Genomic DNA, 57671 nt, shown 5'->3' with positions numbered 1-57671 from the left:
GGAACGCGGTGGCCGCGCCGAGGGTGACGCCGCTGTCGAGAAGGATCTGCGCCGAGGTGGGGAACTTGTCGAACATGTCCTTGGTGAACACCGGCAGCAGGCCGATGCCGATGGCGGTGGCCGCGACGGTCGCGTTGACCCGGTCCGTCAGATCGGCTTCGAGCAGTGTGGTGACGCCGACGATGGCGACCGTCGCGAACAGCACCAGCCCGACCCCGCCGACCACCGGCTTCGGAATCACCGCGACCACCTCGCCGATGCGGGGCACCAGCCCGAGCACCACCAGGATCGCGCCGCTCACCGCGGTGACATACCGGCTGAAGACCCTGGTCGTGGCGACCGCGCCGACGTTCTGATTGAAGATCGTGTCGACGAACGCGGTGAAGATGCCGCCGAGCACACCCGACAGGCCGTCGCCCACCAGGCCGCGCGCGAGATCGCCCCTGCTCAGTGGTTTTCCGGTGATCTCGCTGATCGCCAGCATGCTCGCGGTCGACTCGGCGAACACCACGGCCATCACGATGCTCATCGCCACCACGGCGGTCACCGGGAACTGTGGCGACCCGAAGTGGAACGGCTGCGGGATCCCTATCCAGTCGGCGGTACCGATCCCGGCGGTGGTGATCAGTCCCATCGGCAGCGCGATCACGATGCCCGCGACCAGCGCGATCAGCACACCGAGTTGCGACCACACGCCGCGTCCGAGGCAGACGAAGCCCACCGCGATCAGCACCACCACCGCTGCCAGCCCGATATTGGAGGGCGAGGCGAAGCCGGCCGACTTCGGATCGGTCCCGATGATCAGGCCCCCGGCGACCCCGATCAGCGATACCCCGACCACGGTCAGGACGGTTCCGGTGACCAATGGGGGGAAGAACCGCACCACCCGCGCGAACGGCCACGCCAGCGCCACCCCGACCACACCGCCGACCAGCATCGACCCGTACACGGCGTCGAGGCCGTACTCCTTGGCGATCAGGATCATCGGGTTGAGCCCGACGAACGTTGCGCCGCAGACGATCGGCAACCGCGCACCGGCCAGCTTGCCGACACCGAGGCTCTGCACCAGCGTGATGATGCCCGCGACCAGCAGGTCCGCACTGATCAACAGCGCGATCGTCGCCCGGTCCAGCCCCGCGGCCGCGCCGAAGACCAGCGGCACGGTGATACAGCCGGTGTACATGATCAGGACGTGCTGGATGCCGAACGCCAGTTGCCGAGCGAACGGCAACCGGGTGTCGACGGGATGCGCCTCACTCATGTAACAGGTTGTAGTCCCCGTTTTTTACCGTGAGTGAGCGCCGTGTTTCGTCGGCGTTGCGGGTCGGATATATCACCCGGTGGGTTCAATACTGCTGGTAGCCGCCCTGTGGGTAGTTCGGTCGCTGCTGTGCTGCCCGGATCCAGCGCCCGGTCGACCCGGCCGCGGCCAGGCACAGGATCAGCGTCGCGAACCCGGCTTGGATCAGGCCGATGGCCACACCCGCGACCGAGCTCACCCCGGATCCGAGAGTGAACACGAGGGAGACGAGGCCGCCGAGCGCGGTGAGCGACGCCAGGATGATGATGATCACTCGGCCGGCCGATTTGCGGAGGAACAGCAGCGTCGCGCCGATGAACCACAGCCCGGCGACGACGGCTCCGACCACGAAGTAGGTCATCACCATGGACGAGACGGGCACGGACGTGTACCCGAAGCTGCCGTCCGGCAACTGGACCAGCGGGCCGGCGCTGCTGTCCCCCACCATCGCGTAGCCGATCGCCAACCCTGCCGCGCCTACCAAGGAAAGCAGCAGGGCGAGCACAGCTGCGGTGATCGCCGTGCCCCCGGTAGCGGGTGGTTGGGGATAGCTGTATCCGGGTGCGCCAGGGCCGGGCGTTCCGTATCCGGGAGCGCCGTACCCGGGCCCGGGAACGCCGTATCCGGGAGCGCCGGGGCCCGGTGCGCCGTACCCGGGAAGGGCTTGACCATACGGGTTGTAGCCCTGCTGCCCGACCGGCGGATAGCCCTGACCTTGCTGCTGCTCGTACGGATACCCCATGACGCCCCCCTTTTTCCTCGGATACACCTGCCGAAATTCGTTCGCACGGTGCGCGGTCCGGTCGGACGCGCACCGGCCCGAACTATACGGCCGGGTCCCGACGCGTGCTCAGATGCGGCTGAGCAGCGTCAACGGGTCCTCCAGGAAACCCGCTGTGGTGGCGAGGAAGCGGGCGCCGAGCTCGCCGTCGACCATGCGGTGATCGAAGCTGAGGCCGAGGGTGGTGACCCAGCGCACGGCCAGTTCGTCACGGAAGACCCAGGGGCGCTTGCGGATCGAGCCGAGGCACAGGATCGCGGCCTCGCCCGGATTCACCAGCGCGACGCCGCTGTCGACACCGAAGACGCCCACGTTGGTGAGGGTGAAGGTGCCGCCGCGCAGGTCGTTCGGGGTGGCGTTGCCGGAGCGGGCGGTGTCGGCCGCCCAGCTGATCTCGCGGCACAGCTCGCGCAGGCTCAGTGACTGAGCCTCCTTGAGATTGGGCACCATCAGGCCGCGATCCGAGGCGACCGCGATCCCGAGATTCACATAGTGCTTGGTGACGATCTCCTGGTTCTGCTCGTCCCACGCGGTATTGATCCCCGGATACTCCGCGATCGCCGCCAGCGTGGCCTTGGCGACCAGCGCCAGTGGCGTGAGCGTGAGACCTTCGAAGGACTTGGTGGTGCGCAGGTGATCGAGCAGTTCCACCGAGGCGGTGCAGTCGACGGTGACGAAGGTGCTGGCCTGGGGAATCGTGCGCGAACTGGCCTGCATCGCGGCGGCGGTGCGCTTCCGGATGCCCGTGACGGGAGTGCGTTCTTCCCGGGCGGTCGGCTCGATCAGGCCGTCCCCGTCGGTGATGTGGCCGTTGGACGGAGCGCGCACGACATCGCCGAGGCGGGCGGGGGTGCGCGGCTGGGTCACCGGCACGGCCGAGCGCACATCGTCGACGGTGACCGCGCCCTCCGGCCCCGACCCCGCGACGAACCACAGGTCGATGCCGAGTTCCTTGGCCAGTTTGCGGGCCGCGGGAGTCGCGGCGGCGCGATGGGTGCTCGGCGTGCTCGAGGCCATGGACGGCGTGGCTTTCCTTCTCCGCGAGGTCGATTCGGCCTCGGGCCCATATCCCACCAGCACGTTCGTGCGGGGCTCCGCGGTCGGTGGGGCCGACACCTCGAGATCGTTGCGCACCCGGATCAGCGGCGCGCCGACCGGGACGGTGTCACCGGGCTGAGCGAGCAGTTCGACCACGACCCCGGAGAACGGCGACGGCAGCGCCACCACCGCCTTCGCGGTCTCCACCTCGGCGATGGTCTGGTTCAGTTCCACCGTGTCGCCGACCGCGACGGCCCAGGACACCAGGTCGCCGTCGGCCAGGCCTTCACCCAGGTCGGGAAGGCGGAACTCGAGAACATGACCGTCGTCATCGGCGGCTGGTTCCGGCACGAGGGCACCTTTCATCACGCGGCTAGACAGCGGTCGACCGCCGCCAGAATGCGGTCGGGGTCGGGCAGGTGGTGCTTTTCGAGCTTAGCCGGGGGGTAGGGGATGTCGTAGCCACCGACGCGCAGCACCGGCGCTTCGAGGTGATAGAAGCAGCGTTCGGTGACGCGGGCCGCGATCTCGGCGCCGAGCCCGGCGAACACGGGCGCCTCGTGCACGATGACCAGCCTGCCGGTCTTGTCCACCGATTCCGCGATCGTGTCGACGTCGATCGGCGAGAGACTGCGCAGGTCGATCACCTCGAGCGAATGTCCTTCCTCGGCGGCGATCTTCGCCGCGGTGAGCGCGGTGGCGACGGTACCGCCGTAGGCGACGACGGTGGCGTCGGCACCGCGGGTGCAGACCCTGGCCCTGTGCAGGGGCAGATCCGGTTCGCCTTCGAAATCTACGTCGGCCTTGTCCCAATAGCGACGTTTCGGTTCGAAGAAGATCACCGGGTCGTCCAGTGAGATCGCCTGGCGAATCATCGAATACGCGTCGGCGGGCGTACTCGGTGATACAACGCGAAGGCCCGCGGTATGCGCGAAATACACCTCGGGTGATTCCGAATGGTGCTCGACCGCGCCGATGCCCCCGCCGAACGGAATGCGGATCGTCAACGGTGCCTTCACTTTTCCGCCGGTACGGTTGTGGATCTTGGCCACCTGCGACACGATCTGGTCGAAGGCCGGATAGACGAAACCGTCGAACTGGATCTCCACCACGGGACGGTATCCGCGCAACGCCATCCCGAAAGCCGTTCCGACGATGCCGGATTCGGCCAGTGGTGTGTCGATGACGCGATTGTCGCCGAAATCCTTCTGCAAGGTGTCGGTTACGCGGAACACACCACCGAGCCGGCCGATGTCCTCGCCGAGCAGGACGACTTTGGCGTCGTCTTCCATCGCGCTGCGCAGGCCGACGTTGAGGGCGCCGGCGAAGGTGGTGATCATGACTGCGCTCCTTCGGCGAGGTAGGCCGAGAGCTGTTGGCGCTCTTCGGTCATCAGTGGATGCTCGGTCGCGTAGACGTTGTCGAACATCCGCACGGGATCGGGGTCGGGCATCTCGATTGTCGCGGTGCGCAGCCGGCGGGCGACCTCGTCGGCCTCGTCGGTGACCTGCCGGGTGCATTCGGGGGAGAGGTCGCCATCGCGGTCGAGGAGTAGACGCACGCGCTCGATGGGGTCGCGCTGGGCCCAGTACTCGGTGTCGGCGGCGGTGCGGTAGCGGGTCGGGTCGTCGGCGGTGGTGTGCGGGCCCATCCGGTAGGTCATCGCCTCGATGAAGGTGGGGCCGCCGCCGGTGCGCGCGCGTTCGACGGCCTGGCGGGTGACCGCGAGGACGGCGAGCACATCGTTGCCGTCGACCTGCACGCCCGGAATCCCGTAACCATCGGCTCGGCGGACCAGCGGGGTATGGCTCTGCACGGCCACCGGTTCGCTGATCGCCCACTGGTTGTTCTGGCAGAAGAACACGACCGGCGCGCTCCACGCCGCGGCGAATCCGAGTGCCTCGGCGAGGTCGCCCTGGCTCGTCGCACCGTCGCCGAAGTAGGCGATGGTGGCGATATCGGCGCCGTCGAGATGGGCGGCGAAGGCGTAACCGGTCGCGTGCAGCCCCTGGGATCCGACGACGATATTGGCATTGGTCATCTTGACCTCGCCGGGGTCCCAGCAGTGGTGTGAGACGCCGCGCCAGAGGGCGGTGAGCTGCTCGGGCGCGACGCCACGGCAGTAGGCGACGGCGGTTTCGCGGTAGGAGCAGAACACGTAGTCGTCGGGGTGCAGCGCGTGCGCCGAGCCGACCTGCGCGGCTTCCTGGCCGAGCAGCGGCGGCCACAAGCCGAGCTGGCCCTGGCGTTGCAACGCGGTCGCCTCGATGTCGATCCGGCGGGTGATCACCATGTCCCGATACAGCTGCCGCAACCGCTCGGCATCGATGTCGGCGACCAGCGCGCCGTGCTCCCTGTCGAACACCCGGCGGCCGTCGGGCTGAACCAGCTGGACCGGGTAGGTCTGCTTCTGCGACATCGTGATCGCCTCCTCGCCACCGCGCCTTGTGGGCCGATGCAGGTACGCCACTCCGCTGAGTGCGATGTGTATCACTCAGCATCCACCATAACGCGGTGTGCGCAAGCGGTACACGCGCACATGAGCAGAATGCATGGTCTGCGGGGGTGGTGCGCTGTCATACTGCGTTGTATGACCAGTCGCGAACCGGACGTGACACTCGACGCCACCGACGCGCGTTTGCTGCGTGAGCTGAACGCCAATCCCCGTGCCACCGGGGTGGAGCTCGCGGCGCGCCTCGGCCTGTCGCGCAACACGGTGCAGGCGCGTCTGGCGCGCTGGGACAGCGGTGGGGTGCTCGGCAGCTTCGAACGCCGGGTGGAACCGCGCGCCCTCGGCTACCCACTGGCAGCGTTCGTCGCTGTCGTGGTCGACCAGCACCGACTCGACAGCGTGGTGGACGAGCTGGCCGATGTCCCCGAGGTCACCGAGGTCTGCGGGATGACCGGCGCCACCGATCTCACCGTCCGCATCGTCGCCCGCGACGCCGACGACCTCTACCGCATCGCGGGCCGAATCCTGAAGATCCCCGGCGTGGAGCGCACCAATATGGCCCTGGTCATGCGTGAGCTGGTGGGACCGCGGACCGGCCCGTTGCTCGACCGGCTGGCCGGACCGAACTGAACTCGGCCCCGCCGCCGGACCCTCAGGTGCCGGTGGGCAGGAAGCGGCGCACGACGAGTCCGGCTACCAGCGCCCAGAAGGCGCCGCCGATGCCGAAGAGGGTGGTGCCGGAGGCGGCGACGAGGAAGGTGACCAGGGCTGCCATGCGATGGGCCGGGTCGCTGAGGGCGCCGGTCAGGGCGGCGGCGAGGGTGGCGAGGAGGGCAAGGCCCGCGACGGTTTCGATGGTGCCCGCCGGCGCGGCGGCGATCAGAGTAACCAGGGCGGCGGAGGCGAGGCCGAGGACGAGGTAGCTTGCGCCCGCTGTCGCCGCGGCGATCCACCGGCGTTTGGGGTCGGGGCTCGCCGACGGTGCGGCGGCGAGGGCGGCGCTGATCGCGGCGAGGTTGATCGCGTGGCCGCCCGCTGCCGCGCCGAGGATGGTGCCGATACCGGTGACGAGCATGGCCGGACGCCACGGGACCTGGAAGTCGAACGAGCGCATCACCGCGACGCCCGGAATGTTCTGCGAGGCCATGGTGACGATGTAGAGCGGGATGGCGATGCCGACGACGGCCTGCCAATGCCACTGGGGGACAGTCCATTCCACAGTCGGAACCATGGCGGACAATTCCAGGTGCCGGTTGTTCACCACGATGTCGATGCCCGTACCGACGGCCGCCGTGGCGAAGGCGACGAGCACGGCCCACTTGGGTGCGAACCGTTGCAGGACCAGCCACACCGCGATGACCGGGACCACTACGGCGGGCGAGGTGCGCAGCGCCTGCACCGGGGCCAGGCACAGCGGAACGAGGACACCGGCCAGCATCGCCTGTGCGATCGGCACGGGGATCGCGGCCACCAGCGAGCCGAGCCGCTGCCACAACCCGGTGATCACGATCAGTACGCCGGTCACCGCGAAGGCCGCGACCGCGCCCGGCCAGCCGCCCGCGACCAGTCCGGTGCTCGCGAGCAGGGCGGCACCCGGCGTGGACCAAGCCAGCGTGATCGGGATCCGGTACCGCACACTCAGCAGCAGAATGCCGATGCCCTGAGTGAAGCACAGGATCAGCAGGCCCGACGCGGCCTGCGCCGGACTCGCCCCCACCGCGCGCAAACCACTCAGCACCACCGCGAACGAACTCGTGAAGCCGACCAGTGCCGTGATGGCGCCCGCACCGAGCGGCTGTGCGATGCCCGCCGGTTTGTCGGCGATATCGGGCGAAGTGGTGGAGACCTGCGACATTGTGCCGATACTGCCCGACGCGGTGGGGGTCGTCGCCTGCCAGTCTCGCGAAAGTGGCCTGATTCGTGCGTGCCGATGGTGGGTCCAGTTTCGCGACCGGCCTGTGAACGATGCGACCGGGTTCGCGGGCCCGGCGGCGTGCGTTGCCGCGCCGGAGTCGCCGGCTCGGCCTGCGTTGCCGGGTGAAGTCGTGCGTCGATAGGTGCCGCGGAGCCGGTTCGATGCGTAGGGTGTCGGGGACGGTTTCGCAGGCGGGGGCTTGGAGGAGGAGTGGGAGTGGGCGCGGTATTGATTTCCTCGGCTGAGCTTCGGGAAGAGCTGGCGGACAAGCCGATTCACCTGCTCGATGTCCGATGGGCGCTGGGCGATCCCGATGGCCCGCAGCACTATCTCGACGGGCATGTTCCGGGCGCGGTGTTCGTCGATCTGGAGACCGAATTGGCCGCCGCGCCGGCGCCCCCGCGCGGCAGGCATCCGCTGCCCGATCCCGGCACCTTCGAGAAATGCGCGCGCAGTTGGGGATTGAGCTCGGGCGACCCGGTGGTGGTCTACGACGCGACCGGCGGCATGGCGGCCGCGAGGGCGTGGTGGCTGCTGCGCTGGGCCGGTGTGGACAACGTGCGCATCCTCGACGGCGGGCTGCCCGCGTGGATCGCGGCCGGTGGGGAAGTCGCGACCGGCGCCGAACCGGATCCGGTGGGTGGTGACCTGGTGGTGCGCCCCGGCGGTTTGCCGATGGTCGATGCCGACGCCGTCGCGAAATGGCCGGGTGTGCTGCTCGACGCGCGCGCGGGCGAGCGGTATCGCGGCGAGGTCGAACCGGTCGATCCGCGTCCCGGACACATCCCCGGCGCGGTGAGCGCACCGACCGCTGAAAACCTGGATGGCACAGGGCATTTCCGGAATGCGGAAGAACTGCGCGCACGGTTCGCGGGATTCGGCGACGGCCCGGTCGCGGTGTACTGCGGCTCCGGCGTCACCGCTGCCCACCAGATCGCGGCGCTGGCGATCGCGGGCATCGACGCCGCCCTCTACCCGGGCTCGTACTCGCAGTGGTCGAACGATCCGAAACGGGCGGTGGCGACCGGAGAGTAGGCGCTGCTGTGAGCGCTTGGCGACCGCGGGGTTCGGCGGTGTGACAGCACTGGCTCGGACCGGCTGCGGACCCACCCGAGCTCACGGGCAGCCGCGGGCGATGTCGTGGAGGGTGGCGTTGTCCGCGGCGGTGACGGGTAGGTTGTAGTCGACCGCCACAGTGAGGTACTCGGCGGCGTAGAAGCAGTGGTTGGGGCGCGCGGGCGGCAGCCATTCGGCCGGGGTGTCCTAGTGTGTGGTGTTGGATCATGATGTGGCCGAGTCGGATTCGCTGGTTGCCAGGGTTGGTTGCCGGTTCGCCCGGCCCGAGCCTCGGTGACCCGGCTGCGGTTGTCCCGGGTCACCATGTGCGCAGCGTTTGTCTCGGAGGGATCGAATGGTCGACTTTACTGTTGATGTGTCGAAGCTGTCCGGCTTCACACTGGATCTCCAGGACATCGGCGCCAATTTCACCGAGAACGCGGGCCGTTTACTACCGGGTTTAGCGCTACCAGCCGGAACAGCCGGACAGCTGGCACAGCTGTCGGTGTCGATCCAGAAGCTGCAAACCACACTGTCCAGCGACCATCAGAAGGACACGAGCGCCCTCGGCGCACTGGGTTCCGGACTGGGGACCGCGGCCACCGCGTACAAGAATTCCGATGAGCAGCACGCTGTCTCGATTAACCAGGCCGCGGCGAGCTTGACCGACGGGCAGGGTGTCGCGGCGACAAGCCAGGCAGGGGACGTCCGCCGATTCACCGGCCTGCAGCAGCCCAGCCTGCAGAACGTGGAGGAAGCCCAGTACACGGTCCGCCAGGTCGTCACCGGCTGCGTCGAGCTGCTCACCTCCTACGACGAGCCGCTCGGCCGGACCATCGGCATCAAGCCCGTCGCCGATTACCTGGCGCCGGTGGAAGCGGACTGGGAGGCGCTGCAGGGAGTGGGCAAGCGGATCGGCCTGCTCGGCATCAACGACTTCGCCCACTCGCAGAACCTGTCCTCGGGCACCGGGTGGATACAGGCCGACTGGACCGGTCAGCCGCGACCGCGTTCGGAGCTACCGCGACCACCCTCGGACAGTCGTTCGACACCCGCAGCATCGATCTCGACGCGGTCTCCAAGATCGTCGAGAACGGCGCGTTACTGCTCGAACGGCTCGTCTACAACCAGGCCGCGGACCTGACGAGCGCTCTCACGAAGCGCATGACCTTCGCCGATTTCACTCTCCCCCTGGCCAGTTGGGCGCAACTGATCGACCAGCCGATGGACGAGCCGACCAATGCGCCGCACCGGAACCGTATACCAGGAACGACTTGGCGAGGCCGAGTTCCTCGCTCTGCGCCATGGTGTTCACAGCGGACTGGGCCATGTTGCCGTAGTCGGCGTCGGTATGGAAATTGTAGACATCACAGATGTGGGACTGCTGCTTCAATTCGATCTGATGTGATCCGGCCGCACCTGGATGGGCGACCACAACGGTGGTCGAGGCGGATCGTCGATTCCTCCAGCACGTAGTCGTCGCCGGTCACGCGATAGTAATGATCGAACAATTTTTTGGCGACGGGGCGATCTCTCGAGCTGAAGTAGATCCCCACGGCTGCCGCCTGGGTGGCATTGGCTTGAATCAATTCACCGGTGAAATCGCGAATTGTCTTGAATTTGCTCGAGTCGACCACAGGAAAATTTGGATGAATAGAAGTGTCGTAACTCTTGATCGGCGGCGCCTGTCCGTTCTCGCCACCTTGAACTTCCTCGTACATCACATTCTCCAACTCGCAGGTCTACGATATTCCTGCGCGGTCCGATGCTGGTCGGGCCACAAGGACTCTACTTCGCCGCGGGTTCGATGGCCAATTTCGGTGGCACCGAATCTGTTGCGGTGCAATGCGTCCGGGTTATCGGCGGTCAGCCCCATCGCAATCCGCGCGGGGCGAGCCAGTGCTGCAACTGCACTCGGTGGTCGGTCGAGCGGGTGCCCGCCGCCGGTCGTGCGATAGCCGGGCGTGATCTGGCGGCGTCGTCGCCGGTGCGACCGGTACCAGCCGTGGTCGGCGGTATCGAGCCGGGTCAACACGAGCGCGACAAGCAGACGCCCGAATCACACGGATGCCGTTGCAGTACTAGTTCGTGACGCCGTTGCATGTCGCCGGGTTCCACAGCCCCAGGTGGTGGACCTGCGCATACCGCGCTGCGGCGCGGAACTCGCGCTGATACTGGTAGGGGTGTGAGTGTGAATATGTGTATTCGTGTCCAAACCCCTGAGCGATCTGGTTGAGGTTGAACAGCGCCCCATCCACCCAGACATACGCCAGGAGCCGACCGTATTTGTCGGTGCTGTCCTGCGACGGATCGGGCCTCACGACTACTTGTTTGCCGACCAGCACCCGCTTGGCACGGTCAGCCGCCTCGGTACCGAAACACTGCACCGACTTGCGCGGATCCTGGGTCTCAGGTGTGTCCAGACCCAACATCCGGACCTTCACCTGTTTGCTGTCCTTCAGGATCGACACCGTGTCACCGTCGATCACCTGCAACACCGGAAACGGCCCCGCTGCATCAGCCGGAACCGGAATTGGACTCGGCACCTCACTGGGCGGTGACGCCGACTCGACTCCAGGCACCTGACCACATGCCACAGCCAATGGAACCATCACCACGGCGCCGACAGCTGCGACGCCGTGACTCACGTCCCTCAGGCCATGCCGAACTGAGCGCTGCCGCACTACCAGGGAAATCACGCAACATCGCCCTCAACAGTCCAGATAATGCGGGTGTCGCAGCCGTCGTGACTGCCCGGCGCGCGTCGGACTGCCGGGTGCGGGTGTGACCGGCCCATCCGGTCCGATCACCGCGCACCCGGCAACCGCGAACACTGTGACGAGCAACCACGCCGGCTTCCCCATACCCGCATGTTGTAGCCGGTGGTACCGACAACAACCGCGCTTCGAGCGGCGCTGGGCGAGGGGAAGGCCGCGTCAGTCGACGATGCGGCCTACAACCAGGCTCGGGCCAGCAGGTCGTCCGCGGCCTGCGCGGCCGGGTTGGGCGGGAATCGGGTGGCTGCTATCGAGGAGACGTGGGCGCCGTCATGGCCGACCAGCCACGAACCGCCACGGTCTTCGCATTCGGCGATCTTGGCGAAGACGGTGAGCAGGAAGGTGATGGATTCACTGGGGTCGATGGTGTGCGCCAGGCGCTGGGATTCGCCTGGCCGCGACAGATCGAGCCAGACGCCTGCCTGACCGTCCAGCCGCATGCCGAGGATCTTCGTGGTGTCGATGAAGGTGAATTTGCGCCGTTCCCAAGGGGTGTTGGGTGTGTAGCTCTGCTCGAGAACCTGGAGCAGAATCGTCATCGCTGCCCTCCGCACGAATTACAAGGGGTCATCGGTCGAACCGGATCGGTCCGGTCCGCCTGGGTCCATATGGAGTTGTCGCCGGTGGGTGTTCCGGCCCGTGACCTGGGGTTATTTCAGTATGTTCTCGTTGCGGCGAGAAATCCAGGGGTATGGCGGCCGTGATCGGTGTCGGTGCCGCCTGCTTGGATGGAGTCCATGCTGCACGGTCTGTGGTCCCCCGAATCGGGCCTACTGCTGTGGCACGACGCGGAGCCGGTCGCCGTGGGGTCGGTGCTCGGCGACATCCTGGATCGTGCGAGGTTCCGGCACCGGGCCCAGGTGCTCGTCGTCGATGCCGGGGGACAGTCCGGGACCGCCGAGGTTCGCGCACACGCGCTCGCCCCACCGACGGCGGCCGTTGTGCTGCGCAGCCGACTGCCGCGCGAGCACATCTCCGGCGACCTGCGGTTCCTCGCGCACGTCGCGCGCGGCATCGAACGGTGGGTGCGAGCCGGTCGGGTGGTGCCCCAGATCGAGCGGGCAGACGGTCAGTGGTGGGTGCACTGGCGGCTCGTCGGCGGACAACGTCAACGGGCATGGCTGGCCGAGCTGGCCGCCGCGATGCCGCCGGCGCTGCGGGTGGCGGGCCCGCCCGCCGCCGTGCTCGACGACCTGTGCACACACCTCACCGACCCGATCGCCCGCGAATATCTCGCGCACCGCACGATGACGCACCCGCTGCTGGCCGCGCTGGTCGCCGACACCCCGTTGGACGCCGGCTCCTACCGCCTGTCGGAAACGCTGACGCAGTGGCGGGAAGGCTATGCCGCCGATGAGCCGGAACTGGTGTTGCGCCTGTGCGAACCCGACGGCGAATTCGGCACGGCCGACGAATCGGTGGCGCTGTGGCGACTACAGGTGTGCCTGCGCCCGGTCGACGACGCACCCAAACCCGTTGTCTTCGAAGATGATCCGGTGCTCGTACGGACGGCGGCGGAGAAACTCGGCCAGGCGCGCAAGGCCTACCCGCGCCTGCGCGACCTCCCCACCGATCCGCGCGGCCTCGACCTGCTGCTCCCCACCGAGGTAGTAGCCGACCTGGTGGCCCACGGCGCACATGCCCTGCAGGAAGCCGGTATTCGGCTGCTCCTGCCACGGGCCTGGAACATCGCCGAACCGAGCATGCGATTGCGCGTGAGCAGCCCCGCCGCCGCCGAATCCACGGTCGGCCTCAGTGGCCTGCTCTCCTACCGGTGGGAGTTGGCGCTCGGCGATCTGGTGCTCACCCAGGCCGAGATGGAACGGCTGATCAGCAGCAAATCCGACCTGGTCCAGTTGCGCGGCGAGTGGGTGCAGGCCGACCATCGAGCACTGGCCGCCGCTGCCCGCTACGTCGCGCAGCATGTCGACGACAGTCCGATCACCCTGGCCGACATGATCGGTGAACTCGCCGCCGAGCGGGTCGACAATGTCCCGGTCACCGAGGTCACCGCCGACGGCTGGGCGGCCGAATTGTTCGCCAGGGAAAGCGAACCCGAGCCGGTTCCGGTTCCGGTCGGCCTGAAAGCCCAGCTACGGCCCTACCAGGAACGTGGCCTGAGCTGGCTGGCCACGATGAGCCGGCTGAACTGCGGCGCGATCCTGGCCGACGACATGGGGCTGGGCAAGACTGTGCAGGTGCTGGCGCTGCTCGTGCACGAGCGCGAGGTCGGCACGGCTGCCGCGGCGGGTGAGAAGACACAGCCCGCGGTGGTCGACGAACACGCCGCCCTCGCGAGCTTCGACGCTGGGGCGCAGGTCGGACCGACGCTGCTGGTGTGTCCGATGTCGGTGGTCGGTAACTGGCAGCGGGAGACCCAACGGTTCGCACCTGACCTCCGGGTGCTCGTGCATCACGGCCCCGGTCGCCTCCAGGGCGCGGAATTCGCTGCGGCGGTGGCTGATTCGGATCTGGTGATCACCACCTACGCACTGCTCGCCCGCGATATCACGCTGCTGAACGAACAGCAGTGGGAGCGGATCGTGCTCGACGAAGCACAGCACATCAAGAACGCGGTGACCAGGCAGGCGCGCGCGGCCAGGGCGCTCACCGCGCGACATCGGCTGGCGCTCACCGGAACTCCGGTGGAGAACCGGCTGGAAGAACTGCGCGCGCTGTTCGACTTCGCCATGCCGAAACTGCTCGGCAGCCCGCAGTCGTTCCGCGCCAAGTTCGCGGTGCCGATCGAGCGCGAACGCGACAAGCAGGCCATCGACCGGCTGCGGCTGATCACCGATCCGTTCGTGCTGCGTAGGCTCAAAACCGATCCGGCGGTGATCAGCGACCTGCCGGAGAAGCTGGAGATGACGGTGCGGGCCAACCTCACCGTCGAACAGGCCGCCCTCTACCAGGCCGTCGTCGACGACATGCTGGAGAAGCTCAAAGACGCGAAAGGCATGGCGCGCAAGGGCGCTGTGCTCGGCGCGCTGACCCGGCTCAAACAGGTCTGCAACCATCCCGCGCACTATCTGGGTGACGGTTCGCCGATCCTGCGACGCGGCGGCCACCGCTCCGGCAAGCTGGCGCTGGTCGAGGACGTGCTCGACGCGGTGCTCGCCGACGGCGAGAAGGCCCTGCTCTTCACCCAGTTCCGTGAGTTCGGCGACCTGATCCTGCCCTACCTCACCGAACGGTTCGGCACCCCGATCCCGTTCCTGCACGGCGGCGTGGCCAAGCAGCGCCGCGACGATATGGTGACCGGCTTCCAGGGGGAGAACGGCCCGCCGCTGATGTTGCTCTCGCTCAAAGCGGGCGGCACCGGGCTGAACCTCACCGCCGCCAATCACGTGATCCACCTGGACCGCTGGTGGAATCCGGCCGTCGAGAACCAGGCCACCGATCGCGCGTTCCGGATCGGCCAGCAGCGCGCGGTGCAGGTCCGCAAGCTGGTGTGCGTCGACACCATCGAAGAGCGGATCGACGAAATGATCAACGGGAAGAAGCAATTGGCCGATCTGGCGGTCGGCGCGGGCGAGAACTGGATCACCGAGATGAGCACCGACGAACTGCGCGAGCTGTTCACCCTCGGCGCCGAGGCGGTGGGTGAGTAGATGGCCGACTTCAGCCAGTTCGGTCCGCGCAAACCGGTGCGCGGCGGCGCCCAGGCTCGCGGCGGTTTCGGCCGGACCTGGTGGGGCAAGTCGCTGCTCGACTCGGTGGAGAAGGTCGCCGATGCGGGCAGGCTCTCGCGCGGACGCACCTACGCCAGGGTCGGGCAGGTGGTGAACTACCGGATCGAACGGGGTGCGGTGACCGCGGAGGTGCAGGGCAGCCAACCGAGCCCGTTCACCTCGGTGCTGTCGATCCGGCCGCTGCGCGAGGACGAGGTGGACCTGCTGCTGGCCGAGATCAGGGAGGCGCCCGGCATGCTCGCCGAGATCGCCTCCGGCGCGCTCCCACCCGCGCTCGGCCCGCACCTGCTGCCGACCACGGCCTCCGAACTGGACTTCACCTGCAGCTGCCCGGACATGGGCTGGCCGTGCAAGCACGTGGCGGCGGTCTGCTATCTGCTCGCCGAACGCCTCGACGAGCAGCCCAGCGAGATCCTCACCCTGCGCGGCCTCGACCTCGACACCCTCATCGGCGGTGTCGAGAAGTCCGCGCGCACCGCCGATTCCGACGACCCTTACGGCGACGAGCTGGTCCTACCCGAGCTGCCCCGCGTCGAATTCCACGCCGTCATCGACGACCTCGACGCGATTCCGCTGCGTCGCGCGCTGCGGATGTCGGCCGAGGACGAACCGACCGCGGCAACGGGCTTACGCGAATTGCGCTCGCTCTATACCGAATTCGACGACTGAGTCGACGGTTCGGCCCGGTCTGCTGTTCGACCTGGCATCAGCCCAGCTCGTACTCGAACCAGATGTGGTGCCCGCCTTCGGCATCCACGTACAGCGCGCCGGTACCGGTGATGCCGGTCAATTCCCCGGTGCCGCTGCGGGGGACGATGTGGAAGAACTCGTCGGTGCGGTCGGTACCGCCGGTGGTGGCGGAGTGGACGAAGTTGAAGGCACCGGCTTTGCCGTGCAGCGCACCCTCGAAGGACTCCATCGCGAGATAGGTGCCCGCGCCGGTGCTCATGTCGAAGGCGGCGGTGAACAGCGTGGCCGAGAGCCCTTCGATCTCGCCCGCGTAGGCCTTCGTCATGGTCGAGATGCCGACCGGCATCCCGGTGACGATGGGGGGCTGCGGCGTCAGTTCGGTGGGATCGAACGCGGTGACCTCGAAGGTGCCGATGGCTTTCATGCGCCGATGCTAAACCCGTCCACCGACAGAAACCGGCTCGCGGACGCGGCGATTCACGCGGTCGGCTCGATCCGGTAGAACCGGACGGCATTGGCGCCGAACACCTTCCGCAGGTCGTCGGTGCTCGCGCCCGCGTCGCTCAGCGCGGTGGCCACGGTCTCGGCCGCGCCGCCGAGGCTGGTGATCGGCTTGTCGACCGGAAAGTTCGACCCCCAGATCAGCCGGTCGGCGCCGAACACCGCCAGCGCGTGCGCCAGCAGCGGCCCCACCCGTCTCAGCAGAGTGGGGACAGGTGTCGCAGTACCGCGTCGTGGCACCGGGTGCCCGAGCACCGGCATCATCAGCCCGCTCACCTTGGCCACCACGTTGGGCTGCGCGGCCAGATCGGTGAGGTCCTCGCGCCACCGATCGAACAGGAGCTCCCGCTGTCCGCCGGTGTGCCCGGTGTCCTTGCCGACCGGCCCGAAGATGCCCGCGGGCGTCCCCAGGTGATCGAGCACGATCGGTACCTTGGGGAACCGTTCGGCCAGCGCCGTCACCTCGGGTAGCTGCGCCGAATACACCCACGCGTCGAACGAGAGCCCCCGCTCGGCGAGCTGCCCGAAGCCGTTCAGGAACGCCGGGGCGGTGAGTGCGCCGTCGTGGGCGGCGAAGGACTTCACGCCGGGGTCGGGGTGGTAGGCGACCATCGACCGGATGCCACGGAACAGCGGCGACGCGGACTGATGCGCATCGAGCACTGCGCCGAAGTCCGCGCCGGCGGGGTCGGCCGAGCCGATGATCGTGGCCAAGGCGGGCGTGTCGACACCGAACGGCAGGCTCGCCACCCAGCGCGTCTCGTCGGGCTTCCAGCCCGTCCACTGCACCTCGATTTCCACCACGGATTCGACCGGCGTATTTCCCCGGTCCGCGCGGTAGTCGGCGGGCAGATAAGGCTGGAGGTAGGCGCTGGGCTCGCCGACGAATTGGCGGTCACGCAGCGGGGCCAGCTTTGCCGCGGTACCGACCGGCAGAGGCAGATATCGCATCAATTTCGCGAGCTTGCTGAACTCGCGTGGGGTGGCATGCGGATCCCACTGGTGAATATGGGCATCGATGATGTCGAAGTCGGTCAGATCCATGCTGTGCGTCCCATCGCCGCCGCTGGCAGAGCTCACGGCGATTGTCACACGCCAACGGCGTGTCGCGACGGATTACGCGGCTCACACAGTGCGCCGATACTGTCCGCCCACCGCGAAGAAGGCATCGGTGACCTGCTGCAATGTGCACACCCGCGCCGCGTCCATGAGCACATCGAAAATATTTCCGTCGGTGTGCGCTACCTCGGTCAGCCGGGCCAGCGCGCGATGGGATTCTTCGGCGTGATCAGCCTGGAAACCGTGCAGCCGGTCCAGTTGGGAACGGCGTTCGGTTTCGGTGCCGCGAGCCAGTTCCAGCGGGGCGTGGTCGGTGTCATCGTCGCGGCCGCGGAAGGTGTTCACCCCCACGATCGGCAGCGATCCGTCGTGTTTGCGCTGCTCGTAGCGCATGGACTCGTCCTGGATGCGGCCGCGCTGATAGCCGGTCTCCATCGCGCCGAGCACTCCGCCGCGTTCGCTGATCCGCTCGAATTCGACCAGCACGGCCTCTTCGACGAGATCGGTGAGTTCGTCGACGACGAAACTGCCCTGGAGCGGATTCTCGTTGACGGCCAGCCCCCATTCTTTGGCGATGATGAGCTGAATCGCCAGCGCGCGGCGCACCGAATCCTCGGTCGGGGTGGTCACCGCCTCGTCGAAGGCATTGGTGTGCAGGCTGTTGCAATTGTCGTAGACGGCGATCAGCGCCTGCAAAGTGGTGCGAATGTCGTTGAACTGCATTTCCTGGGCGTGTAGCGAACGCCCGGAGGTCTGCACGTGGTACTTGAGTTTCTGGGCGCGTTCGCCCGCACCGTACCGGTCGCGCATCGCGATCGCCCAGATCCGGCGGGCCACCCGGCCGATCACCGTGTATTCGGGGTCCATGCCATTGGAGAAGAAGAACGACAGATTCGGGGCGAAGTCGTCGATCGCCAACCCGCGCGCCAGGTAGGTCTCCACATAGGTGAATCCGTTGGCGAGGGTGAAAGCGAGCTGGCTGATGGGATTCGCGCCTGCCTCGGCGATGTGATATCCCGAAATCGAGACCGAATAGAAGTTCCGGACGTTGTTGCGCACGAACCATTCCTGGACGTCGGCCATCATGCGCAGGCTGAATTCGGTGGAGAACAGGCAGGTGTTCTGGCCCTGGTCCTCCTTGAGGATGTCGGCCTGCACCGTGCCGCGCACGGTCGACAGCGTGCGTGCCCGGATATCGGTGGCTTCCGCCGATGTCGGCTCGCGCCCTTCGGCATCGGAGAAGCGCTGCAGCGCTTGATCGATCGCGGTGTTGAGGAAGAAGGCGAGGATGGTCGGGGCGGGGCCGTTGATGGTCATCGAGACCGAGGTGGTCGGGGCGCCGAGGTCGAAACCGTCGAACAGGGTGCGCATGTCCTCGACGGTGGCCACCGAGACACCTGAGGTGCCGACCTTGCCGTAGATGTCGGGGCGTTCGGCCGGGTCGTGGCCGTAGAGGGTGACGGAGTCGAACGCGGTGGACAGGCGGGTAGCTTCGGCGTGGGCGCTGAGGACCTTGAAGCGGCGGTTGGTGCGGGCCGGATCACCCTCGCCCGCGAACATCCTGGCGGGGTCCTCGTTCTCGCGTTTGAACGGGAAAACGCCTGCGGTGAACGGAAATCGGCCGGGCAGGTTCTCGGCGCGCAGAAAACGCAGGAGGTCGCCGTCGTCGGTGCAGCGGGGCAGGGCCACCCGGGGAATGCTGGTCCCGGACAGGGATTCGCGGCGCAGCGGCGTGCGCAGTTCGCGGTCGCGGATGCGCACCACCTGTTCGTCGCCGCGATAGCTCTCGGCGACCGTCGGCCAGTCGGCCAGTGCCGCGGTCGAGGCCGCGGAGAGGGCGGGACGGGCCTGCGTGAGCAGGTCGGCGACCGCCGCGTCGTCGGGGAGCTCCGCGTGTACCAGTGCCAGCCGTTGAATCCGTTGGGCGGCAGTGGCTTCGCGCTGGGTGTCGGCGTGGTAGCCGCGGACCGTGTCGGCGATGTCGGCCAGATACCGGACCCGTGACGGGGGCACGAGCTGGGCGAAGCGGGTGGAGACCGAGGTGTCGACGCGGGGCAGGGCGCCGGGCTCGAGCGTCAGACCGTGTTCGGTGAGCAGGCCGGTGAGGTGCTGGTACAGGGCGGTGACGCCGTCGTCGTCGAACGTCGCCGCACTGGTGCCGAAGACCGGCATGTCAGCGGGGCTCGCGCCGAATTCCGCACGGTTGCGGATCAATTGGCGCGCCACATCGCGCACCGCGTCGGCCGCGCCACGGCGCTCGTACTTGTTGATCGCGACGACATCGGCGTAGTCGAGCATGTCGATCTTCTCGAGCTGGGACGCGGCGCCGAACTCCGGCGTCATCACATACAGCGCCACGTCCACGTGGTCGACGATGCCCGCGTCGCCCTGGCCGATGCCGGGGGTCTCGAGGATGACCAGGTCGTGACCGGCGGCCCGGCAGGCGGCGATCATGGCGTCGATATCGTCGGGCAGTTCGTGATTGCCGCGGGTGGCCAGTGACCGGAAATACACGTGATCACCGTCGAGGGCGTTCATCCGGATCCGGTCACCGAGCAGGGCGCCGCCGGCTCGCCTGCGGGTCGGGTCCACCGCGAGCACGGCGATGCGCAGCTTGTCCTGCTGGTCGGTGCGGAGCCTGCGCACCAATTCGTCGGTGAGGGAGGACTTTCCGGACCCGCCGGTGCCGGTGATGCCGAGAACGGGAACACGCCGTGTGGTCGCGGCCGCGAGGATCGCCGCTCGATCGGATTCGGGCAGCGAGCCCTGCTGCAGGCAGGTAATGGTGCGCGCCAGGGCGTTTCGATCCCCGGTATAGAGCGCGTCGAGATCGGGGGCGGTGCGCGCGGGGTCGACATCGCAGAGCTGGATCAGTTCGTTGATCATGCCGGGCAGGCCGAGGCGCTGGCCGTCCTCGGGGGAGAAGATCCGCACGCCGCTCGCCGCGAGCCGCTCGATCTCCTCGGCGACGATCACCCCGCCACCACCGCCGAAGATCCGCACCTCACCGGCGCCCGCCTCGCGCAGTGCCCGCGCCAGGTATTCGAAGAACTCGATGTGCCCACCCTGATACGAGCTCACCGCGACGCCCTGCACGTCTTCCTCGATCACCGCGTCGACGATCTCGCGCACCGACCGGTTGTGCCCGAGATGGATCACCTCCGCGCCCTGGGCCTGCAGAATCCGCCGCATGATGTTGATCGCCGCGTCGTGCCCGTCGAACAGTGCCGCCGAGGTCACGAATCGCACGGGATTCACCGGAACATGCAGGCTCATGACTGCCTCCGCCATTGATAGAGCGCCCGATACTAGGACATCAAAGTAATTCTACTGTGAACCGCGTCACTTGGCCGCGAAACGCCCCGCCCAGCTTGCGGCGGAATCATCACCGCAGGTCGACATACTCGACGGATGGTTCGCGAGCACCGGGTGGATGTGGCGTTGGAGCGACTGGTGGCGTCCGGGGTGATCAGTGGCGAGCAGCGGGGAGCGGTGCTGCGGGCGGTCGACGAGCAGGAGCGGGCCGGGCGCGCGAGCGGGGGACGGGTGGCCGCCGAGCTCGTGGCGTACCTGGGGGCCGCGCTGGTGGCCGCGGGTTTGGGACTGTTCATCGACAAGGCGTGGGCGCAGGTGGCGCAATCGGGCCGGGTGGTGTTGCTGGTGGTGGTGGCCGGGTGCGCGATGTGGGGAGCGGTGGTACTGGCCGAAGGATGCGTGGGCGTGTTCCGCCGGGTGCCGATCGCGTCGGCGGGGCGGGTGCGGCTGGCGGCGGTGCTGCTCGTGCTGGCGGCGGTGGCGGTGACCGGTGCGGTGGCGACGGCGTTCGACGGGCATCAGGGCGACGCGACGGCCATCGCGGCCTCGATCGCGGGACTGTTCGTCGCCGTTCTCGGATATCTGCTGGTGCCGAGCGTGCTCGGAATGGTCGCCGTGGCCTGCTTCGGTGTCGCGAGCATTCTCGATGTCACCTCGGAGCTGTTCGAGGTCCGGTCGCCGTGGCAGGGGATCGCGCTGATGGCGTTCGGTGCGCTGTGGTTCGGACTCGCGTCAGCTCGCCTGCTGGTGGCCGAATGGGCCGGCTATCTCCTCGGCGGGGTGATCGCGGTGATCGGCGCGCAATCGGTGACGTTCGGCGAATCGCTGTGGCGACCCTGCCTGACCGCGCTGATCGGGGTGCTCTGCTTCGTGCTGTACGTGCTGCGTCGCGACGCCGTGCTGGTGCTCGGTGGGGCGGCGGGGATCGCGGTCGCGGTCGTGCAGGCGGTGGCCGACTACACCGCGGGAGGGCCGGTCGTCGCAAGCGTGGTGTTGGGGATCGGCGCGCTGGTACTCACCGCGGGGGTGGTGGTCGTGGTCGGCAAGCAGGGATGACCTGCTGTGGGCCTCGGGAGGATCGGTTCAGGTCAGCGGATCAGGGTGGTTTCCTGGGCGCGGATCGTCCGGAAGAAGCGGGGACCCACATCGGCGCCGTCGTGGTTGTAGCTGTCGATGATCTCGGCGAGTTCATCGGCGAGCCGGCGCAGGTCCGCAGTGGCGGTGATGCGGTCGAATTCGTCGGGTTCCCACCCCCACGCGGGGGGTATGTCGGTGATGGTGACGACGATCTGGTCGGCGAACGGGGTCGTCACGGCCACGGTGAGCTGGGCGGGAGCCGCAGCGAGTGGGCTGTGGACGGTGACCTCGCCGGGCGCGCCCGCGGCGACGAAAGTGCGGGCGAAGGCGATGTCCTCGCGGACCGATTCCACGATCGAGGCGGTGCTCGCGTGCCTGCCCGCACGGTGGTGCCGCGAACCGTAGACGCGGTCCGGCGCGGCGCCCGAAGCAGTGTGGTCCGCGGATTTTCGGAGCAATCGGTCCAGCATCCGCTCGGCGGTGGCGCGCTCGCCCGCGCCGGTGTTCTCGTGGTCGATCAGTGCGCGCAGGCGGGTGATCCGCACGAAGTGGTCGCTGCCCATGGCGACGATTGTGCCGCAAATCGGGCGCGGTGGAATGCGTCACAGACGGCGTGGCACAGTTCAGATCCAGGTCACCGGAGAGCGGCGCGGCTCGGTATGGTCTGCACCATCCGTGACCGTTGATTGACAAGAGGGTGGCTGTGACCGAATTCGAGACGATTCTGCTGGAGCGCAAGGGCGGCACCGACGGTAAGGGCGGGGTCGGCTGGATCACCCTGAACCGGCCCAAGGCACTCAATGCTCTCAATGCCCAGGTCCTCGACGACGTCATCGCCGCGCTCGACGAGCTCGACCGCGATGATTCCATCGGCGCCGTCGTGATCACCGGCTCGGCGAAGGCCTTCGCGGCGGGCGCCGACATCAAGGAGATGGCGCCCAAGTCGTATATGGACATGTTCCTGGCCGACTACTTCGCCCGCTGGGACCGCCTGGCCAACTTCCGTAAGCCCACCATCGCCGCCGTCTCCGGGTACGCGCTCGGTGGTGGCTGTGAGCTGGCGATGCTGTGCGACATCCTGATCGCCGCCGACAACGCCAAGTTCGGCCAGCCCGAGATCACCCTCGGCGTCATCCCCGGCATCGGCGGCTCGCAGCGTCTCACCCGCGCGATCGGCAAGGCCAAAGCGATGGATCTGATCCTGACCGGCCGGATGATCGGTGCCGAGGAAGCCGAGCGCTCCGGGCTCGTCTCGCGGGTCGTGCCCGCCGACGAACTGCTCGACACCGCGCTGGAGGCCGCGCAGACCATCGCGTCGATGTCGCTGCCGGTCGCGATGATCGCCAAGGAGGCGGTGAACCGCTCGTTCGAGAGCACGCTCGCCGAGGGGCTGCTGTTCGAACGCCGGGTGTTCCATTCGCTGTTCGCGACCGAGGACCAGAAGGAAGGCATGGCCGCCTTCGTCGAGAAGCGGCCGCCGAACTTCACCAACCGCTAGTTCGGTTTCCAGTGCGGCGCACCGTCGATGAAGTGCGCGGTGCTCGGCGCGGTGCCCTGTTCAGGGGACCGCGCCGAGGGGTTGTCGTTGCTGAGCAGGCCGGCGACCGTGCCACCGAGGGTGGCCGTCACCGCGACCGCGGCGAGAAGTTTTCGGCGACCCTGGCGCGGCGGCACTCCGATGACCCCCGCACCTCGACGCGGCATCCGTAACCGTGCCGAGGGACGGCGGGCACACAGCAGCACCGCGCCGCGCGCCGAAACATATTCCGGCTCAGGGTCGTACACGATCGGCAGGCCGATCAGCTGGGCCAGATCCGCACGCAGGCTCGGGTTGCGCGCGCAGCCGCCCAGTAGTGCCAGCGCTCCCGGCTGCACCCCTGTCTCCTGGATCAGCACGCGCACGAACGACGCCGAATGATGCAGTCCCGCTTCGCAGAGGGCGGCCAGATCGCTGCGGGTGAGCACGGCGCGGCCGCCGGTGTCGGCGTCGGCGGCGGTGACAACTCTGGTGCGGCTCAACGATTCCCGATGTTCGCGGCTGGCGTGCGCGTCGGCCGAGACGCCACTGCGCGCGAGTTGCCAGCGCAGCAACGCGTCGTAGCCGTTGCCGCTGATGACGGTGCTGCGTTTGCCCGCGAGGATGGTTTCGGTACGGCAGTCGGCGTGGGTGATGGTCAAACCGGAACTGCCCAGGTCGTAGAGCATCACCGAGTCGATGGCGGGCAGCAGGCCGCTGAAACGCAGATAGCGCAACTGGGCCAGTGGCTCGTCGACGATCGCGAAGTCGGCTTGGCCCGCTGCCGCTCTGATCGCATCGGCCTGTAACTCGCTGCGGCAGGTGACCGCGGTGCCCGAAATGTACTCGTCACGGTCGGCGGCCGCGGTGCGCATGCGATGGATCGCGGTGAGTACCGATTCCTCCACCGATCCGCCCGGCCTGCGCGGTACCTGGATCCGGTCGATGGGCGGCATGTGGGGCTGATCGGAATGGGTCAGCAGCGCACGGGCTCCACCCGCGCCCGCCGACACCCCGAGGATCAGCACCATGCGCTACATCGTGAACCTTTTCGGGCTAGCTGCCAAGGGAATCGGCCGAAGATTCTCCGGTCGATTGCCAGGTCGCGTGGAATGCGAGGTTTTCCGGGTCGTCGACCTCGAAATCGCCCGCGTCGAGACGGAATTGTGCCAGCAGTCGTAACAGGTCGCGGCCCTGGTCGGCGGGCAGGCCGGGTTCGGCGAACACCTCGGCGTTCAGTGCCGCCGTGGCTTCGGCCACGGATTTCCTTCCCGCGCTGGTGATTTCGATGAGAGTTGCCCGTCGGTCGCTGGGGTGCGGGACGCGGACCACCAGCCCGGCGGCTTCGAGCCGATCGACGGTATTGGTCACGCTCGTCGGATGCACCTGCAGGCGCGCACTCGCCTTGGCCATCGGCAGCGCGCCGGTGCGGCTGAAACTGAGCAGCTGCAGGAGTTCGTAGCGGGAGAACGTCAGCCCGGACGGTTTGAGCGCCTCGTCGACGCGCGCCATCACAATCTGCTGCGCCCGAACCAGCGAGGTCACCAGGGCCATCCCGTCGGCGACCGACTCCCAGCCGTGGGCGACCCACTGCCGGTAAGCCTCGGCGATCGGGTCCTCGGAAAGCGGTCTGGGCCGTGACATGAAAACGATCATTCCACGACCCAGCCGCTTTCCCACAGAGCGAGCGGCGGGAATTGAACCCGCGTTAACGGCTTTGCAGACCGTTGCCTAAACCACTCAGCCACGCCCGCCTCGCCATTGATAGTGCCGTGCTCCGGCGCTCGCGGCGAGGGTTGGGATCAGCGTGATCGCAACGTCAGTAGGCCACGGCGGGGCCGTGGACGGTGAGGCGGACGCGGTTGCCGGTGGTGGGGGCGTCGATGCCGGTGCGGCGGACACGGACGGTGCCCGCGCCCTCGGCGAGGTCGATGGTGACGATCACATCGGGGCCGCGGAAGTCGACGGCGGTGACGTGGCCGGAGTGCGGTTCGTCGTCGCCGATCACCTGGGCGGCGAGCTGTTCGGGGCGGATCATCAGGGTCACTTCGCCGGTGGGGGCGCCCGGCTGCACCGGGACGGGCCCCAGGACCGACTTGGCGGTGTCGGCTTCGCAGAGGGCGTCGAGGAGCACACAGTCCCCGAGGAAGCGGGCGGTGAACAGGTCGGCGGGCCGGTGGTAGACCTGCTGCGGCGGCCCGACCTGGGTGAACCGCCCCGCGCGCATGACGGCGACCTGTTCGGCGAAGCTGAGCGCTTCCTCTTGATCGTGGGTGACCAGGATGCTGGTCATGCCCGCGGCGCGCAGCGTGTCGGCCACAGCCTGACGGGTGGTGGCGCGCAGGCCCGTGTCGAGGGCGCTGAACGGCTCGTCGAGCAGCATGAGATCCGGCTTGCGGGCCAGGGCGCGGGCCAGGGCGACACGCTGTTGCTGGCCGCCGGAGAGTTGATGGGGTTTGCGGTCGGCGTAGTCAGGGTCGAGGGAGACCATGGCCAGGAGTTCGATGACACGGGGGCGGTCGCGGTGTGGGCGCAGGCGGTCGACGGCGCCGCGCAGCCCGGTGTGCAGGCCGTAGGCGATATTGTCGGCGACGCTCAGGTGCGGGAACAGGGCGCCGTCCTGGGCGACGTAACCGATTCTCCTGCGCTGTGGTGGTACGCAAATATCTTGGTGCACAACAGTTTCCGAGCCGAGTCGCACCGAACCTGTATCCGGGCCCTCGAATCCGGCGATCACCCGCAGCAGGGTGGTCTTGCCGCAGCCCGACGCGCCGACCACCGCCGTAGCCGTGCCGTTCGGTACGTCGAGGTCGATGTGATCGAGCACCGTGGTGCCACCGAAACTCTTCGAAACCCCTTCGACAACAAGCCGACTCATATCCCGGCCGCCTTTCGTGACTGGGTGAACAGTAGATATGTCACCGGGACGGCGGCGATGATCATGATCAACGCGTACGGTGCCGCGGCCGCGTAGTCGAGTTCGCCCGACTTCGCCCAGAACTGCATGGCCAGAGTGCGCGTACCGGTGGGCGCCAGCAGCAGCGTCGCGGTGAGTTCTGTTGATACCGCGACGAAGACGAGCGCGGCGGCCGACGCGGCGGCGGGCGCAGTCATGCGCAGGGTGACCCGGAAGAAGGTGGTCGAGGCCGATTCGCCCAGCGACCGCGACACCTCTTCGAGGCCGACCGGGACCTGGGCCAGCCCGGCTCGCACGCTCACCAACGCGCGGGGCAGGAACATCAGCGCGTAGGCGATCACCACCAGCGACACCGTTTGGTACAGCGGCGGTGTCCAGCGAATGGTGACGGTCACCAGGGCGAGCGCGATCACGATGCCGGGCAGCGAACTGGTGATGTAGTTGGCGCCCTCGATCAGCCGGGCGAACGCGCTCGTGGAACGCACCGCGATCCAGGCGACGGGGAACGCGCACAGCGTGGTGACCAGCGCGGCCGCGGCCGCCAGGCTGATCGTCTGGCCCAGTGCCGCACCGATTTCCGCGGAGTCCCACACCGCTGCACCACCCAGCCACAGCCAGCGCCCGATCGTCCACAGCGGCACGCCGAGCGACCCGGCGACCACCGCCACGAGTACCCCGAACAGCGGCACCCGCAGCCCACCCAGCGCGATCGGCCGCGCCGCCCGCGCCGCACCACCACCCAGCCGGGCGTAGCGCGCGTCGCCGCGCAGCAGCGACTCGCCACCGAGCAGCGCCAGGCAGCACAGCACCAGCACCCCCGCGAGCATGCTGCCCGCCGGACCGGCGAAACTGCTCTGGTACTGCTCGAAGATCGCCGTGGTGAACGTGTCGAAGCGCAACATCACGAACGCGCCGTATTCGGCGAGCAGATGCAGCCCGATCAGCAGGCCGCCACCGAGAATCGCTAATCGCAACTGTGGCAGCGTGATTCGCCAGAACACCGCTACCGGCCCCGAGCCCAGCGCACGCGCCGACTCCTCGATCGCCGGGTCGAGTCGGCGCAGCGTGGCCGCGACCGGCAGGTACACCAGCGGAAAATACGACATCGTCGCCACGATCACCGCGGCCGACAGGCCGTGCATCGACGGGAAAACGCTCACCCACCCATAACTGTTGACGAACGCGGGCACCGCGAGCGGGGCGACCAGCACCGGCCCCCACCACGCCCGTCCCGGCACATCGGTGCGCTCGACCAGCCAGGCCGACCCGATGCCGAGCACCACACAGACCGGCACCGTGCACACCACCAGCATCGCGGTGTTCGTCAGCAGCTCGCCCACCCGCGGCCGGAACACCAGCGCGCCGGCCTCACTCAGCCCGGTGTCGAACAGCACCGAGACGATATAGCCCAGCGGCACGAACGTCGCCGCTGTGAGCACCAGTGTGACGAGCGTGCTGAACACCCCGGGCCGACCGACCCGGGGTGTCGACCTCACGAGGGTAGTGCGCACCTAGAGCAGCCCGGCCTCGGTCATCAGCTGGGTGACCTTCTTCGCGTCGAGCTTGCTCGGGTCGATCGCGGGTGCCTGCAGGTCGGCCAGCGGCGGCAGCGCGGGGTTCGCGGCGACATCGCTCGCCACCGGGTACTCCATCGAATCGCCGTCGCGCAGCACCTCTTGGCCCTTCTTCGCGGTGATGAAGGCGAGGAACTTCTGCGCGGACTCCTGCTTCTTGCTCGACTTCAGCACCCCGCCACCCGACACGCTGACGAAGGCGCCGGGGTCCTGGTTCTTGAAGTAGTGCAGCGCTGTGTTCGCGCTGCCCTCCTTGGTCTTGGCCTGGTCGCGGTACCAGTAGTAGTGGTAGATCACGCCGCCGTCGGGATTGCCCGCGTTGACCGCCTTCATGGTCGCGACATTGTTTTGCAGGCTGGTCGCGTTGGCCTTCATGCCGCGCAGCCAGGCGCGAGTGACGTCCTCGCCCTTCAAGGCGAGCAAACCGGCCACGATCGCCTGGAAGTCGGCGCCGGACGTGCCCGCCGCCCAGCGGCCCTGCCACTGCGGCTGCGCGAGATCCAGCAGCGAAGCGGGCAGCCCCGCGGTGTTGAGCTTGTCCTTGTTGTAGACGAAAACCGTTGCGCGAGCGGCGACTCCGGTCCACTTACCGGTCGACGGACGGTACCGTTCCGGCACCTGGTCGAGGGTGGCCTTGTCGACATCGGCGAACAGGCCCGCGTTCTCCACCAATGCCATGGCCGGGGAGTTCTCGGTGAGGAAGGCGTCGGCGGGGGAGTTGGCGCCCTCGGCGACGAGCTGATTGCCCAGCGCGGTGTCACCACCCTGGCGCAGGGTGACCTTGATGCCGGTCTCCTCGGTGAACGCCGCGACCCACTCCTTGGTGAGCGACTCGTGCTGGGCGTTGTAGACGGTGATCTCGTCGGCGCTGCCCGAGGACGAGGAGCAGGCGCTGAGGCCGAGGGTCGCCACGGCGACCGCCATCAGTCCGGCCAGAGGTTTCCAACTGCGCGAGGTCATTCGCGTCCTTCCACCAAGGGTCCCCATCCTATGATGAGGCTTGCCTAAGGAAGATACCCCGCGTGACATGCACAGATGCGGACGACCGGCGAATCAGAGTCCGGACAGATCGCGGGTGACGGCGTGATTGCGGTCCTCGATCGTGCCGAGGAGATAGTCCGGTGCGGTGCCGAAATACTGGCCGCGAGTCAGGCTGCTCCAGCGGCGGGCGTCCTCGGATCGGGTCTTGTGGAAGTTCACCCGGTAGCCGCCCTCGTAGACGTGGAGCAGGCAGTAGCCGCCCGGATACTCCTTCACCGCACCGACTTCCAGGAATTCCACCGCGCAGGGCAGGTCGGGCCGGGTGCGTCTGGTTCGGTGGGTGTGACCGCTGTGGTGCAGGAAGACGCCCGGCGCCTGCTGGTAGAGGCTCTGTAGTTCGAGGGCGGTCGCGCGGTCGAGGATGAAGCCGGGGCCGCCGATATTGGTGAAGCCCGCCTCGGCGGTGACGGGGTGGTGGCCGAACACGATGGTCGGCCGGTCCGGGTCGGCGCGCAGCGTTTCGGTGAGGGCGTCGAGTTGCGGGCGGTCCATGGTGCCGCCCGCGGCATCCGGGGCGCTGGTGTCGAGGCCGAGGATGCGCAGGTCACCGAGGTGGTGTTCGGTCAATTGCTGACGGGGCAGGAACTGATCGCCCCAGCAGTCGGCGCAGTCCGGATAGTCGTGCGGGCGGTCGTGGTTGCCGCGGGCGACCAGGTAGTCGGTGCCGAGAGTTCCCCATGCGTCCAGACGTTGTCGGACAGCACGTGATTCGTCGGCGGTGGCCTCGTTCGTGAGGTCGCCTGCCAGCAGCAGGAGCGAGGCGTCGCGGGCGCTGATATCAGCGAGGAGGCCGTCGAGCATGAACCGCGGATAGGGCGGGTCGCTCTGGTATCCGGGTGGGAAACCGGCGATCACGATGCCGCTCACCGTCTCGCCGTAGTGCACGTCGTTGGCCAGGGCGATGGTGTGTAGCAGGCGTCCGGGAGGTGGTGTGAGCGTGGTGAATTCGCCACGGGCTTCGGGAGCGCCGGGTGCCGCCGTAGTGAGCGCCGGGGCGGGGAGCGCGCGAATTCCGTTGGACAGGGCCTGGAATCGGTACGGGCGGCCGGGCTCGAGGTCGTCGATCTCGGCATAGTGGAACGGGGTTCTGGAGTCGTCGTGGTAGACGGTGAACGGCTCGCGGGGTGAATCCGCCGGGGCCAGGCGCACTTCGGTATCGGCGGGGACCGGAAAGGGCCGGCCTGCCGGATCGAGACCGAACGTGGTCCAGGTCAGCACCGCGCCACGATCGGTCACGGTGACGATTTCCAGATCGAACGCGATCAGCGGATCGAATTGCGCCGCACCGGAACCCGGTATCGCCGCGGCGAGCGCCGCGCCCGCCGCGGCGGCCAGTACGGTTCGGCGCGACGCTCCGCAGCAGCCCATACTGTCGAGCGTAACGGCGGTTCCAGGCGATACCGGGAAGCGTCACCGGGTGTTCGGTCAGTGTTTGTTGGCCGGTGCCGAGCAGATCTTCCAGGTGCCGTCTTCCTTGGTGAGGTGCTCCTCGGTACTCGACTCGGTATCGGGCTCCTCGCCCTCCACCGACAGCGTCAGCTGACCGGTGACCGTCGCTTTCGCGTCGTCGCCGGTGATCACGATGTCCTTGACCTCGTCGATCGTCACCTGCACCGTCGCCCGCTCGAACTGCGCCCGCTGCTCGGGGGTGAGATTGTCGATCTCCGTGCGATCCGCCTGACAGGCCAGCTGCGCGGCGGCGATGAAACCGTCGGCATCGAGCGTGTCGTAGAAGTCGCGCACCGCGACGTCGATCTGCTTCTCGTCCGACGACAACGGGCTACGCCCCTGCAACGTGAGCACGACCCCCGTCACCAGCACGCCGACGACCACCAACGCGACGATCCCCAACGCCACGAACAACCCGGTCCGCTTCTTCTTCGGCGCGGGCGGCGGCACGAACACATCGGGTCCACCCGGATACTCGGGCCCCGGCGGCCCCCCGGCCCCGAACCCCGCATGCGGATACCCCGGCGGCCCGGACGGCATCCCCGGATCGCCGGGCGGCTGCTGACCGAAGGGAGGCTGTTGTCCCTCGGGCGGATTCGTCATGGCAACGCTCCTGATGTCATCGGGGGCGTCGACCCCCAAAACCTATGGAACCGTGCGAGATCAAACCTGAATATCGAACAAACGAGGCGAACCATAACCTCCGCGCTCCACTCGACCTCACCCGGGTCTGGATGCCTTCGTGAAGGCAAGATGAAGCCATGACGGCGTCGAGTGGGGACTTGCCCTTCGTCCGCGGAACTGCTCCGCCCTACTATGCCGCGATCTTGACCACCGCCTTGTCGACGGACGCTGCGGACCTGGCTGGATACGCGGAGGCGGCGGCGGAAATGGCCGATCTTGCAGCGCGGATCGACGGTTACCTTGGCATGGAGTTCGCTCGAGACGCGGGTTGTGGCATCACCGTGTCGTACTGGAGGGATCTGGACGCGCTACGGACCTGGCGTGACAACGTCGAGCATGTCGCAGTTCAACGCCTGGGCCGCGAACGGTTCTACCTGGGGTACCGCGCGCGGATATGCCACGTCGAACGCGAATACGAATGGACGCGCCCGGCGGAACTCGGTGCACCCGTTCACGATGACCGCGAGTGCTGAAAAGGTAGCTCAGTGGCCGATCGAAACCTTGTCCTAGCTCGCCCAACGAGAAAGGCCCCGACCAAGTGGTCGGGGCCTTCTTCGGTGCCCTCGGCAGGAATCGAACCTGCGGCCTTCTGCTCCGGAGGCAGACGCTCTATCCCCTGAGCTACGAGGGCGGGATAGATGCCGGTCGCGGTGAGGCGATCGGGCAGCGACAGCGTATCGCATCGAGTGCGGTGCGCCAAAAACTGTGCCGGACCGGGGGTTGGGGCCGGTCCGGCCGCGGTTGTCAGCCGAGGGGGAGGGGGGTGGCGTTGCGGGCGGCGAGCATGGTGGTCATCAGCTGCGATTCGCCCTCTTGGGTTTTCGACATCGTGGCGGCCAGGGTGCGGACCGCGGTGGTGTCGGCGTGCTCGGCGGCGTAATCGAGCATCGGGACGCCGCCCTGGTGATGGCGCAGCATCAGTTGCAGGAACATCGTGTCCAGTGCGGGGCCGGTGGACCGGCGCAGCGCGGTCATCTCCTCCTGGCTCGCCATGCCGGGCATGGACTGCATCGGGCCCGACATCGCCGGCTCGGCGGTGGAACCACCGTGGTGGCCGGTGGTGCCGTGGTCGTCGCTCATCCAGCCCATGTAGCCGTCGACGTTCTGGTTGGACTCGCCCCACAGCTGCAACCAGGCCTGCATGCGGCCGATCTGGTTCTGCTGAGTGGTCAGGATGTCGTAGGCGAGGCGACGCACATCGTTGTCGGTGGAGGCGATCAGGGCCACCCCGGCCATGTCGACGGCCTGCGCGTGATGCGCCGACATGTCCTGACTGAAACCGATGTCGACCGCGCTCGGCTCCGGTTCGGCGTTCTTCTCCAGCGGCATCCGCAACAACACACCCGCCACCGCGCCGAGCAGCAGCAGACCGATCGCGCCGAGAACGAGCACCGCCCCGGCCGGGCGACGCGCGCTCGACTCGGGCGCGGTGTCGTCGGGTTCGACCGCGCTCTCCTGCGCGCTCACTACTGACCCGCGGGCAGGCCGCCCGGCATCGGGATGTTCGGCAGGCCGGGGATGCCCGAGCCCGTGCCGCCGCCACCGAGTTCGGTCTGGTCCTGCGTCAGGCCCTTGCCGTCCATCGGGACCGCTTCGGGACCGTAGGGCGAGGAGTCGAACGGCGGCGGGTTGTTCGCGTCGAAGATCGGGTTCGAGCAGCTCGCGCCGACCTCGGGGTAGGCGTAGGGATTCTCACGCAGGGCGGAGATGAACTGCTTGATCCGCGCGTCGTCGGCGTTGTCCAGCTTGAGCTGGTGGCCCCACGACTGCAGCGAGACCGCCGAGTCCAGACCCGGGTACGGCGACATCAGCGAGTACTGACGGCCCTTGACGAAGTTCGACAGCTTCTCGACACCGGCCGCGTCGACCTTGTCGGGGTTGTAGGCGATCCAGACCGCGCCGTGCTCGAGCGAGTGCACCGCGTTCTCCATACGGATCGGCTTGGCGTACACGGTGCCCGTGCAGTTCGCCCACGCGCCGTCGTGCGGGCCACCGAAGGCTGGGGCCTTGTCATAGGCCACGCGCTGGCTGGCGGTCACGTGCAGACCGGCCGGGTACTCCGACTTCACGACGCCGTCGATCTTCGCCGACGGGTCCTGGTTCTCCTTGGAGGGGACCCATTCCTTGAGGTCGGTCTGGGCCTCGCGGATCGCGGCCTGGTCCATGTACTTGGGCACCAGGCTGTAGGCCAGCAGCCCGATCAGCGCGACGATGGCGACGCCCGCGCCGAGCAGCACCCATGGGGTGTCGCGCTTCTTGCCCGGAAGGTTGCCCTTGCGGGTCTTGCGGGACGGAGACGACTTCCCCGCGGCCCGCACGGCCTTGGCTGATGTGGCGCTGGTCCTGCTAGGCATCGCTCGTTGTGCTCTTTCGACGTGTGGATCGGTGGGTTCGTGGCGGGCGGTCGTGGTTGCAAGGGGCCCAGCCAATAGGATAGAGACTCGTGACTCCAGCTGACCTTGCAGATCTCCTTCGTACCACCGCGGCGAAGGTGCTTGTCGAACGCGGACTGGACTCGTCGGTCCTGCCCGAGCAGGTCACAGTGGAGCGTCCGCGCAACCCCGAACACGGCGACTATGCCACGAATGTAGCGATGCAGGTGGCCAAGCGGGTCGGAACCAACCCCCGCGAGCTGGCAGGCTGGCTCGCCGAGGCGCTGTCGGCCACCGAGGGGATCGATGTGGCCGAGATCGCCGGGCCCGGCTTCCTGAACATCCGTCTCGCCGCTTCGGCGCAGGGCGTCATCGTCAGCCAGATCCTGGCCGCGGGGCAGATCTATGGCACCGGGTCCGCGCTGGCAGGCACCAAGATCAACCTCGAGTTCGTCTCCGCGAACCCGACCGGTCCGGTGCACCTCGGCGGTACCCGCTGGGCCGCCGTCGGTGACGCGCTGGGTCGCATCCTGGCCGCTCAGGGCGCCGACGTGACGCGGGAGTACTACTTCAACGACCACGGCGCGCAGATCGACCGCTTCGCGAAGTCGCTGGTCGCCTCCGCACTGGGCGAACCGACCCCGGAGGACGGGTACGCGGGCGAGTACATCGCCGAGATCAGCGCGGGCATCGTCGCCGCGCATCCCGATGTGCTCACCCTGCCCGCCGACGAGCGGCATGAGGTGTTCCGCAGCGAGGGCGTGCAGCAGATGTTCGCCCAGATCCGCGCGGACCTGCACGAGTTCGGCACCGATTTCGACGTGTACTTCAACGAGAGCGAACTGTTCGCCTCCGGCGCCGTCGAACAGGCCGTCGAGCAGCTGAAGAACTCGGGCAACCTGTACGAGAAGGACGGCGCCTGGTGGATCGCCAGCACCGAATACGGCGACGACAAGGACCGCGTGGTCCTCAAGAGCGACGGCAACGCCGCCTACATCGCCGGTGACATCGCCTACTTCCAGAACAAGCGTGGCCGCGGCTTCGACCTGGCCATCTACATGCTGGGCGCCGACCACCACGGCTACATCGGCCGGTTGAAGGCCGCCGCCGCCGCGTTCGGCGACAACCCCGACACCGTCGAGGTGCTGATCGGGCAGATGGTGAACCTGGTGCGCGACGGCGTCGCCGTGAAGATGAGCAAGCGTGCGGGCACCGTGGTGACTCTCAACGACCTGGTCGAACAGATCGGCGTCGACGCCTCGCGCTACTCGCTGGTGCGTTCCTCGGTGAACTCGAGCATCGACATCGACCTGGACCTGTGGACCAAGGCGAGCAGCGAGAACCCGGTCTACTACGTCCAGTACGCGCACTCGCGGACCAACAGCATCATCGGTAATGCCGCGAAGTACCCCGAATTCGCTTCTGTCGAACCGGATTTCGCGCTGATGACCTCCGGTCGCGAAGGCGATCTGATCCGCACCCTCGGCGACTTCCCGCGCGTGGTCGCGACTGCCGCCGATACCCGCGAACCGCATCGCATCGCCCGCTACCTCGAAGAACTGGCCGGTGTGTACCACCCGTTCCAGTCCGACGACGACATGCGCGTGCTGCCCAAGGGCGACGACGCCGTCACCCCGCTCAACGCGGCTCGCCTCGAACTGGTCAAGGCGACCCGTCAGGTGCTGGCCAACGGTCTTGCCCTGCTCGGCGTGAGCGCACCGGAGCGCATGTGAACACCGGCAAGCTTTTCAGGAAGGACGCACTGCGATGAGTGCACACCCGGCCGGTCCCCGGCACGCAGAGATCCCGCACGCGCCGAGTCTGGCCGAGCGCCCGACCGACCCGAGGGAGATGATCGACCTCCCCGACAACGTCTGGCCGCGCAATGCCTCGCGCGGTGACGACGGTGTGGTCGCGCTGGCGGGCGTGCCCGTCACCCAGCTCGCCGAGCAGTACGGCACGCCGCTGTTCGTGATCGACGAGGACGACTTCCGCTCGCGCTGCCGCGACATGGTCGCCGCGTTCGGGCCGAACGCCCGCGTGCACTACGCGTCCAAGGCGTTCCTGTGTGGCGAGATCGCGCGCTGGATCCGTGACGAGGGCCTTTCCCTCGACGTGTGCTCCGGCGGCGAGCTCGCGGTGGCGCTGAACGCCGGTTTCCCGGCCGAGCGCATCGCGCTGCACGGCAACAACAAGTCGGTGCCCGAGCTCGAAGCGGCCGTCACGGCCGGTGTGGGGCACGTGGTCGTCGACTCGCTCTACGAGATCGAGCGGCTCGAAGCGGTCGCCGGTTCGGCGGGCGTGGTGCAGGACGTGCTGGTCCGCGTGACCGTCGGCGTCGAGGCACACACCCACGAGTACATCTCCACCGCGCACGAGGACCAGAAGTTCGGCTTCTCGATCGCGGGCGGCGACGCCATGGAAGCCCTCGCGCGCGTCTTCGAGGCCGACAACCTGCGTCTGGTCGGTCTGCACAGCCACATCGGCTCGCAGATCTTCGAACTCGACGGTTTCGAGATCGCCGCGCGCCGCATGCTCGGCCTGCTGCGCGAGGCCATCGACAAGTTCGGCATCGACCGCACCGCCCAGATCTCGACCCTGGATCTCGGCGGTGGTCTCGGCATTTCGTACCTGCCGAGCGACAACCCGCCGCCGCTGGGTGAATTCGCCACCAACCTGCGCGCTCTGGTCGCGGCCGAAGCCGCCCGTGCCGGGCTGCCCGAGCCGACCATCGCCGTGGAACCGGGTCGCGCGATCGCGGGTCCCGGCACCGTCACCCTGTACGAGGTCGGCACCATCAAGGATGTCGAACTCGACGGTGGCGCGCGCCGTCGCTACGTCAGTGTGGACGGCGGGATGAGCGACAATATCCGCCCCGCGCTGTACCAGGCCGACTACGATTGCCGTCTGGTCTCGCGCTCCTCGGACGCCCATGCGGTCGTCGCGCGCGTGGTCGGAAAGCATTGCGAGAGTGGCGATATCGTCATTCGTGACACGTGGATGCCCGCCGATGCGGCCCCCGGTGACCTGGTGGCCGTGGCGGCGACCGGTGCGTACTGCTACTCGATGTCGAGCCGCTACAACCTGCTCACCCGGCCCGCCGTGGTCGCGGTGCGTGACGGTGCGGCGCGACTGATTCTGCGCCGGGAAACGGTGGCGGACCTGCTCAGCCTGGAGGTGGAAGAATGAACGGCACCAATGACGCGGGACGTCCGCTCGGCGTAGCCGTGCTCGGGATGGGCACTGTCGGCACCGAGGTGGTTCGCGTGCTGCGCGATCACGCCGATGACCTGCGTTCGCGCGTCGGAGCGCCGCTCGTGCTGCGCGGTGTCGCGGTGCGCGACATCAGCAAGGACCGCGGTCTGCCCGCCGAGCTGCTCACCACCGACGCCTCCGCGCTCGTCGCTCGCGACGACGTCGACCTGGTCGTCGAGGTCATGGGCGGCATCGACCCCGCCCGCAAGCTGATCGGCGACGCGCTCAACGCGGGCAAGTCCGTCGTCACCGCCAACAAGGCGCTGCTGGCCGACTACACCGGCGAACTCGCCGCCGCCGCCGAGGGCAGCCGCGCCGACCTGTACTTCGAGGCCGCCGTCGCCGGTGCGATCCCGGTGGTCCGGCCGCTGATCCAGTCGCTGTCGGGTGACCGGGTGAACAAGGTCGTCGGCATCGTCAACGGCACCACCAACTTCATCCTCTCCGCGATGGACGAGACCGGCGCGGCCTACGACGACGTGCTCGCCGAGGCCACCGCGCTCGGCTACGCCGAGGCCGACCCTACCGCCGACGTCGAGGGCTACGACGCTGCCGCCAAGGCCGCGATCCTGGCCTCGCTGGCGTTCCACACCCGGGTGACCGCGGCCGATGTCTATCGCGAGGGCATCTCCAAGATCACCGCCGAAGACCTCGAGACCGCGTCGGCCGTCGGCTGCACGGTCAAGCTGCTCGCCATCTGCGAGCGCGTCTCGGCCGGTCCGGGCGAGCCGACGCTGGAAGAGGGCGGCAAGGATCGCGTCTCGGTGCGCGTCTACCCGGCGCTCATCCCGCGCAAGCACCCGCTGGCCTCGGTGAACGGCGCGTTCAACGCCGTCGTCGTGGAAGCCGACAACGCCGGTCGCCTGATGTTCTACGGGCAGGGCGCCGGTGGCGCCCCCACCGCGTCGGCCGTGCTCGGTGACCTGGTGATGGCCGCGCGTAACAAGTTCTACGGTGGTCGTGCGCCCGGCGAATCGGTCTATGCTGAGCTGCCGATCGCGCCGATCGGCGACACCCCCACCCGCTACCACGTGAACCTGCAGGTGGAGGACCGTCCCGGCGTGCTCGCCGCGGTCGCCGACACCTTCGCCCAGCACGGGGTGAGCATCTCGACCGTGCGTCAGCAGGGCCACGGCGACGGCGCCCGGCTCGTGGTCGTCACCCACCATGCGGTGGAGTCGTCGCTGGCAGATACTGTCGCCGTATTGGCGGACATGGAATCCGTCACCGCTGTGACCAGCGTTCTCAGATTGGAAGGCACCGAAGAATGACGAACGGCATCGCCCCCCAGACCGGCGTGCACTCGCGCTGGCCCGGTCTGATCGCTGCCTACCGCGACCGCTTGGCCGGCGCGGCCGACTGGGAGCCGGTGACCCTGTTCGAGGGCGGTACCCCGCTGGTCCCCGCGCCGCACCTGTCCGCGCTCACCGGGTGCGAGGTGTATCTCAAGGTCGAAGGTGCCAACCCGACCGGTTCGTTCAAGGACCGCGGCATGACCATGGCGATGACCGACGCCAAGTACCGCGGCCAGAAGGCCGTGCTGTGCGCGTCGACCGGCAACACCTCGGCCTCGGCCGCGGCGTACGCCACCCGGGCGGGCATGGAATGCGCCGTGCTGATCCCGCAGGGCAAGATCGCGATGGGCAAGCTGGCCCAGGCCGTGATGCTCGGCGCCAAGATCATCCAGGTCGAGGGCAACTTCGACGACTGCCTCGAGCTCGCGCGCAAGGTGACCGCGGAGTTCCCGCAGGTGGGCCTCGTGAACTCGGTGAACCCGGCGCGTATCGAAGGCCAGAAGACCGCCTCGTTCGAGATCTGCGATGTACTCGGCAAGGCGCCCGATGTGCACGTGCTGCCGGTCGGCAACGCGGGCAACATCACCGCCTACTGGCGTGGATACCGCGAGTACTACGCCGACGGCATCACCTCGGTGCTGCCGCGCATGCTCGGTGTACAGGCCGCCGGTGCCGCGCCGCTGGTCAACGGTGCGCCGGTCAAGGACCCGGAGACCATCGCGACCGCCATCCGGATCGGCGCCCCGGCGTCGTGGAACGGTGCGATGGAAGCCAAGGAGCAGTCCGGTGGCGCGTTCCGCGCGGCCACCGACGATGAGATCCTGGCCGCCTACCGCCTCGTCGCCGCGAAAGAGGGCGTCTTCGTGGAGCCCGCGTCGGCCGCGAGCGTGGCCGGTCTGCTGGCCGCGCGCAAGGAAGGCTGGCTGGATTCGGGCCTGACCGTCGTGTGCACCGTGACCGGCAACGGTCTCAAGGACCCCGACAACGCGCTGGCCGGAATGCCCGAGGTCAAGCCGATCGCGGTCGACCCGGTCGCTATCGCCCGCGAACTCGAGCTGGCCTGAGTTGACCGCACCCGAGCCAACGCTGATGACAGCGACGCTGCCCGCCGGTCTCGAAGTGACCGTGCGTGTTCCCGCCTCGACGGCCAATCTCGGTCCCGGATTCGATTGTCTCGGAATGGCATTGGGCATCTACGACGAAATCGTGGTGCGCACTACCGAGTCGGGGCTGGGCATCCGCGTCGAGGGTGAAGGCGCCGACGACGTGCCTTGGGGCCCAACACATCTGGTGGTCCGCGCGATCGAGCGTGGACTGGAATCGCTGGGTGTGTGGGCCGACGGTCTCGACGTGGTGTGCCGCAACGTGATTCCGCACTCGCGTGGGCTGGGTTCCAGCGCGTCGGCCGTGGTCGGCGGGCTGGCCGCGGGCGCCGGGCTGGCCGCGAAGTTCGATCCCGCGCTGCGCATGGACGACGACCGGCTGGTGCAGCTGGCCTCCGAGTTCGAAGGCCACCCCGACAATGCCGCTGCCAGCGTGCTCGGGGCAATCGTGGTGTCGTGGACCGAAACCGATGCCGCGCAGACCCGTGCCTACCGGGCCGTGCGGCTCACTCCGGCATCGGCCCTTCGTCCGGTGGTGCTGATCCCGCAGGAACGCTCGTCCACGGCGCACACCCGCGGGCTGCTGCCCGAGCAGGTGCCTCACGGTGACGCGGCGTTCAACGTCAGCCGGGCGGCGCTGGCCGTCGTCGCGCTGACCGAACGTCCCGATCTGCTGATGTCGGCCACCGCCGACCGGTTGCACCAGACCCAGCGTGCCCCCGCGCTACCGCTCACCACGAAGTGGATCGAGCTGTTGCGCGCCGCGGGTATCGCGGCGACCGTCTCGGGCGCCGGCCCGACCGTGCTTGCCCTGACCACCGAAGAATTCCCCGATGACCTGCGCAAACAGGCCGAATCGGACGGTCTGCGCGTGGTCGAACCCGGCATTGCCGACGGGGTATCGATCGACTGACGGCGTGCCTGCCTTGCCGTTGTTCGCAATAGGCAGCTATTCTGAGCAAGTCCGTACATCGTGCGCATCAGACGCCGGTGCTTCATCAGGGCAATCGCTCCCCTCACCACTGTCTTCTGGTGGCGAAGGCCTCCGGTCCTCCCGCGGCGGGTAGTACGGCACAGGCGTCGAACATGGACGCATAATCCGAGCTCGGCATATATTGCCGGGTCTACGGAACGGAACCCTCGAATCAGCACACGGCATTCGAGGGAAGGAAAGGACTTCCGTGACAGAAACGGACCTGCTCGCGACACCCGGGGTGGATTCCAACCCTACGAACTCGGGCAGCCGCGAAAGTGAATCCGGACAGATTTCGAAAATGAGCGAACAAACCGACGTCGCACGATCGGGGCTGACTGGAATGCTGTTGCCGCAGTTGCGCGCACTGGCGGGGGAGCTCGGTATCCGAGGTACCTCCGGAATGCGTAAGGGCGATCTCATCGCCGCTATCAAGGAAAATCAATCCGGAGCGCCCGCCAAGGGGGACAAGCCCGCCGCCGCGCCCGTCGCGAACGACGCGCCCGCGAAGAACGAAGCGCCTGCCAAGAACGAAGCGCCCGTCAAGAACGAAGCGCCCGCGAAGGTGGAGAAGTCCGCCAAGGCCGACAAGCAGGCCGCGCCCGTCGAGAAGCAGGCTCCCGTCGAGGTCAAGGCCCCCGAGGCCAAGACCGTCGAGGTTCCGGCCGAGCAGGCCGCGACCGAGCAGGTCAAGACCGACGCCCCCGCCGACGCAGGCGAGGATTCCGGTCGCGACGGCGGTCAGCGTGGCCGCGGTCGGCAGCGTCGTGGACGTGACCAGGCCCGTTCCGGTGGTGGCGACAATGCTCCCGCCGAGAACCGAGCCCCGGCCGAGAACCGCGCCGAGGAGACCAAGCAGGCCGACAAGGCCGAAGGTGGCGATCAGGGCGAGCGTCGCCGCGAGCGTGGCGACCGCAACGGCGCCGAGCGTGGCGAGCGCACCGGTGGCGACCGCAACGGCAACGACCGTGGCGAGCGCACCGGTGGCGACCGTAATCAGAACGAGCGCAACCAGAACCAGAGCCAGAACGGCAACAGCGGCGGCAATCGCGGACCCCGCGACGACCGCGGTGGTGACGACGAGGAAGGCGGCCGCGGTCGCCGGGGTCGTCGATTCCGCGAGCGTCGTCGTGGTCGTGACCGCGATGGTGGTCCCGCCGGTGGCGGCCAGTCCGAGGCGCGCGACTACGACATTCGCGAAGACGATGTGCTCCAGCCGGTCGCGGGCATCCTCGATGTCCTCGACAACTACGCGTTCGTGCGGACCTCCGGCTACCTCGCCGGCCCCAACGACGTGTATGTGTCGATGAACCTGGTGCGCAAGAACGGCCTGCGCCGCGGTGACGCGATCACCGGTGCGGTGCGCGCCCCGCGCGACGGCGAGCAGAACAACCAGCGGCAGAAGTTCGACCCGCTGGTTCGCCTGGACACCGTGAACGGTGGCGAGCTCGAAGCGGCGCGTCGTCGGCCGGACTTCCAGAAGCTCACCCCGCTGTACCCGAACGAGCGCCTGCGCCTGGAAACCGCGCAGAACAAGCTCACCACGCGTGTGATCGACCTGATCATGCCGATCGGTAAGGGTCAGCGTGCGCTGATCGTGTCTCCGCCCAAGGCGGGTAAGACCACGATCATGCAGGACATCGCGAACGCGATCGCGATCAACAACCCCGAGTGCTACCTCATGGTTGTCCTGGTCGACGAACGTCCCGAAGAGGTCACCGATATGCAGCGTTCGGTGAAGGGTGAGGTCATCGCCTCCACCTTCGACCGCCCGCCGGGTGACCACACCTCCGTCGCCGAGCTCGCCATCGAGCGTGCCAAGCGTCTGGTGGAAATGGGCAAAGACGTTGTGGTGCTGCTCGATTCGATCACTCGATTGGGCCGTGCGTACAACAACTCCTCGCCTGCCTCGGGCCGCATCCTCTCCGGTGGTGTCGACTCGACCGCGCTGTACCCGCCGAAGCGTTTCCTCGGCGCGGCCCGCAACATCGAGAACGGTGGCTCGCTCACCATCATCGCCACGGCGATGGTGGAGACCGGTTCTACCGGCGACACGGTGATCTTCGAAGAGTTCAAGGGCACCGGCAACGCCGAGCTCAAGCTCGACCGCAAGATCGCCGAGCGGCGCGTGTTCCCCGCGGTGGACATCAACCCGTCGAGCACCCGCCACGACGAGCTGCTGCTCTCGCCCGACGAGATGGCTGTGGTGCACAAGCTGCGGCGCGTGCTGTCGGGTCTGGACTCGCACCAGGCGATCGATCTGCTGATGGATCGTCTGCGCAAGTCCAAGAACAACCTCGAGTTCTTGATGACGGTCTCCAAGACCGCACCGAGCGCTCTCGACGAGTGATCGTCTAGAACCACCGGCAAGGGCCTCGCTTCGGCGGGGCCCTTGCTCGTTCTCGGCCGAGAACGCGCGGCGCCGGCCGCAATATCACAGGGAACAAAGCGGAGGTGGGGGGTGTTCTGGGAGGGTGCGGTCTGCTCTGGCATACTGGACAACTGTGTGTCTGCGAGTTCGCAGACATCCCGCCTAGTCGGTTCCGGTTCACGTACTCCACTCCATGGGGCTACGACCCGGCGACCATTATCGAGAGGACGCCCATGAAGGCAGGAATCCACCCCACGTATGTCGAGACCACCGTTGTGTGTGGTTGCGGCAACACCTTCCAGACTCGCTCCACCAAGGAGTCCGGCCAGATCTCGGTCGAGGTCTGCTCGCAGTGCCACCCGTTCTACACGGGCAAGCAGAAGATCCTCGACACCGGCGGCCGCGTGGCTCGCTTCGAGGCTCGCTACGGCAAGCGCGCAGGTGCCAAGAAGGCCGAAGACGCCTCCTAGTTACCTCTCCCGACGCCCGGTACTGCATCAGCAGGCCGGGCGTCGGTGGTTTCTCTGCCCGAGGTCATCGCTTTCCCACACATAAGGAACTCTCTGTGACGCAGCCGTCCGCTATCGACGACATCCTGGCCGAGTACGCCGGCCTGGAGATGCAGCTCGCCGATCCGTCGTTGCACAACGACGCGGGTGCGGCGCGACGGGTGGGTAAGCGGTTCGCCGAGCTGGCGCCGGTGATGAGCACCTATCGCAAGCTCGAGACCGTGCGCGACGATCTGGAAGCCGCCCGTGAGCTGGCCTCCGACGACGCCTCGTTCGCTGCGGAGGTGCCGGGGCTGGAGACACAGCTGGTGGAGCTGGAACAGGCTCTCGCCGACTTGCTCGCCCCGCGCGACCCGCACGACGGCGACGACGTGGTGCTCGAGGTGAAGTCCGGCGAGGGCGGCGAGGAATCGGCACTGTTCGCCGCCGATCTGGCGCGCATGTACATCCGGTACGCCGAGCGGCACGGCTGGAAGGTGGAGACGCTCGATGTCACCTATTCCGACCTGGGCGGATACAAGGACGCGACGCTGTCGATCAAGAGCAAGGACGCCGCGCGCGACGGGGTGTGGTCGCGATTCAAGTTCGAGGGCGGGGTGCACCGGGTGCAGCGCGTGCCGGTGACCGAATCGCAGGGCCGCATTCACACCTCGGCCGCGGGCGTGCTGATCTATCCCGAGCCCGACGAGGTCGAGCAGGTGCAGATCGACGAGACCGACCTGCGCATCGACGTCTACCGGTCCTCCGGCAAGGGCGGCCAGGGCGTCAACACCACCGACTCCGCGGTGCGCATCACCCACCTGCCCTCGGGCATCGTGGTGACCTGCCAGAACGAACGCTCCCAGCTGCAGAACAAGGCGCGCGCCACGCAGGTGCTCGCCGCCCGGCTGCAGGCGCTGGCCGAGGAGCAGGCCGACCAGGAAGCCGCGGCCGGTCGCGCCAGCCAGATCCGCACGGTCGACCGCTCCGAGCGGATCCGCACCTACAACTTCCCGGAGAACCGGATCGCCGATCACCGCATCGGGTTCAAATCGCACAATCTCGACGCCGTCCTCGATGGCGATCTGGACCCCCTGCTCGACGCGCTCGGCAAGGCCGACCGCGACGCGCGAATGGCTGCCGAGTAACCGGCATGAGCAGTCGACTCCCCGCACCGGCGGCCCCGCGGGACACCGACGTGGACCGCTCGGCCGGGGCGGTCGCAGGCCTCATCACGCCCGCCACGGCCACGCCGAGGCCGCTCGGATGAACGATCGACGCGAGCAGCGGCCGACCTGCGAGCGCGCCGTGATGGGCCGGACGGTTCGATGACCGAGCGGGTGCGGTTGCGGCCGCTGATCGTCGAAGCCGCCGCCCGGCTGGCCGAGGCAGGCGTCGGGTCGCCGATGCCCGACGCGGAGAACCTGGCGGCCCATGTGCTCGGTACCGAGCGCATGCGGCTGGCGATGATCCCGTTGGTCGAGCCCGAGGTCGCCGATCGGTATCGCGCGGTGATCGAGCGGCGGGCCTCTCGAATTCCCTTGCAGCACTTGACCGGAACGGCCGCGATGGGTGAGATCGACCTCGCGGTGGGCCCCGGGGTGTTCGTCCCGCGCCCGGAGACCGAACTACTGTTCGCGTGGGCGCTGGCCTACCTGGAGACCCTTCCGCACGACCACACGCCGATCGTCGTCGACCTGTGCACCGGCTCGGGCGCACTGGCGCTGGCCATCGCGCACGCCCGCCCGGACGCCGAGGTCCACGCCGTCGAACTCGACCCCGCCGCCCTCGCCTGGGCCCGTCGTAACGCCGACACCCGTATCGCCGGGGGCGACACCCCGATCACCCTGCACGCCGACGACGTCACCGACCCGGCCCTGCTCACCCCGCTGACGGGCCGCGTCGACCTGGTCGTCGCCAACCCGCCTTACATCCCCGACGCCGCGATCCTCGACCCCGAGGTCGCCGACCACGACCCCCACCGCGCCCTCTTCGGGGGCCCGGACGGCCTCGACGTCATCCGGGCGATGATTCCCACCATCGCCCGTCTCCTGAACTCCGGCGGCGCCACCGGCATCGAACACGACGACACCAATGGCGGGGGAGTGGCGGCGCTACTGGCGGCAGCCGATTTCACCGACGTCGTCGAACACGTCGACCTGGCCGACAAGCCCCGCTTCGTGGTCGCCCGGCGCCCTGACCGTCCCTGATCGCAGGCGAATCCGGCGTGGCCTGGGTCGGCCTCGATCGCCGTCGATTCCGATGATGGTGTGAGTGGCCTCGGTGGCCCGGCACGAGTTCGCATCTGCGCGCGTGAGACCCGGTTCAGCGTAGCCCCGCCGACGACCGGCAAACTCTGGACGATTGCCCAATTGCCGGGCTGACGCCGCGACTCGGTCGGCGAACGGTCAACCAGCACACTCTGAGCATCAGGCGCCCGGTCGTGCCCAAAAGTCCCCCGGCACTGCGGCCTCAGCCTGGGAGTTAGACTCTTGCGCGCACCAACGACCGGAAAAAATTCGCGGAGAGGCGACAGACGCTGTGAGTACCGTCTATGACTGTGCCGAAGCTGATTCGCGTGCGGCGGGCATCACCGCCGCGACCAGCGCTCTGAAGTCCGGTCGGTTGGTCGTGATGCCTACCGACACGCTCTACGGCATCGCCGCCGACGCGTTCGATTCCGCCGCGGTGAGCGATCTGCTGGCCGCCAAGCGCCGTGGACGCGATATGCCGGTGCCGGTGCTCGTCGGGTCGTGGCACACCATCGACGGCCTGGTGTTCTCGGTGCGGCCGCAGGCGCGGGACTTGATTCGCGCGTTCTGGCCCGGTGCGCTGAGTCTTGTCGTGCAGGCCGCGCCTTCGCTCGCGTGGGATCTCGGTGATACCCGTGGCACGGTGATGTTGCGGATGCCGTTGCATCCCGTGGCGCTCGAATTGTTGCGTGAAGTCGGGCCGCTGGCGGTGTCGAGCGCCAATGTGTCGGGGCAGCCGCCCGCGACCACCGCCGCGCAGGCGCGCGAGCAGTTGGGGTCGCTGGCGAGCGTGTATCTCGACGGCGGCCCGGCCGAACACGCTGTGGCCTCGACGATCGTCGATCTCACCGCGGATCAGCCGCGGGTGTTGCGGGAGGGTGCTGTGTCGGTGGCCGATATCGCGGAGGTGCTCGGGATGGTGCCGGAAGCCCTGATCAGCTCCGCGCAGCGGTGATCGCACGCCGCTGATGAGCTCAGTCGTTCCCCTGCGCGAGCTATTGCTCGTGCTGCTCGTCTCCGCCACGGTGACTTTCCTGGCCACCGGAGGCGTGCGGGTGCTCGCCATCGCGTTCGGCGCCGTGGCGGTGCCACGTGAGCGTGATGTGCACGTGAAGCCGGTCCCGCGGATGGGTGGTGTCGGCATGTATGTCGGCGTCGTCGCCGCGGTGTTGTTCGCGCACCAATTGCCCGCGCTGCGACGAGGTTTCGACTACGCCCCGGATATCCCGGCGGTGCTGGTCGCCGCGACGATCATCGTGCTGGTCGGCATCGTCGACGACCGGTGGGGATTGGACGCGCTCACCAAATTCGTCGGTCAGATCACCGCCGCGGGCGTGATGGCCGTGATGGGCCTGAGCTGGTACGTGATCTACAACCCCTTCAACGACACCACCGTTGTGCTCGACGCGTTGCAGGGCGGCCTGGTCACCGTCGGCATCACCGTCACCCTGGTGAACGCGATGAACTTCGTCGACGGTTTGGACGGCCTCGCCGCCGGTCTCGGTTTGATCTGCGCGAGCGCGGTTTTCGTGTTCTCCATCGGTTTGCTCTACGACCAGGGCGGTTCGGTCGACACCTATCCGCCCGCGTTGCTGGCCGCCGCGCTGGCCGGTGCCTGCCTCGGATTTCTGCCGCACAATTTCTCGCCCGCCCGAATATTCATGGGCGATACCGGCTCGATGATGATCGGTTTGATCCTGGCCGCGGTATCCACCGGCGCCTCCGGGCGAATTCCACTCCAGGGTTACGGACCGCGCGACATTGTCGGTTTGCTGTCGCCGATCTTGCTGGTCGGGGCGGTGATGTTCATTCCGGTGCTCGACCTGTTGCTGGCGATCGTGCGCCGGGTGCGCGCCGGCGTGAGTTTCTCCACACCGGACAAAATGCATCTGCACCACCGATTGCTCCAGATCGGGCATTCGCACCGTCGCGTGGTCTTGCTGATCTATTTATGGGTCGGTGTTCTCGCGTTCGGCGCGGTGGGAACTTCGCTGATGGATAGACGCCTTGTTGTCCTGCTGGTGGCAGGCGGATTGGTGTTCGCGCTGGTAGTGACCGCGATCCCGTCCGTGCGCAGGTCGGAGTCGACGCAGCACTGAGTTCGGCCCGCAAGGTAAAGTTCGGGCCGTGAGCTTTACACCCGAAACCGTGCCAGGCCCTGACGCCCCTCTGCGCGCCGCGCTGCGCTACGGCCTGATCGGCCTCGGCGTGCTCGTCGTCGTCTCGGTGGCGATCGCCTCCGCGGTGGCCGGGATGCCCGGTCTGTGGGGGGCGCTGCTCGGCGCCGCGATCGGTGGTGGGTTCATCCTCACCACGGTCGTCGCGGTGCTGCTCGGCGCGAAGCTGCCGCCGACCATGGCAGGTGCGGTGATGCTGGTCAGCTGGGTCGGCAAGTTGCTGGTGGCGCTGCTGGTGATCGTGGTGCTCAAGCAGTTCGACTTCTACAGCGGGCCCGCACTGTTCTTTACGGTGGTAGGAGCCCTGCTGATCGTCCTCGGTGCGGAGACGTACGGCGTTGTGAGCCAGAAGGTTCCGTACGTCACGACACGCGCGGGAGACAGCGAAACGGCTTCCGAGCAGGAATAATCCCACCCAGCTACACACTGTCGTAGATAGCTTGGTAAAGTGTTGGTAAGCAAGCACCCAAGCTAGAGGCCCGGCCCGACAAACTCGGGGCTATGCCTCGAGTTACCAGGGGGGATCATCGGGATCCCACCCGGTGCCGCTATGCTTACTGCCGATCCGGGTGGAATGTGCCCGGTTGAAGCATGTCGACGATGTCGCCGACGCCCGAACAGAAGCCGATACGGGTTATACCGTACGAGCCGCTGTCGAATTTCGAGCCGACCAGAGTCGACCCCATTGATCGTCAATGTCCGATCGAACCGCGGGAATGACAGTCGTACCTGCGGCCCGAACACGGGAGAGAACGCTGAGCGTCATCACTTTGGCGGCGGGCGAGTTTCACGCGCCATCGCTGTCCGACTTCTACCCTCCAGCAGTGCTGTTCGCGGGGACGCCGTTCGAACTCGATCGCCTGATGCTGGTCCGGCTGCTGATGACCGCCGTATTGGTGGCCGTCTTCGTGCTGGCATTCCGCTCGCCGAAGATCGTGCCACGCGGCCTGCAGAACGTGATGGAAGCCGGTGTGGTTTTCGTCAAGGAGCAGATCGCCGACGAGGTTCTCGGTAAGGAAACCGGCAAGAAGTTCCTCCCGCTCATCGCGACGATCTTCTTCACGGTTCTGTTCCTGAACTTCTCCGGTGTGATTCCCGGATTGAACATCTCGTCGAATGCGCGCATCGGCATGCCGCTGGTGCTGGCCGCGATCGTCTATATCGCGTACAACTACGTCGGTATCCGGAAGTACGGGTTCTTCTCCTACATCCGCCACAGCATCGTCGTCCCCGACGTGCCGGTCGCGCTGCACGTGCTGCTGATCCCGATCGAGTTCATCTCGACCTTCATCCTGCGCCCGTTCACGCTCACCGTGCGTCTCATGGCCAACATGCTGGCCGGCCACATCATGCTGGTGCTGTTCTTCAGCGCGACCTGGTTCTTCCTGTTCGACGCCGCCGCGTGGATGAAGGTCTTCTCGCCGTTCTCGCTGCTGGCCGGCATCGGCTTCACGCTCTTCGAGCTGCTGGTGATCTTCCTGCAGGCCTACGTTTTCGCGCTGCTGGCCGCCGTGTACATCGGCCAGTCGCAGCACGCTGCCGACCACTGACCTGACTGACCAACGACCGGAAACCTGCTACACACGCCGACCGGCGGGTGAGCAACAGAAAGGGAAAGATTCATGAGCCTCGCTTACCTGGCCCAGGAAGCCGCGACCACCGAGAGCACCTTCAAGGGCTTCGGCGCCATCGGCTACGGTCTGGCCGCGATCGGCCCCGGCATCGGCGTGGGTATCGTCGTCGGTAAGGCCATCGAGGGCATCGCTCGTCAGCCCGAGCTGTCCGGCCAGATCCGCACCACCATGTTCCTCGGCATCGCGTTCACCGAGGCCCTGGCGCTGATCGGCCTCGTCGCCGGCTTCATCTTCTGATTCCGATGCGCGAACTCATCACGCTCGCAGCTGAGGGTGGAGAGGATGTGAATCCTCTCGTTCCCGAAACGTACGACATCGTCTGGTCGATCGTCTGCGTCGTCATCATCGGCGTGCTCTTCTGGAAATACGTGATCCCGCGTGTGACCAAGACACTCGAAGAGCGCACAGACAAGATCGAAGGCGGTATCGCCAGGGCCGAAGCAGCCCAGGCCGAGGCACAGCACACGCTGGAGCAGTACCAGCAGCAGCTTGCCGACGCCCGGCTCGAGGCCGCGCGCATCCGCGAGGAAGCACGCACCCAGGGTCAGCAGATCCTCGCGCAGATGCGCACGGATGCCCAGGCCGAAAGCGACCGTATCGTCGCCGCCGGTCACTCCCAGCTGGAAGCCCAGCGCCAGCAGATCCTGACGGAGCTGCGTTCCGAGGTCGGCCGTACGGCCGTCGACCTGGCCGAGAAGATCATCGGTCAGTCGGTTTCGGACGAAGCCAAGCAGGCGGCGTCGATCGACAAGTTCCTCAGTGAACTCGACGACACCGACGCCATCGGGGTCGGAAGGTAGCGACGCGAAAGTGAGAAGCATGTACGCAGCGAGCCGCGAGGCCAGTACCCGGTCTCGCGAGGCGCTTCGGGTCGCTCTGACCGGAAGCGAAACTGTTGCGGCCACAACGGGGTCGGAACTGTTCGCCGTTGTCGCCGTGCTGGACGACCAGCGTTCGCTGCGTGTGGCGCTCGCGGACGCCTCGGTGCCGGGTTCGGCGCGCGCTGAACTCAGTGAGCGGGTCTTCGGCGGCAAGGTCAGCATTGCCACGCAGGCAGTGCTGACCACCGCGGTGGCGCAGGACTGGTCACGCACCCGCGACCTGGTCGACACCCTGGTGCTGCTCGGGCAGGAGGCTCTGCTGGAGTCTGCCGCCGTCGGTGGCCGACAGGACGCGGTGGAGGACGAGCTGTTCCGGCTCGGACGCATCGTCGCCGACAACCCGAAGCTGGAGCAGGCACTGTCCGATCAGGGAAAGCCCGCCTCGGCGCGGCGCGAACTGGTCGAGCGGCTGCTCAACGGCAAGGTCGAGCCGGTCACCCTGGCGCTGGCCGAGCAGGCGGTGACCCGCCTGCGGACCAACAACATCGGCGTCGCCTTCGACGCCCTGTCCGATCTGGCGGCGGCCCGTCGTGACCAGATCGTCGCCCACGTGAACTCGGCGGTCGAGCTGAACGATCAGCAGAAGGAGAAGCTGTCGGCTTCCCTGCGGCGGATCTACGGCAAGGCGGTCACCGTGCACGTGCAGGTCGACCCGACGCTGCTGAGCGGCGTCGTCGTCCGCGTCGGAGACGACGTGATCGACGGCAGCGCCACCGGCCGACTGGAGAAGCTGCGTCGGGCTCTGTCGTAATCGACAAGGCCCAGACTCCACTTCCCCCATCCCCGACATTCGAGACCACAGCGAGAGCAGGAACAACATGGCGGAGCTGACGATCTCCTCCGACGAGATCCGTAGCGCGATCGAGAGCTACACCCAGAGCTACACCCCGGAAACCTCCATCGAAGAAGTCGGCATCGTGACCGATACCGGCGACGGTATCGCGCACGTCAGCGGCCTGCCTTCGGCGATGGCCAACGAGCTGCTCGAGTTCCCCGGCGGGGTTCTCGGCGTCGCGCTGAACCTCGAGGACACCAACATCGGTGCCGTCATCCTCGGCGAGTACGCCTCGCTCGAGGAGGGCCAGCAGGTCCGTCGCACCGGCGACGTGCTCTCCGTCCCCGTGGGTGACAAGTTCCTCGGTCGCGTCGTCAACCCGCTCGGCCAGCCGATCGACGGCCTGGGCGAGATCGAGGCCGACGAGCGCCGCGTGCTGGAGCTGCAGGCCGCGTCTGTGCTGGAACGTCAGCCGGTCGAGGAGCCGCTGGCCACCGGCATCACCGCGATCGACGCGCTGACCGCCATCGGTCGCGGCCAGCGTCAGCTGATCATCGGCGACCGCAAGACGGGCAAGACCGCCGTCGCGATCGACGCGATCCTGAACCAGAAGGCGAACTGGGAGACCGGCGACGCCGACAAGCAGGTTCGCTGCATCTACGTCGCGATCGGCCAGAAGGGCTCCACCATCGCGGGCGTCAAGACCGCGCTCGAGGAGCACGGCGCGATGGAGTACACCACCATCGTCGCGGCCCCGGCCTCCGATTCCGCCGGCTTCAAGTGGCTGGCTCCGTACACCGGTTCGGCCATCGGCCAGCACTGGATGTACCAGGGCAAGCACGTCCTCATCGTGTTCGACGACCTGACCAAGCAGGCCGAGGCGTACCGCGCCATCTCGCTGCTGCTGCGTCGTCCGCCGGGCCGCGAGGCGTACCCCGGTGACGTCTTCTACCTGCACTCCCGTCTGCTGGAGCGTTGCGCGAAGCTGTCCGACGAGATGGGCGCCGGCTCGATGACCGGTCTGCCGATCATCGAGACCAAGGCCAACGACGTCTCGGCGTTCATCCCGACCAACGTCATCTCCATCACCGACGGCCAGGTCTTCCTCGAGTCCGACCTGTTCAACAAGGGCGTCCGCCCGGCGATCAACGTCGGTACCTCGGTCTCCCGTGTCGGTGGCGCCGCCCAGACCAAGGCCATGAAGAAGGTCGCCGGTTCGCTGCGTCTGGAAATGGCGCAGTACCGCGAGCTGGAGGCGTTCTCCGCCTTCGCCTCCGACCTCGACGCCGCGTCGCTGGCGCAGCTCGAGCGTGGTGCCCGCTGGGTCGAGCTGCTCAAGCAGGACCAGTACTCCCCGGTCTCGGTCGAGGATCAGGTCGTCTCGATCTTCCTGGTCGACGCCGGTTACTACGAGTCGGTGCCCGTCGAAGACGTGCGTCGCTTCACCGCCGAGCTGCTCGAGTACCTGCACGGCGCGACCCAGAGCTCGTTCGACGCGCTCGAGGGTGGCAAGAAGCCGCTCGCCGGCGAGGCCGCCGACGCGATCAAGGCCGAGACCGACAAGTTCAAGCAGGGCTTCCTCGATTCGAACGGCAATCGCATCGTGAACGAGGCTGCCGCGGGCGAGCTGGACCACGAAGAGGTCGAGTCGCTGTCGGTCACCCGCAAGCACGTCGACAAGTAAGCCGGGTCATGATGTCGGCAATTTCCGATCTGGCGAATGAAGGGAGTGTGAACCGCTAGTGGCAAGTTTGCGCGAATTGCGCTCCCGCATTCGTGGTGTGAATTCGATCAAGAAGATCACCAAGGCTCAGGAACTGATCGCGACCTCGCGAATTTCCAAGGCCCAGGCCAGGGTTGCGGCTGCCAAGCCGTACGCCGAGGAGATCACCAAGGTCCTCGGCGAACTGGCGAGCGCTTCGAAGAACCTGTCGCACCCGCTGCTGACCGAGCGTCCCAACGCTCGTCGGGCCGCTGTCCTGGTGATCACCAGTGACAGCGGTATGTGCGGTGGCTACAACTCGAACGTGCTCAAGCGTGCCGAAGAGCTCATGACCACGCTGCGTGGCGACGGCAAGGAACCCGTTCTGTACGTGATGGGCAGCAAGGGCATCACGTACTACAAGTTCCGCAACCGTCCGTTCCAGGCGTCGTGGTTCGGCTTCTCCCAGCAGCCCAAGTACACCGATGCCTCGGCCGCGTGCCAGCACCTGGTCGAGGCCTTCATGGCCGGCTCCGACAGCGAGGTCTCCTCGCTCGACGGCACCGGAACCATCGAGGGTGTCGACGAGCTGCACATCGTGTACACCAAGTTCGTCTCGATGCTGACCCAGAACCCGGAGGTGCGCCGCCTGGCGCCGATCCAGGTCAGCTACGTCGACGAGAACTACGAGCTCGGTGACGACATCATGTCGGATTCGCCGAACGCGGTGGCCACGGCGCAGTACGAGTTCGAGCCGGACGCCGATGTGCTGCTCGGGGCTCTGCTGCCCAAGTACATCAACACGCGTATCTACGCATCGTTGCTCGAGGCAGCGGCATCCGAGTCCGCGGCTCGGCGCACCGCAATGAAGGCGGCGACCGATAACGCCAACGAGCTGGCCAATGTGCTCCAGCGCGAGGCGAACTCGGTGCGTCAGGCCCAGATCACGCAGGAAATCAGCGAAATCGTCGGCGGCGTCAATGCGCTGGCGTCGAGCTCGGACCGCGACTAAGAAGCGCAGGAAGAGAACCAATCTAATGACCGCAGCTGTCACTCAGGACAACGCGAAGAAGGCGGGCGAAACCGCTGGTCGCGTCGTCCGTGTCATCGGCCCCGTCGTGGACGTCGAGTTCCCGCGTGGCGCCATCCCCGAGCTGTTCAACGCTCTGAACTCCGACATCGAGCTCCCGTCGGTGGCCAAGACCCTCACCCTCGAGGTCGCTCAGCACCTCGGCGACAACATCGTGCGCACCATCTCGATGCAGCCGACCGACGGCCTGGTCCGTGGCGCGACCGTCACCGACACCGGCAAGCCGATCTCGGTGCCCGTCGGCGACATCGTCAAGGGCCACGTGTTCAACGCCCTCGGTGACTGCCTCGACACCCCCGGCCTCGGCCGGGACGGCGAGCAGTGGGGCATCCACCGTCAGCCGCCGAGCTTCGACCAGCTCGAGGGCAAGACCGAGATCCTCGAGACCGGCGTCAAGGTCATCGACCTGCTGACCCCGTACGTCAAGGGCGGCAAGATCGGTCTGTTCGGTGGTGCCGGTGTCGGCAAGACCGTGCTGATCCAGGAGATGATCACCCGTATCGCTCGCGAGTTCTCGGGCACCTCGGTGTTCGCGGGCGTCGGTGAGCGTACGCGTGAGGGCACCGACCTCCGTCTGGAAATGGAAGAGATGGGCGTCCTTCCGGACACCGCCCTCGTCTTCGGCCAGATGGACGAGCCGCCGGGCACGCGTATGCGCGTCGCCCTGTCGGCGCTGACCATGGCGGAGTACTTCCGCGATGTCCAGCACCAGGACGTGCTGCTCTTCATCGACAACATCTTCCGTTTCACCCAGGCCGGTTCCGAGGTCTCGACCCTGCTGGGTCGCATGCCTTCGGCCGTGGGTTACCAGCCCACGCTGGCGGACGAGATGGGTCAGCTCCAGGAGCGCATCACCTCGACCAAGGGTCGCTCGATCACCTCGCTGCAGGCGATCTACGTCCCCGCCGACGACTACACCGACCCGGCGCCGGCGACCACCTTCGCCCACCTGGATGCGACGACCGAGCTTTCGCGCCCGATCTCGCAGAAGGGCATCTACCCGGCCGTCGACCCGCTGACCTCGACCTCTCGTATCCTCGAGGCTTCGATCGTCGGCGAGCGCCACTTCCGGGTTGCCAACGAGGTCAAGCGGATCCTGCAGAAGTACAAGGAACTGCAGGACATCATCGCCATCCTCGGCATGGACGAGCTCTCCGAAGAGGACAAGGTCCTCGTCGGTCGCGCCCGTCGCCTGGAGAAGTTCCTCGGTCAGAACTTCATCGTCGCCGAGAAGTTCACCGGCCAGGTCGGCTCGGTCGTTCCGCTGGAGCAGACCATCGACGACTTCGACCGTGTCTGCAAGGGCGAGTTCGACCACTACCCGGAGCAGGCGTTCAACTCCTGCGGTGGTCTCGACGACGTCGAGGCAGCCGCGAAGAAGATCCTCGGGAAGTAGTCCACTATGGCGGAGATGACAGTTGATCTCGTAGCTGTCGAGCGCAAGATCTGGTCCGGCCAGGCTTCGTTCGTCAGCGCGCAGACCACCGAGGGTCAGATCGGCATCATGGCAGGCCACGAGCCGCTGCTCGGTCAGCTCGTCGAGGGCGGCACGGTTTCCATCGTGTCGACCGACGGCGAGCGGATCGTCGCCGCGGTGCACGGCGGCTTCTTCTCGGTCACCGCCGACACCGTGCGGGTGCTGGCCGAGTCCGCGGATCTCGCGGGCGAGGTCGACGTCGACGCGGCACGCAAGGTGCTGGCCGATGCGAGCGCCACCGAGGTGGAGCTGCGCGCGGCCCAGGGCCAGGTGCGTGCGGTCGAAGCGACCGTGACCGACTGATCGCAGTAGTACGACTCTCTGCCGGCGAGGAACTTCGGTTCCTCGCCGGCAGAGTTGTTTGCACCGCCTTTTCGTGGGGATAGACGATCCGGCCGGAGCACCGCGTAGTGGGCGTGATTGAATGTCTGGGCGGGGGTGTCTTTGACACCGGCTAGAGCGAAAGGGCGTACGGCATTGCAAACCGGGATGGTTCTCCTGATCATTCTGGTGCTGACGCTCGTGTTCGTAGCCGGTGCGTCGACCTATCGCCTGGTGATGTTGCGCCGCGGGGGCACGGCCGCGCTCCTACGTTCACTGCCCGCGCGCGGCGGCCAAGGCTGGCGGCACGGGCTCATTCGCTACGACGAGGATCGCCTCGTCTTCTTCAAATTGACCAGCCTGAAATTCGGACCCGACTCCACGGTGCATCGGCAGGGCCTCGAGATCGTCGAGCGCCGAGCGCCGCAGGGCGACGAATTCGACATCATGAGCGATGACATCGTGGTGGTAGCCGTCACCGATCCGCACAGCAAATTCGAGCTCGCGCTCGACCGCGGTTCGATGGCGGCTTTTCTGTCCTGGGTGGAGTCGCGACCGTCCGATCGCGCCCGCCGCACTCGTGGAGGCCCGTCGTGAGCGTGCATTTGACCCGGATCTATACCCGCACGGGCGACGACGGGACGACCGGTCTCAGCGATTTCTCCCGTGTCGCCAAGAACGATCCCCGGCTGATCGCCTACGCCGACTGCGACGAGGCCAATGCCGCACTCGGTGTCGCCGTTGCCCTCGGTGCGCCCGAACCCGCTGTGCTGACGGTGCTGCGCCAGATCCAGAACGATCTGTTCGACGCGGGCGCCGATCTGTCCACCCCGGTTGTCGCCGAACCGAAGTATCCGCCGCTGCGCATCACCCAGCCCTATATCGACCGGCTCGAGAAGTGGTGCGACGAGTTCAACGACGGTCTGGCACCGCTGAATTCGTTCATCCTGCCCGGCGGCACGCCGTTGGCTGCGTTGTTGCACACAGCCCGCACTGTGGTGCGGCGCGCCGAGCGATCCGCGTGGTCCGCTGTCGAAACGCACCCTGACGACACCAGTGTGCTGCCCGCGAAATATCTGAATCGACTCTCGGACCTGCTGTTCATCCTCAGCCGCGCCACCAATCCTTCTGGTGACGTGTTGTGGCAGCCCGGCGGCGGGCTACCACGCTGAAAGCGACTCTCCGACGCGGAGAATCGGTCGGTTTCTTGTTCTTTCGTGGCAGGGGGGCGTGTCGTCGCGTGACGGTCGATAAGCTGGCGTGGTGAGCGAACGGTTTCTGGTCTCCGGCGGCAATCGACTCGTCGGCGAGGTCGCGGTCGGCGGCGCGAAGAACAGCGTGCTGAAGCTGATGGCTGCCTCGTTGCTGGCCGAGGGCACGACCACCATCACCAACTGCCCGGACATCCTCGATGTCCCCTTGATGGCGGAGGTGCTGCGCGGCCTCGGCTGCGATGTGACGATCTCCGACGATGTCGGCGGCGACAACTCGGTGGTGACGATCGATACCCCCGCCGAGCCCAAGTACCACGCGGACTTCCCCGCGGTGACCCAGTTCCGCGCCTCGGTGTGTGTGCTCGGTCCGCTGATGGCGCGCTGCAAACGCGCCGTGGTGGCGCTGCCCGGTGGCGATGCGATCGGTTCGCGACCCCTTGACATGCACCAGGCTGGCCTACGCCTGCTCGGTGCGACCAGTGCGATCGAGCACGGTTGCGTCGTGGCGTCGGCCGAACAGTTGCAGGGCGCGCGGATCCGCCTCGACTTCCCGTCGGTGGGCGCGACCGAGAACATCCTGATGGCCGCGGTCCTGGCCGAGGGGGAGACGGTCATCGACAATGCGGCGCGCGAGCCCGACATCGTCGACCTGTGCACCATGCTCGTACAGATGGGTGCGCAGATCGACGGTGCCGGTTCCTCCGTGCTCACCGTGCAGGGCGTCAAGAGCCTCTCGCCCACCACACACCGGGTGATCGGCGACCGTATCGTCGCCGCCACCTGGGGGATCGCCGCCGCGATGACCACCGGCGATGTTCGGGTCACCGGCGTCAACCCCAAGCACCTGGCGCTGGTGCTGGACAAGCTGCGTTCGGCCGGCGCGCGAATCTCCTACGAGCCCAACGGTTTCCGGGTCGTGCAGGCCGAGCGTCCACGTGCGGTGAACTTCGCGACGCTGCCATTCCCCGGTTTCCCGACCGACCTGCAGCCGATGGCCATCGGCCTGGCCGCGATCGCGGACGGCACGTCGATGATCACCGAGAACGTCTTCGAGGCGCGGTTCCGTTTCGTGGAGGAGATGATCCGGCTCGGCTCCGACGCCCGGACCGACGGTCACCATGCGGTGGTCCGTGGAATCCCGCGGTTGTCGAGTGCGCCGGTCTGGTCCTCCGACATCCGCGCGGGTGCGGGCCTGGTGCTCGCCGGCCTCGTCGCTGATGGCGTCACCGAAGTGCACGACGTCTATCACATCGACCGCGGCTACCCCCGGTTCGTCGAGCAGATGCAGGCGCTCGGCGGACAGGTCGAACGGGTAGATGCGCCGAAATAGGGCCCCTGACCAGCCGATTTGACTTCGCGTTTGTCGGCACGTAACTTTATTCGAGTCAGAGCGACACGGACACCGACTCAGCCGCCCAGCGGCCGGGACACGAGGTAGGACGTTGAGCGCCTGACTG

At 67.5% G+C, this 57671-nt stretch carries 53 protein-coding genes and 2 tRNA genes (1 of these 55 running past the window's edge); 31 read left to right on the top strand and 24 right to left on the bottom strand.

Going from position 1 to position 57671, the window contains the following annotated elements:
- From ACFVVI_RS31180 to pdhA, 5 genes are all read right to left on the bottom strand, one after another.
- Window positions 1-1261 carry the 5' portion of a nucleobase:cation symporter-2 family protein gene (locus ACFVVI_RS31180; RefSeq protein ID WP_387447995.1) on the bottom strand. It extends 137 nt beyond the left edge of the window, so 1261 of the gene's 1398 nt are visible here — the first part of the coding sequence; it begins with the start codon at window positions 1259-1261; its stop codon lies beyond the left edge, outside the window.
- Between the two features lie 85 nt (window positions 1262-1346).
- Complete coding sequence (locus ACFVVI_RS31175) at window positions 1347-2042, bottom strand: hypothetical protein (RefSeq protein WP_387447993.1); 696 nt, start codon at window positions 2040-2042, stop codon at window positions 1347-1349.
- A 108-nt stretch (window positions 2043-2150) separates the two neighbouring features.
- Window positions 2151-3485 (bottom strand): dihydrolipoamide acetyltransferase family protein, encoded by a 1335-nt coding sequence (locus ACFVVI_RS31170; protein ID WP_387448064.1) that lies wholly within the window; start codon window positions 3483-3485, stop codon window positions 2151-2153.
- Window positions 3485-4459, bottom strand: a complete 975-nt coding sequence (locus tag ACFVVI_RS31165) for an alpha-ketoacid dehydrogenase subunit beta (protein WP_378996244.1) — start codon at window positions 4457-4459, stop codon at window positions 3485-3487. The genes ACFVVI_RS31170 and ACFVVI_RS31165 overlap by 1 nt, the downstream gene beginning before the upstream one ends.
- On the bottom strand, window positions 4456-5538 hold the full coding sequence (gene pdhA, locus ACFVVI_RS31160; RefSeq protein WP_387447991.1) for a pyruvate dehydrogenase (acetyl-transferring) E1 component subunit alpha: 1083 nt from the start codon (window positions 5536-5538) through the stop codon (window positions 4456-4458). The genes ACFVVI_RS31165 and pdhA overlap by 4 nt, the downstream gene beginning before the upstream one ends.
- 171 nt (window positions 5539-5709) lie before the next feature.
- Here pdhA and ACFVVI_RS31155 point away from each other — a divergent pair, with 171 nt between their 5' ends.
- A complete protein-coding gene (locus ACFVVI_RS31155) occupies window positions 5710-6201 on the top strand; it encodes an Lrp/AsnC family transcriptional regulator (RefSeq protein WP_379312069.1) in 492 nt (163 codons plus the stop codon).
- 22 nt (window positions 6202-6223) lie between these two features.
- Here the strand turns inward: ACFVVI_RS31155 and ACFVVI_RS31150 are convergent, their stop codons facing one another.
- Entirely contained in the window at window positions 6224-7426 is a 1203-nt protein-coding gene (locus tag ACFVVI_RS31150; RefSeq protein ID WP_387447989.1) for a benzoate/H(+) symporter BenE family transporter, read from the bottom strand.
- 276 nt (window positions 7427-7702) lie between these two features.
- On the opposite strand from ACFVVI_RS31150, the gene ACFVVI_RS31145 reads away from it, so the two are divergent.
- Both ACFVVI_RS31145 and ACFVVI_RS31140 read left to right on the top strand, forming a co-directional pair.
- Window positions 7703-8521: a sulfurtransferase gene (locus ACFVVI_RS31145; protein WP_378996234.1), complete on the top strand. Its 819-nt coding sequence runs from the start codon at window positions 7703-7705 to the stop codon at window positions 8519-8521.
- A gap of 397 nt (window positions 8522-8918) precedes the next feature.
- Window positions 8919-9686: a hypothetical protein gene (locus tag ACFVVI_RS31140; protein ID WP_387447987.1), complete on the top strand. Its 768-nt coding sequence runs from the start codon at window positions 8919-8921 to the stop codon at window positions 9684-9686.
- 223 nt (window positions 9687-9909) lie between these two features.
- On the opposite strand, the gene ACFVVI_RS31135 is transcribed toward ACFVVI_RS31140, so the two are convergent.
- The 3 genes from ACFVVI_RS31135 to ACFVVI_RS31125 all read right to left on the bottom strand — a co-directional run bounded on the left by ACFVVI_RS31135 (window position 9910) and on the right by ACFVVI_RS31125 (window position 11858).
- Window positions 9910-10263: a hypothetical protein gene (locus ACFVVI_RS31135; protein ID WP_387447986.1), complete on the bottom strand. Its 354-nt coding sequence runs from the start codon at window positions 10261-10263 to the stop codon at window positions 9910-9912.
- A gap of 360 nt (window positions 10264-10623) precedes the next feature.
- Window positions 10624-11040, bottom strand: coding sequence for a thermonuclease family protein (locus ACFVVI_RS31130; RefSeq protein ID WP_387447984.1), 417 nt, complete (start codon window positions 11038-11040; stop codon window positions 10624-10626).
- 455 nt (window positions 11041-11495) lie between these two features.
- Window positions 11496-11858 carry a hypothetical protein gene (locus ACFVVI_RS31125; RefSeq protein ID WP_378996222.1) on the bottom strand — a complete coding sequence of 121 codons (363 nt, stop codon included), beginning with the start codon at window positions 11856-11858 and terminating at the stop codon, window positions 11496-11498.
- A 198-nt stretch (window positions 11859-12056) separates the two neighbouring features.
- Between ACFVVI_RS31125 and ACFVVI_RS31120 the strand changes: the two genes are divergently transcribed.
- Both ACFVVI_RS31120 and ACFVVI_RS31115 read left to right on the top strand, forming a co-directional pair.
- Complete coding sequence (locus ACFVVI_RS31120) at window positions 12057-14930, top strand: SNF2-related protein (protein WP_387447981.1); 2874 nt, start codon at window positions 12057-12059, stop codon at window positions 14928-14930.
- The gene (locus ACFVVI_RS31115) at window positions 14931-15680 is read left to right on the top strand and encodes an SWIM zinc finger family protein (protein ID WP_378996218.1); all 750 of its coding nucleotides are present in this window, start codon (window positions 14931-14933) and stop codon (window positions 15678-15680) included. It abuts the gene before it with no gap.
- Between the two features lie 37 nt (window positions 15681-15717).
- Here ACFVVI_RS31115 and ACFVVI_RS31110 read toward each other — a convergent pair whose 3' ends face one another.
- The 3 genes from ACFVVI_RS31110 to icmF all read right to left on the bottom strand — a co-directional run bounded on the left by ACFVVI_RS31110 (window position 15718) and on the right by icmF (window position 20537).
- Entirely contained in the window at window positions 15718-16125 is a 408-nt protein-coding gene (locus ACFVVI_RS31110) for a DUF3224 domain-containing protein (protein ID WP_378996216.1), read from the bottom strand.
- Window positions 16126-16178: 53 nt separating this feature from the next.
- Window positions 16179-17246 carry an amidohydrolase family protein gene (locus tag ACFVVI_RS31105; RefSeq protein WP_387447979.1) on the bottom strand — a complete coding sequence of 356 codons (1068 nt, stop codon included), beginning with the start codon at window positions 17244-17246 and terminating at the stop codon, window positions 16179-16181.
- Window positions 17247-17327: 81 nt separating this feature from the next.
- A complete protein-coding gene (gene icmF / locus ACFVVI_RS31100) occupies window positions 17328-20537 on the bottom strand; it encodes a fused isobutyryl-CoA mutase/GTPase IcmF (RefSeq protein WP_387447977.1) in 3210 nt (1069 codons plus the stop codon).
- A gap of 135 nt (window positions 20538-20672) precedes the next feature.
- On the opposite strand from icmF, the gene ACFVVI_RS31095 reads away from it, so the two are divergent.
- The gene (locus ACFVVI_RS31095; RefSeq protein WP_387447975.1) at window positions 20673-21632 is read left to right on the top strand and encodes a DUF2157 domain-containing protein; all 960 of its coding nucleotides are present in this window, start codon (window positions 20673-20675) and stop codon (window positions 21630-21632) included.
- A gap of 32 nt (window positions 21633-21664) precedes the next feature.
- Here the strand turns inward: ACFVVI_RS31095 and ACFVVI_RS31090 are convergent, their stop codons facing one another.
- Window positions 21665-22216: a hypothetical protein gene (locus tag ACFVVI_RS31090; protein ID WP_378996206.1), complete on the bottom strand. Its 552-nt coding sequence runs from the start codon at window positions 22214-22216 to the stop codon at window positions 21665-21667.
- A gap of 140 nt (window positions 22217-22356) precedes the next feature.
- On the opposite strand from ACFVVI_RS31090, the gene ACFVVI_RS31085 reads away from it, so the two are divergent.
- The gene (locus tag ACFVVI_RS31085; RefSeq protein WP_378663168.1) at window positions 22357-23151 is read left to right on the top strand and encodes an enoyl-CoA hydratase; all 795 of its coding nucleotides are present in this window, start codon (window positions 22357-22359) and stop codon (window positions 23149-23151) included.
- Here the strand turns inward: ACFVVI_RS31085 and ACFVVI_RS31080 are convergent.
- The 8 genes from ACFVVI_RS31080 to ACFVVI_RS31045 form a co-directional block, all read right to left on the bottom strand.
- A complete protein-coding gene (locus ACFVVI_RS31080) occupies window positions 23148-24200 on the bottom strand; it encodes a hypothetical protein (RefSeq protein WP_387447972.1) in 1053 nt (350 codons plus the stop codon). The two genes, ACFVVI_RS31085 and ACFVVI_RS31080, sit on opposite strands and share 4 nt — an antisense overlap.
- A 25-nt stretch (window positions 24201-24225) precedes the next feature.
- The gene (locus ACFVVI_RS31075; protein ID WP_378996202.1) at window positions 24226-24813 is read right to left on the bottom strand and encodes a MarR family winged helix-turn-helix transcriptional regulator; all 588 of its coding nucleotides are present in this window, start codon (window positions 24811-24813) and stop codon (window positions 24226-24228) included.
- Between the two features lie 38 nt (window positions 24814-24851).
- Window positions 24852-24923: transfer RNA gene (locus ACFVVI_RS31070), tRNA-Cys, on the bottom strand.
- A gap of 65 nt (window positions 24924-24988) precedes the next feature.
- The gene (locus tag ACFVVI_RS31065; protein WP_387447970.1) at window positions 24989-26047 is read right to left on the bottom strand and encodes an ABC transporter ATP-binding protein; all 1059 of its coding nucleotides are present in this window, start codon (window positions 26045-26047) and stop codon (window positions 24989-24991) included.
- On the bottom strand, window positions 26044-27582 hold the full coding sequence (locus tag ACFVVI_RS31060; protein ID WP_387447968.1) for an ABC transporter permease: 1539 nt from the start codon (window positions 27580-27582) through the stop codon (window positions 26044-26046). The genes ACFVVI_RS31065 and ACFVVI_RS31060 overlap by 4 nt, the downstream gene beginning before the upstream one ends.
- Before the next feature lie 15 nt (window positions 27583-27597).
- Window positions 27598-28620, bottom strand: coding sequence for an iron ABC transporter substrate-binding protein (locus ACFVVI_RS31055; RefSeq protein ID WP_378663182.1), 1023 nt, complete (start codon window positions 28618-28620; stop codon window positions 27598-27600).
- A gap of 93 nt (window positions 28621-28713) precedes the next feature.
- Window positions 28714-30069 carry a metallophosphoesterase gene (locus tag ACFVVI_RS31050; RefSeq protein ID WP_387447966.1) on the bottom strand — a complete coding sequence of 452 codons (1356 nt, stop codon included), beginning with the start codon at window positions 30067-30069 and terminating at the stop codon, window positions 28714-28716.
- 57 nt (window positions 30070-30126) lie between these two features.
- A complete protein-coding gene (locus tag ACFVVI_RS31045) occupies window positions 30127-30753 on the bottom strand; it encodes a hypothetical protein (protein ID WP_387447964.1) in 627 nt (208 codons plus the stop codon).
- 224 nt (window positions 30754-30977) lie between these two features.
- On the opposite strand from ACFVVI_RS31045, the gene ACFVVI_RS31040 reads away from it, so the two are divergent.
- The gene (locus ACFVVI_RS31040; protein ID WP_387447962.1) at window positions 30978-31307 is read left to right on the top strand and encodes an antibiotic biosynthesis monooxygenase family protein; all 330 of its coding nucleotides are present in this window, start codon (window positions 30978-30980) and stop codon (window positions 31305-31307) included.
- 85 nt (window positions 31308-31392) lie between these two features.
- Here the strand turns inward: ACFVVI_RS31040 and ACFVVI_RS31035 are convergent.
- From ACFVVI_RS31035 to ACFVVI_RS31025, 3 genes are all read right to left on the bottom strand, one after another.
- Window positions 31393-31465, bottom strand: a tRNA-Arg gene (locus ACFVVI_RS31035).
- Between the two features lie 113 nt (window positions 31466-31578).
- A complete protein-coding gene (locus ACFVVI_RS31030; RefSeq protein ID WP_387447960.1) occupies window positions 31579-32301 on the bottom strand; it encodes a DUF305 domain-containing protein in 723 nt (240 codons plus the stop codon).
- Window positions 32301-33188 carry a DUF3105 domain-containing protein gene (locus ACFVVI_RS31025; RefSeq protein WP_378996189.1) on the bottom strand — a complete coding sequence of 296 codons (888 nt, stop codon included), beginning with the start codon at window positions 33186-33188 and terminating at the stop codon, window positions 32301-32303. Before ACFVVI_RS31025 ends, ACFVVI_RS31030 begins: the two co-directional genes overlap by 1 nt.
- An 89-nt stretch (window positions 33189-33277) precedes the next feature.
- Between ACFVVI_RS31025 and argS the strand changes: the two genes are divergently transcribed.
- The 23 genes from argS (at window position 33278) to murA (ending at window position 57544) form a co-directional block, all read left to right on the top strand.
- Window positions 33278-34939, top strand: coding sequence for an arginine--tRNA ligase (gene argS, locus ACFVVI_RS31020; protein WP_378996187.1), 1662 nt, complete (start codon window positions 33278-33280; stop codon window positions 34937-34939).
- Window positions 34940-34973: 34 nt separating this feature from the next.
- Entirely contained in the window at window positions 34974-36395 is a 1422-nt protein-coding gene (lysA, locus tag ACFVVI_RS31015; protein WP_387447958.1) for a diaminopimelate decarboxylase, read from the top strand.
- Window positions 36392-37732 carry a homoserine dehydrogenase gene (locus tag ACFVVI_RS31010; RefSeq protein WP_387447956.1) on the top strand — a complete coding sequence of 447 codons (1341 nt, stop codon included), beginning with the start codon at window positions 36392-36394 and terminating at the stop codon, window positions 37730-37732. The genes lysA and ACFVVI_RS31010 overlap by 4 nt, the downstream gene beginning before the upstream one ends.
- Window positions 37729-38820, top strand: coding sequence for a threonine synthase (gene thrC, locus ACFVVI_RS31005; RefSeq protein ID WP_378635756.1), 1092 nt, complete (start codon window positions 37729-37731; stop codon window positions 38818-38820). Before ACFVVI_RS31010 ends, thrC begins: the two co-directional genes overlap by 4 nt.
- Window positions 38821-38845: 25 nt before the next feature.
- The gene (thrB, locus tag ACFVVI_RS31000; RefSeq protein WP_378996181.1) at window positions 38846-39772 is read left to right on the top strand and encodes a homoserine kinase; all 927 of its coding nucleotides are present in this window, start codon (window positions 38846-38848) and stop codon (window positions 39770-39772) included.
- A gap of 268 nt (window positions 39773-40040) precedes the next feature.
- Window positions 40041-42182, top strand: a complete 2142-nt coding sequence (rho, locus tag ACFVVI_RS30995) for a transcription termination factor Rho (RefSeq protein ID WP_387447953.1) — start codon at window positions 40041-40043, stop codon at window positions 42180-42182.
- 254 nt (window positions 42183-42436) lie between these two features.
- Complete coding sequence (gene rpmE / locus ACFVVI_RS30990) at window positions 42437-42673, top strand: 50S ribosomal protein L31 (protein ID WP_067447685.1); 237 nt, start codon at window positions 42437-42439, stop codon at window positions 42671-42673.
- A gap of 95 nt (window positions 42674-42768) precedes the next feature.
- Window positions 42769-43839, top strand: coding sequence for a peptide chain release factor 1 (prfA, locus tag ACFVVI_RS30985; RefSeq protein ID WP_387447951.1), 1071 nt, complete (start codon window positions 42769-42771; stop codon window positions 43837-43839).
- A 180-nt stretch (window positions 43840-44019) separates the two neighbouring features.
- Window positions 44020-44901 (top strand): peptide chain release factor N(5)-glutamine methyltransferase, encoded by an 882-nt coding sequence (gene prmC, locus ACFVVI_RS30980; protein WP_387447949.1) that lies wholly within the window; start codon window positions 44020-44022, stop codon window positions 44899-44901.
- Between the two features lie 331 nt (window positions 44902-45232).
- Window positions 45233-45898 (top strand): L-threonylcarbamoyladenylate synthase, encoded by a 666-nt coding sequence (locus ACFVVI_RS30975; RefSeq protein WP_378996174.1) that lies wholly within the window; start codon window positions 45233-45235, stop codon window positions 45896-45898.
- Window positions 45899-45911: 13 nt separating this feature from the next.
- The gene (locus ACFVVI_RS30970; protein WP_378996172.1) at window positions 45912-47042 is read left to right on the top strand and encodes an MraY family glycosyltransferase; all 1131 of its coding nucleotides are present in this window, start codon (window positions 45912-45914) and stop codon (window positions 47040-47042) included.
- A gap of 28 nt (window positions 47043-47070) precedes the next feature.
- Complete coding sequence (locus tag ACFVVI_RS30965; protein ID WP_378996170.1) at window positions 47071-47529, top strand: hypothetical protein; 459 nt, start codon at window positions 47071-47073, stop codon at window positions 47527-47529.
- A 286-nt stretch (window positions 47530-47815) separates the two neighbouring features.
- Window positions 47816-48670 (top strand): F0F1 ATP synthase subunit A, encoded by an 855-nt coding sequence (gene atpB, locus ACFVVI_RS30960; protein WP_378996168.1) that lies wholly within the window; start codon window positions 47816-47818, stop codon window positions 48668-48670.
- A 72-nt stretch (window positions 48671-48742) separates the two neighbouring features.
- Window positions 48743-48991, top strand: coding sequence for an ATP synthase F0 subunit C (locus ACFVVI_RS30955; RefSeq protein WP_056817903.1), 249 nt, complete (start codon window positions 48743-48745; stop codon window positions 48989-48991).
- A gap of 5 nt (window positions 48992-48996) precedes the next feature.
- Window positions 48997-49554, top strand: coding sequence for a F0F1 ATP synthase subunit B (locus tag ACFVVI_RS30950; protein WP_378996166.1), 558 nt, complete (start codon window positions 48997-48999; stop codon window positions 49552-49554).
- A gap of 19 nt (window positions 49555-49573) precedes the next feature.
- Window positions 49574-50386 (top strand): F0F1 ATP synthase subunit delta, encoded by an 813-nt coding sequence (locus ACFVVI_RS30945; protein WP_387447945.1) that lies wholly within the window; start codon window positions 49574-49576, stop codon window positions 50384-50386.
- Window positions 50387-50453: 67 nt separating this feature from the next.
- Entirely contained in the window at window positions 50454-52094 is a 1641-nt protein-coding gene (gene atpA / locus ACFVVI_RS30940; protein ID WP_378996162.1) for a F0F1 ATP synthase subunit alpha, read from the top strand.
- 58 nt (window positions 52095-52152) lie between these two features.
- Entirely contained in the window at window positions 52153-53124 is a 972-nt protein-coding gene (locus ACFVVI_RS30935; RefSeq protein ID WP_378996160.1) for a F0F1 ATP synthase subunit gamma, read from the top strand.
- Window positions 53125-53149: 25 nt separating this feature from the next.
- Window positions 53150-54598 carry a F0F1 ATP synthase subunit beta gene (gene atpD, locus ACFVVI_RS30930; protein WP_056817894.1) on the top strand — a complete coding sequence of 483 codons (1449 nt, stop codon included), beginning with the start codon at window positions 53150-53152 and terminating at the stop codon, window positions 54596-54598.
- Window positions 54599-54604: 6 nt separating this feature from the next.
- A complete protein-coding gene (locus ACFVVI_RS30925; protein ID WP_378963587.1) occupies window positions 54605-54982 on the top strand; it encodes a F0F1 ATP synthase subunit epsilon in 378 nt (125 codons plus the stop codon).
- A 186-nt stretch (window positions 54983-55168) separates the two neighbouring features.
- A complete protein-coding gene (locus ACFVVI_RS30920) occupies window positions 55169-55597 on the top strand; it encodes a DUF2550 domain-containing protein (RefSeq protein WP_378639396.1) in 429 nt (142 codons plus the stop codon).
- Window positions 55594-56172: a cob(I)yrinic acid a,c-diamide adenosyltransferase gene (locus ACFVVI_RS30915; RefSeq protein WP_062984468.1), complete on the top strand. Its 579-nt coding sequence runs from the start codon at window positions 55594-55596 to the stop codon at window positions 56170-56172. Before ACFVVI_RS30920 ends, ACFVVI_RS30915 begins: the two co-directional genes overlap by 4 nt.
- A 91-nt stretch (window positions 56173-56263) precedes the next feature.
- Window positions 56264-57544 (top strand): UDP-N-acetylglucosamine 1-carboxyvinyltransferase, encoded by a 1281-nt coding sequence (gene murA / locus ACFVVI_RS30910; protein WP_056819138.1) that lies wholly within the window; start codon window positions 56264-56266, stop codon window positions 57542-57544.
- Window positions 57545-57671 lie beyond the last annotated feature (127 nt).

This window comes from Nocardia sp. NPDC058114, assembly GCF_042884695.1.
Classification (GTDB): Bacteria; Actinomycetota; Actinomycetes; order Mycobacteriales; family Mycobacteriaceae; genus Nocardia.
Note: the sequence above shows the minus strand (reverse complement) of the source record. Positions and strands in the feature narration are given on the sequence as shown.

Coding starts and splice junctions, on each gene's coding strand:
- ACFVVI_RS31175 (WP_387447993.1), bottom strand. CDS start 2,042: ATGGGGTATCCGTACGAGCAGCAGCAAGGTCAGGGCTATCCGCCGGTC.
- ACFVVI_RS31170 (WP_387448064.1), bottom strand. CDS start 3,485: ATGAAAGGTGCCCTCGTGCCGGAACCAGCCGCCGATGACGACGGTCAT.
- ACFVVI_RS31165 (WP_378996244.1), bottom strand. CDS start 4,459: ATGATCACCACCTTCGCCGGCGCCCTCAACGTCGGCCTGCGCAGCGCG.
- pdhA (WP_387447991.1), bottom strand. CDS start 5,538: ATGTCGCAGAAGCAGACCTACCCGGTCCAGCTGGTTCAGCCCGACGGC.
- ACFVVI_RS31155 (WP_379312069.1), top strand. CDS start 5,710: ATGACCAGTCGCGAACCGGACGTGACACTCGACGCCACCGACGCGCGT.
- ACFVVI_RS31150 (WP_387447989.1), bottom strand. CDS start 7,426: ATGTCGCAGGTCTCCACCACTTCGCCCGATATCGCCGACAAACCGGCG.
- ACFVVI_RS31135 (WP_387447986.1), bottom strand. CDS start 10,263: ATGTACGAGGAAGTTCAAGGTGGCGAGAACGGACAGGCGCCGCCGATC.
- ACFVVI_RS31125 (WP_378996222.1), bottom strand. CDS start 11,858: ATGACGATTCTGCTCCAGGTTCTCGAGCAGAGCTACACACCCAACACC.
- ACFVVI_RS31120 (WP_387447981.1), top strand. CDS start 12,057: ATGCTGCACGGTCTGTGGTCCCCCGAATCGGGCCTACTGCTGTGGCAC.
- ACFVVI_RS31115 (WP_378996218.1), top strand. CDS start 14,931: ATGGCCGACTTCAGCCAGTTCGGTCCGCGCAAACCGGTGCGCGGCGGC.
- ACFVVI_RS31110 (WP_378996216.1), bottom strand. CDS start 16,125: ATGAAAGCCATCGGCACCTTCGAGGTCACCGCGTTCGATCCCACCGAA.
- ACFVVI_RS31105 (WP_387447979.1), bottom strand. CDS start 17,246: ATGGATCTGACCGACTTCGACATCATCGATGCCCATATTCACCAGTGG.
- icmF (WP_387447977.1), bottom strand. CDS start 20,537: ATGAGCCTGCATGTTCCGGTGAATCCCGTGCGATTCGTGACCTCGGCG.
- ACFVVI_RS31095 (WP_387447975.1), top strand. CDS start 20,673: ATGGTTCGCGAGCACCGGGTGGATGTGGCGTTGGAGCGACTGGTGGCG.
- ACFVVI_RS31090 (WP_378996206.1), bottom strand. CDS start 22,216: ATGGGCAGCGACCACTTCGTGCGGATCACCCGCCTGCGCGCACTGATC.
- ACFVVI_RS31080 (WP_387447972.1), bottom strand. CDS start 24,200: ATGGTGCTGATCCTCGGGGTGTCGGCGGGCGCGGGTGGAGCCCGTGCG.
- ACFVVI_RS31075 (WP_378996202.1), bottom strand. CDS start 24,813: ATGTCACGGCCCAGACCGCTTTCCGAGGACCCGATCGCCGAGGCTTAC.
- ACFVVI_RS31065 (WP_387447970.1), bottom strand. CDS start 26,047: ATGAGTCGGCTTGTTGTCGAAGGGGTTTCGAAGAGTTTCGGTGGCACC.
- ACFVVI_RS31055 (WP_378663182.1), bottom strand. CDS start 28,620: ATGACCTCGCGCAGTTGGAAACCTCTGGCCGGACTGATGGCGGTCGCC.
- ACFVVI_RS31050 (WP_387447966.1), bottom strand. CDS start 30,069: ATGGGCTGCTGCGGAGCGTCGCGCCGAACCGTACTGGCCGCCGCGGCG.
- ACFVVI_RS31045 (WP_387447964.1), bottom strand. CDS start 30,753: ATGACGAATCCGCCCGAGGGACAACAGCCTCCCTTCGGTCAGCAGCCG.
- ACFVVI_RS31025 (WP_378996189.1), bottom strand. CDS start 33,188: ATGCCTAGCAGGACCAGCGCCACATCAGCCAAGGCCGTGCGGGCCGCG.
- lysA (WP_387447958.1), top strand. CDS start 34,974: ATGAGTGCACACCCGGCCGGTCCCCGGCACGCAGAGATCCCGCACGCG.
- ACFVVI_RS31010 (WP_387447956.1), top strand. CDS start 36,392: ATGAACGGCACCAATGACGCGGGACGTCCGCTCGGCGTAGCCGTGCTC.
- thrC (WP_378635756.1), top strand. CDS start 37,729: ATGACGAACGGCATCGCCCCCCAGACCGGCGTGCACTCGCGCTGGCCC.
- thrB (WP_378996181.1), top strand. CDS start 38,846: ATGACAGCGACGCTGCCCGCCGGTCTCGAAGTGACCGTGCGTGTTCCC.
- rpmE (WP_067447685.1), top strand. CDS start 42,437: ATGAAGGCAGGAATCCACCCCACGTATGTCGAGACCACCGTTGTGTGT.
- prmC (WP_387447949.1), top strand. CDS start 44,020: ATGACCGAGCGGGTGCGGTTGCGGCCGCTGATCGTCGAAGCCGCCGCC.
- ACFVVI_RS30970 (WP_378996172.1), top strand. CDS start 45,912: ATGAGCTCAGTCGTTCCCCTGCGCGAGCTATTGCTCGTGCTGCTCGTC.
- atpB (WP_378996168.1), top strand. CDS start 47,816: ATGTCCGATCGAACCGCGGGAATGACAGTCGTACCTGCGGCCCGAACA.
- ACFVVI_RS30955 (WP_056817903.1), top strand. CDS start 48,743: ATGAGCCTCGCTTACCTGGCCCAGGAAGCCGCGACCACCGAGAGCACC.
- ACFVVI_RS30950 (WP_378996166.1), top strand. CDS start 48,997: ATGCGCGAACTCATCACGCTCGCAGCTGAGGGTGGAGAGGATGTGAAT.
- ACFVVI_RS30945 (WP_387447945.1), top strand. CDS start 49,574: ATGTACGCAGCGAGCCGCGAGGCCAGTACCCGGTCTCGCGAGGCGCTT.
- atpA (WP_378996162.1), top strand. CDS start 50,454: ATGGCGGAGCTGACGATCTCCTCCGACGAGATCCGTAGCGCGATCGAG.
- atpD (WP_056817894.1), top strand. CDS start 53,150: ATGACCGCAGCTGTCACTCAGGACAACGCGAAGAAGGCGGGCGAAACC.
- ACFVVI_RS30925 (WP_378963587.1), top strand. CDS start 54,605: ATGGCGGAGATGACAGTTGATCTCGTAGCTGTCGAGCGCAAGATCTGG.
- ACFVVI_RS30920 (WP_378639396.1), top strand. CDS start 55,169: ATGGTTCTCCTGATCATTCTGGTGCTGACGCTCGTGTTCGTAGCCGGT.